The organism is Pseudomonas sp. PSKL.D1 (assembly GCF_028898945.1).
Taxonomy (GTDB): Bacteria; Pseudomonadota; Gammaproteobacteria; order Pseudomonadales; family Pseudomonadaceae; genus Aquipseudomonas.
On sequence record NZ_CP118607.1, the window covers coordinates 573,576 to 631,064 of the forward strand.

The following is a 57,489-nucleotide window of genomic DNA, read 5'->3' on the forward strand; positions in this document are numbered from 1 at the left end:
CCACTCGCAGCCAAACTGGAACTTGTTGCGCGCATCGTCGATGGACCACGAGCGGTTTGTGCGCATCAAGATGCCGTGCTCGATACCCTTGACCAACTGCTCGAGCGGTTGATCGCCTGGCTCGATGTTGAGGTTGGCCATACGGTCGATCGGCGCCCGGTTCCAGCCGCAGGCACGGCTGTTGGCAACACCGTCCAGGCCAGAGCGGAACTGCGACAGCGCGCCGCCCAGCGGGCGCAGCAGCAGGCCGTCTCGGATCAGGAACTGTTTGCTGGCCTCGGTGCCATCATCGTCGTGACTATAGCTGGCCAGCTCTTCACCGATGGTGGGGTCGAAGGTGACGTTGAGCAGCGCGGAACCGTATTGCAATTGGCCGAAGTCGCTAGCTTTGACGAAGCTGGTGCCGGCGTAGTTGCGCTCGTCGCCGAGGATGCGGTCCATTTCCAGCGGGTGGCCGATGGACTCGTGGATCTGCAGCATCATCTGGTCGGGCATCAGCAGCAGGTCGCGTGGCCCGTTGGGCGTATTGGGCGCCAGCAGCAGTTGTAGTGCTTCGCCAGCAACTTGCCTGGCGGCGCCGATCAGTCCGCAGCGCTCGATGATCTCGAAGCCGCCTTGCTGGCCGAAGTTTTCGCGGCCCAGGCTGCGGCGCTGGCTGTCCTGGCCGTCGCTGGCTGTCACGCTCAGCCCCGGGAACAGAAAACGCTGGGCATGGCGCAGTTCAGCGCCGGCAGAGTTCAGGTACGTTTGCTCGACCAGGCTTTGGCTGAGGCTGGCTTGCCAGTCTACCAGGCGCTCGTCCTTGGGCACGCTGGCCGATTCGGTGGCGAGCAGGCCAAGGCAGTCGGCCAATGAGGGCATTGGCTGGTCGAAGTTGGGCGAAACATGGTCGTGGCGTGCGCTGGTGACAGGCTGTGTACGCAAGTCGAGCAGGCTGTGGCTGGCAATCTGGCGGGCCAAGGCTTCAGCTTGGTCCAGCGCGCGCTGCAAGCCAGCTTGTGAGAGGTCGGCAGTGGCCGCGTAAGCCTCCACGCCATTGACCCGCACGGTAAGCATGGCGCCTTCGTCCTGGCTGAAGTAAGGCGGTTCGGCCACGTTGCGGCGAACCGACAGCGCTTGATGCGACTGTTTTACATGGCGAAGGGAAAACACCTCGGCCGTACTGCGCAGCGCGGCAAAGCGCTGGCGCAGCAGGGCGCTGGAATCGAACATGTGGAAGCCTCCGTGTGCACGGTGGCTCCCCCTAGAACCACGCGTCTTGCATCGCCAGGCAAGTGTCGTCGCGTGCCTCCAGCAATGCCAGGTCATTATGGCAGGGTGGTACTTCCCACGTCAGGAAATAGCGCGCGGCTTGTAGCTTGCCGAGGTAGAAGTCACGGTCGGCAGCGTTGCCCTTGAGTAGGCCGAGTTCCGCGTGAACGGCCTGCTCCAGCCACCGCCAGCCGATTACGCAGTGGCCGAAGGCTTTCAGGTAAAGGGCAGAGTTGGCCAGTGCACCGGCGACTTTGCCTTGGGCCAGGTCGCCGAGTAGTGCAAGGGTCACGTTTTGCAGGCGATTGACCAGTTGCTCCAGCGGCTGGCGCAGGGCGTCCAGGTTGGGGTGATGGCTGGCGCGTTCGGCGGTGCCGGCGATCAGGCGGATCAGTTGCTTTAGGCCGGCGCCGTTGTTCTGCGCCAGCTTGCGGCCCAGCAAGTCTAGCGACTGGATGCCCTCGGTGCCTTCGTGGATCGGGTTCAGGCGGTTGTCGCGGTAGTACTGCTCGACCGGGTATTCGCGAGTGTAGCCGTGGCCGCCAAGTATCTGGATCGCCAGTTCGTTGGCTTTGAGGCAGTAGGCGGAAGGCCAGGATTTGACGATGGGGGTAAGCAGGTCGAGTAGCTCCTGAGCCTGCTTGCGTGCACTCTCTTCAGAGGCCGTCTGGGTTTCGTCGAACAGGCGCGCGGCGTACAGACCCAGGTCAAAGGCGCCTTCCACGTAAGCCTTCTGTGTCAGCAGCATGCGTTTCACATCGGTGTGCTGGACGATAGGCACGGCCGGGCTTTGCGGGTCTTTGCTGTCAGGCAGCCGACCCTGCGGGCGCTGGCGCGCATACTCCAGCGAGTAGAGGTAGCCCGCGTAACCGAGCATTACCGCACCCATGCCCACGCCGATGCGGGCTTCGTTCATCATCTGGAACATGCAGGCCAGGCCCTGGTGCGGCTGGCCGACCAAGTAGCCGACGCACTCGCCATTGTCGCCAAAGTTCAGTGCCGTGGAGGTGGTGCCTCGCCAGCCCATTTTGTGGAACAGGCCAGCCAGCAGCACGTCGTTGCGCTTGCCTTTATTGCCGTCTTGATCGACCAGATATTTGGGCACGATGAACAGCGAAATGCCCTTCACCCCGGGCGGAGCATCGGGCAATTTGGCCAGCACCATGTGCACGATGTTTTCCGACAGTTCGTGGTCGCCGCCGGAGATGAAGATCTTGTTGCCCTTGATCCGGTAAGAGCCATCACCGGCAAGTTCGGCGCGGGTGCGGATGTCTGCCAGCGATGAGCCTGCGTGGGGTTCGGTCAACGCCATGGTGCCGAAGTAGCGCCCTTCGATCATCGGCTGCAGGAACAGGCGCTTCTGCTCGGCGGTGCCGAAGCTCTCGATCAGGTTGGCCGCGCCCATGGTCAGGAACGGGTAGGCCGTGGTGCCTGCGTTGGCGGCCTGGAAGTGAGCGAAGCAGGCCTGCGAAACCAGGCTGGGCAACTGCATGCCGCCTACGTCGAAATCCCGATTGGCGTTGAGGAAGCCGGCTTCGAGGAAGGCGTCGACGGCGGGTTTTACCTCTGGGATCAGCTCGGCTCGGCCGTCGACATAGCGCGGCTCGTTCTCGTCAGCCTTGCGGTTGTGCGGGGCGAACAGCTTTTCGGCGATGGTGCGGGCGGTGCCTAGCGCCGCATCGAAAGTTTCACGGCTGTGCTCGGCGAAGCGTGGGCGGTGGGTGAGGGCTTCGGCGTCGAGCACTTCGTAGAGCTCGAAGGCCAGGTTGCGGGGGCAGAGCAGGGTCTCGGGCATGGTGGCGGTCCTTGGACGGGCTTGGGGCGAGTCTAGGATTGGTGCGAGAGGGTGACTACCATGATTGATCTAGCTGATAAGGGAAGACAGGCAAAAAAATTGTATTCACACCCTTTGTTTGGTGAGGTGTCAATGTTGAAACAGTGAGCCATCCATTTTCAGCGGACGAAAGTATCCTTTGATATTGTTAATGTCCCTTACGCAGAGCTGGATGTGTGTTTCTTGTCGGAAGAAAGTGCCGGGGTAAAGCTCTGGCCCTTCAAGGAACGGAGAACGGACTGATTGGTAGGGTTCCAAACCAACAAGCTCTCGCGCTGAGTGAAGAGACTGGAATACGGCGCAGTCCAGAAAACGTTTAAGGTTATCCGTATCGCCAGGGAAACCGTTTCGGTTTTCCGGAAGCAAATCATTATTTTCCGCAAGTAATTGGTAAGCTTCCCCCAACTCCAATAAAGCACCTTCGTCAGTCAGATTGAGACAAAGGCCGGGATCAATTATTGCGCCCACCACAAAAGGATCTTTGATTGAGCCTTTGCCGCGTTTGTTTTCTTTTATGCGTTGGGCATAACTGAGCGCGCGGTCAGGGCTGTTTTCCCAAAAGTAAGCTCCCTCACCGAGCCAGTCATAGTCATTGACGCTGGGTGAAATCTGTTCACCAGCAAGGACAGCTTCCCCGACTTCACGATCACACCCGTGGAAAGCCAGGACGAATGAAGGAAGCAATTGGTACATCTATCGGTACGCTTCCTTGAGATCGCCCTGAGAATTGTACACCCCCGTCATCTCACGAAATGCCTTAGCCTCGGCAGGGTTGGCCGCCAGGATCTGGGCAAGCTGACGTATGCGCTTGGCTGCTTCGAAATGCGGATTTTCAGCTTTAGGCTTGTTGAGCGAGTTGGCCGTCATTATGACCTCCGGTAAGCGCGACTAGGTGGTGTCGACCCAAGCAAGTTTATAGGCAAGGTGTTGGCTTGTCTGCGTAATACGAGCGATTGGTGAGCATGCATATGATTGCAACTTGTGAGCGATTTATAGAGTTTTCTCTGCCATTTGTAGTCCATTTCCGAAACGTGTTCTCAATCATTTCAAGGCATTTCGGTGTCCTGAACTCCAATAAAAAAGGAGAGCCTGAGCTCTCCTTCTGCTGCAGCGCAGACTGTTAACCGATGGTCATCAAGCTGGCATTCCCGCCCGCCGCTGCGGTATTCACGCTTACCGCCCGCTCAATCACCAACCGCTCCAGCGCAATCTGATGATCCCCGCTGGACAGCCCATGCACACCAACAATCGCACCGGCACGCTTGGCCACCTGCTGGCACACGCCGCGCAGCTGGTCCGAATCGCCATGGTGGATCACGGCATCAAACGCCACTTCATCCTTATTCCAGTCCGCAACCAGCTTGACCTTGGCTTGCAGTTCCTTCGGCAGGCGGCCGCGCAGGGCCTTGCCAGGCTCGCCGTCAACCCACACCGCCGAGCTGCCCACGGCCAGTACTGCAGCAAACTGGGCCAGCAGGTCGGCTTCGTTGTCCGCCAGGCACAGCACGTGCTCACGCGGCAGAATGGTGTAGCTGTTGCGCTCGCCGGTTGGGCCGGGCAGCAGGCGGGCGATACCTGTTTGCGACTGGCCAGCGAACTGGGCGCACAGTGTGGCCAGGTCGGCTTGCTGGTTGCTCTCGGCCCACACCTTCAGGCTGTGCAGCGGCTTGACCAGTTGGTCATGCAGGGTGCGGTCTGGCTGGCCGGTGCCGTCCTGGCGCTCGAAGTGGCGGCCAATGGCGTCGGCCGGGCGGGTCGACAGCAGGCGGTAGAGGTACAGCGGGCCGCCGGCTTTCGGACCGGTGCCAGACAGGCCTTCACCACCGAACGGCTGCACGCCAACCACGGCACCGACGATGTTGCGGTTGACGTACATGTTGCCGGCGTTGGCGGTTTCCACCACTTTGGCGATGGTCTCGTCGATGCGGGTGTGCACGCCGAGGGTCAGGCCGTAACCGGAGTTGTTGATCTGCTCGATCAGCTGGTCGAGGTTGCGGCGGTTGTAGCGCACCACGTGCAATACCGGGCCGAAGATCTCGCGCTTGAGCTCATCGAAGCTCTCCAGTTCGATCAGGGTTGGCATCACGAAGGTGCCACGCTTGCATTCTTCAGCGTTGGCGATGGCTACTTGATAGACCGAGCGGCCTTTCTCGCGCATGCCCTGGATGTGTTTCTCGATGCCAGCCTTGGCTTCAGCGTCGATCACTGGGCCGATGTCCACGGCCAGGCGGTCCGGGTTGCCGAGGCGGCTCTCAGCCATGGCGCCCTTGAGCATTTCGATCACGCGGTCGGCGGAGTCTTCCTGCAGGCACAGCACGCGCAGGGCCGAGCAACGCTGGCCGGCGCTGTCGAAGGCCGAGGACACCACATCGATTACCACCTGCTCGGTCAAGGCTGAAGAGTCGACGATCATGGCGTTCTGGCCGCCGGTTTCAGCGATCAGCGGGATCGGGCGGCCCTGGTTGTCCAGGCGGCCGGCGACGTTGCGCTGCAGCAGGCGGGCAACTTCGGTAGAGCCGGTGAACATCACACCCTTGACGCGCTCGTCGCCTACCAGGCCGGCACCCACGGTTTCGCCGCGGCCCGGCAGCAGTTGCAGCACGCCTTCAGGGATACCGGCTTCCAGCAGCAGGCGCACGGCCTGGGCAGCAATCAGCGGGGTTTGTTCAGCCGGTTTGGCCAGTACCGGGTTACCGGCGGCCAGTGCAGCGGCCACCTGGCCGGTGAAGATCGCCAGCGGGAAGTTCCACGGGCTGATGCACACCACCGGGCCCAGTGGGCGGTGGGCGTCGTTGCTGAAGTCGTTGCGAGCCTGGACCGCGTAGTAGCGCAGGAAGTCCACGGCTTCACGTACTTCGGCGATGGCGTTGGCGAAGGTTTTGCCGGCTTCGCGGATCAGCAGGCCCATCAGCGGCTGGATTTCCGCCTCCATCAGGTCCGCAGTGCGCTCCAGGATGGCGGCACGCTCGGCTGGCGGCGTGGCCTGCCAGATCGGTGCAGCGTTAAGCGCGCACTGGATGGCGTTATCCACGTCGGCGACCGTGGCTTCCTGCACGTGGCCGACCACGTCGCGATGGTCCGACGGGTTCAGCACGGGGGCGGCAGCGCTTTCGCTGGTGGCGCAGGCCAGCAGCGGGGTGGCTTTCCAGTCATTGTGGGCGGTGGCCAGCATGGCGCAGGACAACGACGCCAGGCGGTGTTCGTTGGCCATGTCGATACCGGCCGAGTTGGCCCGCTCATTGCCGTACAGATCACGCGGCATCGGGATGCGCGGGTGCGGCAGGCCGATGCTGCCTTCCTGGGTGCCCATACGTTCGATGCTGGCGACCGGGTCGGCGACCAGTTCCTGAATGGAAATCGAGTGGTCTGCAATGCGGTTGACGAACGAGGTATTGGCGCCGTTTTCCAGCAGGCGGCGTACCAGGTAAGCCAGCAGTGTTTCGTGGGTGCCGACCGGTGCATAAACGCGGCACGGGCGGTTCAGCTTACCTTCGGAGACCTTGCCAACAACCTGCTCGTACAGCGGCTCGCCCATGCCGTGCAGGCACTGGAACTCGTACTGGCCCGGGTAATAGTTCTGGCCGGCAATATGGTAAATGGCCGACAGGGTGTGGGCGTTGTGGGTGGCGAATTGCGGGTAAATGGCTTCCGGTACGGCAAGCAGTTTACGGGCGCAGGCAACGTAGGAAACGTCGGTGTACACCTTGCGGGTATAAACCGGGTAGCCTTCCAGGCCTTCCACTTGGGCGCGCTTGATTTCGCTGTCCCAATAGGCGCCTTTTACCAGGCGAATCATCAGGCGGTGGCGGCTGCGCTTGGCCAGGTCGATGACGTAGTCGATCACGTACGGGCAGCGCTTCTGGTAGGCCTGGATAACAAAGCCAATACCGTTCCAGCCCGCCAGCGACGGCTCGAAGCACAGGCGCTCGAGCAGGTCGAGGGACAGCTCCAGGCGGTCGGCCTCTTCGGCGTCGATGTTCAGGCCGATGTCGTACTGCTTGGCCAGCAGGGTCAGCGACAACAGGCGCGGGTACAGCTCTTCCATCACGCGCTCGTACTGGGCGCGGCTGTAGCGCGGGTGCAGGGCCGACAGCTTGATGGAGATGCCCGGGCCTTCATAAATGCCGCGGCCGTGGGACGCTTTGCCGATCGAATGGATGGCCTGCTCGTAGGATGCAAGGTACTTCTGTGCGTCGTGCTCGGTGAGCGCTGCTTCACCCAGCATGTCGTAGGAATAGCGGAAGCCTTTGGACTCGAACTTGCTGGCGTTGGCCAGGGCCTCGGCGATGGTTTCGCCGGTGACGAACTGTTCGCCCATCAGGCGCATGGCCATGTCGACGCCCTTGCGGATCATCGGTTCGCCGCTTTTGCCGATGATGCGGGTGAGCGAGGAGGTGAGGCCGGATTCGTTGTGGGTCGAGACCAGCTTGCCGGTCAGCAGCAGGCCCCAGGTTGCAGCGTTGACGAACAGCGACGGGCTGTTGCCCAGGTGCGGTTGCCAGTTGCCGGTGCTGATCTTGTCGCGGATCAGCGCGTCACGGGTGCCTTTGTCCGGGATGCGCAGTAGGGCTTCGGCCAGGCACATCAGTGCCACGCCTTCCTGCGACGACAGCGAAAACTCCTGCAGCAGGCCCTGAACGATGCCGGCACGGCCGCCAGCGCTCTTCTGGTTACGCAGCTTTTCCGCGATGCCAGCGGCCAGCTTGTTGGTGGCCTCGGCCAGCGGAGCACTCAGGCGCGCCTGCTCCAGCAGCATCGGTACCATTTCCTGCTCGGGGCGACGGTAGGCGGCGGTGATTGCCGAGCGCAGTACTGACTGCGGCAGGATGCTTTCGGCGAACTCCAGGAAGCACTGGTGCGCGTGGTCTGGCTGCACGTCGCCAGCGTCATCGCCGCCATTGCCGGCATGACCGTTGAGTTCGGTCAGGGTGGCGCCACCCTCGAGCTTCTCCAGGTAGTTGAAGATCGCTTGCTTGATCAACCAGTGCGGCGTGCGGTCGATGGACTGCGCAGCTGCCTTGAGTCGCTCACGGGTAGGGTCGTCAAGTTTGACCCCAAGGGTGGTCGTCGCCATTTCTTATCCTCGTTATTGCCACGGTTGTGGCCTAAGCTGACGCCAAGAGTAATCTGTAGGGTAATTCGGGTGCAACCAGGTGCAACCCGATTTTTTCGAGGAAAAGGTGCAACTCGTCCGACGGTGAAAGCCACAGCGTTAAAAGGGGCGTTTATGGTGCGTTTTCTTCTGAAAAAAGCGGTTTATGCTCCTAAACGGAGCAAAAAAGTGGCTTTATCGGAAAATGCACGGGAAGGTGCAACTTGCAAATGAAAAATGGTTGCACCCACTTTGCGTTGTTGCATAGGATGCGCCGCCTGGGTGCAACCGTTCATGAAACGGTTGCGCATGAAATAAAAACAAACGCCAGGGCACACGCATGGGCAATCCACTAACGATCACTTTCGTGATCTACATCGCCGCAATGGTGCTGATCGGCTTCGCCGCCTATCGCTCCACCAAGAACCTTTCCGACTACATCCTGGGCGGTCGTAGCCTGGGTAGTGTGGTTACCGCACTCTCCGCTGGTGCTTCCGATATGAGCGGCTGGCTGTTGATGGGCCTGCCGGGTGCCATCTATGTTTCCGGCCTGTCCGAGGCCTGGATCGCCATCGGCCTGACGGTCGGCGCTTACCTGAACTGGCTGTTCGTTGCGGGCCGTCTGCGTGTTCAGACCGAATACAACGGCGATGCGCTGACCCTTCCGGATTACTTCTCCAGCCGTTTCGAAGACAACAGCGGGCTGCTGCGGATCATTTCGGCGATCGTCATCCTGGTGTTCTTCACCATTTATTGCGCCTCCGGCATCGTGGCCGGCGCCCGTCTGTTCGAAAGCACCTTCGACATGCCGTACGAGACGGCGCTGTGGGCCGGCGCTGCTGCCACCATCGCCTACACCTTTGTCGGCGGTTTCCTGGCGGTGAGCTGGACCGACACCGTGCAGGCGTCGCTGATGATCTTCGCGCTGATCCTCACCCCGATCATCGTGCTGATTTCCACCGGCGGTTTCGACACCACCTTCCTGGCCATCGAAGCGCAAAACCCTGCCAACTTCGACATGTTCCGTGGTGCTACCTTCATCGGTATCATTTCGCTGATGGGTTGGGGCCTGGGCTACTTCGGCCAGCCGCACATCCTTGCTCGCTTCATGGCTGCTGATTCGGTGAAGTCGATTGCCAATGCGCGTCGCATCTCCATGACCTGGATGATCCTGTGCCTGGCCGGTACCTGTGCCGTGGGCTTCTTCGGTATTGCATACTTCTCCGCGCACCCTGAAGTGGCAGGCCCGGTCACCGAGAACCACGAGCGTGTGTTCATTGAGCTGGCCAAGATCCTGTTCAACCCTTGGATTGCCGGTGTGCTGCTGTCGGCCATTCTGGCGGCAGTAATGAGCACCCTGAGCTGCCAGTTGCTGGTGTGCTCCAGTGCTCTGACCGAAGACTTCTATAAAGCCTTCCTGCGCAAGAACGCCTCTCAGGTCGAGCTGGTGTGGGTTGGTCGCCTGATGGTGCTGGCCGTTGCCCTGATCGCTATCGCCATGGCTGCAAACCCGGAAAACCGCGTGCTGGGCCTGGTGGCTTACGCCTGGGCTGGCTTTGGTGCCGCCTTCGGGCCGGTTGTGCTGATTTCGGTGCTGTGGAAGGGCATGACCCGTAATGGCGCGCTGGCCGGTATCGTGGTGGGTGCTCTGACGGTCATCCTGTGGAAGAGCTACGTGGGCCTGGGCCTGTACGAGATCATCCCGGGCTTCCTGTTCGCCAGCATCGCCATCGTTCTGGTGAGCAAGCTGGGCAGCCCGACTGGCAGCATGGTTTCGCGCTTTGAAACGGCTGATGCGGCGTACCACGCCGAGAAGTAAAAGCTCCTGATTCGGCGGTGCCTGTTTCGTCAGGCGCCGCCAATCGACCGCTGTACCTGACTCCGCCCGCAAGGCAAGGTAAACTTGCTGCCCCCGCAGGAGTTGCCATGAACTATCGTCACGCCTTCCACGCCGGCAACCACGCCGACGTCCTCAAGCATATCGTGCTGACCCGCCTCATCGCCCTGATGTCGCGCAAGGAGCAGCCGTTCGCCTACATTGATACCCACGCAGGCTTGGGCCTGTATGACCTGCAAGGCGATCAGGCAACTCGTACCGGCGAGTATCTTGAAGGTGTCGCCCGCCTGTGGGGCCGCGAAGACCTGCCGGCGATGGCCGCCGATTACATCCGCATCATCAAGCGCCTCAACGCGGACGGCGAGTTGCGCTATTACCCAGGCTCGCCAGAGTTGGCTCGCCGCCTAATGCGTCAACAGGACCGCGCGCTGCTCAACGAAAAGCACCCCGAAGACGGGCCGCTGCTCAAAGAAAACATGAAAAAAGACCCGCGCGTGGTGGTGCATCTGGGTGAAGGCTGGCACGTTCCGCGTGCTCTGCTGCCTGTGCCGGAAAAGCGCGCAATCATGTTGATCGACCCGCCTTTCGAGCAAGCCGACGAACTCAAGCGTTGCACCACGTCGATGAAGGAAGCGATCGGGCGCATGCGCCAGACCGTCGCGGCGATCTGGTACCCGATCAAGGATCAGCGCTCGCTGACCCGCTTTTATCAAGACCTGACCAGCACCGGCGCCCCCAAGCTCCTGCGGGTTGAGTTGTATGTGCACCATCAGGATAGCCCGCAGGGCCTGAATGGCTCTGGTCTAGCCATCGCCAACCCGCCGTGGGGGCTGGAGGACGAGCTCAAGGAGCTGCTGCCCTGGCTGGCCAAGGAGCTGGCGCAAACCGCTGGCAGCTTCCGCATGGACTGGCTGATCGCCGAATAACCTGCAGCGCTGAATGCCTGTGGGAGCGGCCTTGCCGGGGCGCCGGACCGATCGGAAAGGGGCGCAAAGCGGCCCCGAGGCTTGAGCAGGTTCACAAATTTCTGGGGGCGCTCTGCGCCCCGTTCGCGACGCAAGGCCGCTCCTACAAGGGCGGTGTGTCTGCGTTGTTTGAGTTATAATCCCGCCTTTTAGCCGCCACCCGCCCATGAGGCCGCTGGCGCATCTCTACCGAATGAAGAGGCTAGTCCCTTGGCATTGACGATTCTTGGCCTGTCCGGCGCCCTTAGCCATGACCCTTCCGCGGCCCTGTACATCGACGGCAAGCTGATTGCCGCCGCCGAAGAAGAGCGCTTCGTGCGTGACAAACACGCGAAAAACCGTATGCCCTACGAGTCGGCGAAGTTCTGCCTTGAGCAGGCTGGCATCAAGCCGTCCGACGTTGACGTGGTCGCCATCCCGTTCGCCCCGATCAGCCTGTTCGGCAAGGCACGCTGGCACTATGCCAAGCGTTACTGGTACGCCCCGGATCGCGCCCTGGATGCCATCCTGATGGGCAACCGCCGCTACAAGCGTTACCGCAAGAAGATCGTCTGGTGCCTGGAGCAACTGGGCTTCGACCCTAAAAAGGTCAAGATCGAACCGGTCGAGCACCACCTTGCACACGCTTCCAGCGCTTACCACTGCTCGGGTTTCAAAGAGAAAACCGCGATCCTCGGCATTGATGGCAAGGGCGAGTACGCCACCACCTTCTTCGGCTATGGCGAAAACGGCAAGATCCACAAAATCAAGGAATTCTTCGACCCGGACTCGTTGGGCGGCCTGTATGGCGCAATTACCGAATTCCTGGGCTTCGAGATGCTTGACGGCGAGTTCAAGGTCATGGGCATGGCGCCGTATGGCGATGCCAGCAAATATGACTTCTCGCGTCTGGCCAGCTTTGAGAACGGCGAGTTGGTGATCAACACCGAGTACGCCAACGTGATCGGCCTGCGCCGCTATAAAGAGAAGGGCAAAGGCTTCTATTTCTCGCCAAAGCTGATCGAATGGCTGGGGCCGAAGCGCGAAGGCGATATCGCCGACGAGCCGTACATCCACTATGCGGCCAGCATGCAGGCGCTGTTCGAAAAAATCGCCCTGCAAATGATCGACCATTATTTGGGCGACACCCTGCGTGAAACCGGCAAGCTGGCCTTCGCTGGCGGCTGCGCGCTGAACGTCAAGCTCAACCAGAAGATCATCGCCCGCTCCGATGTGAAGGAACTGTTCGTGCAGCCGGCCTCCGGTGACGCCGGTACCGCCGTCGGTGCCGCAGCCTACGTTTCTCACGCCCGTGGCGTGCCGGTCGAGAAGATGGAGCACGTTTACCTCGGCCCATCATATTCCAACGAAGATGTGATTGCGGCCTGCGCCCGTCACCCGAGCCAGCCAAAATGGCGCAAGCTCGAGAACATGCCGCAGCAAATCGCCAAGATCATGGTTGATGGCAACCCTGTGGCCTGGTTCCAGGGCCGCATGGAGTTTGGCCCGCGCGCACTGGGCGGCCGTTCGATCATTGGCTGCCCGAGCGTTGAAGGCGTGGCGGACCGCATCAACCACCAAATCAAGTTCCGCGAGCGCTGGAGACCTTTCTGCCCGTCGATGCTCGACACTGTCGCCCCGCAGATGATCAAGGTCGACCACCCGGCCCCATTCATGACATTCACCTTCGAAGTGGCTGAAGAGTGGAAAACCCGCGTGCCGGAAGTGGTCCATGAAGATGGTACTTCCCGTGCCCAGGTGCTCAAGCGCGAGTACAACCCGCGCTACTACGACATGATGAAGGCGCTGGAAGACCTGACCGGTAATGGCGTGTCGCTGAACACCTCGCTTAACCGCCGGGGTGAGCCGATGATTTGCTCGCCGACCGATGCGTTGAACATGTTCTTTGGCTCGGACCTGCAATACCTGATCATGGAAGACATCCTGGTCGTCAAGGACGGCGCTGCCCCGTATGACCAGCCGCTCTGAACCGCGCATCCTGCAGTTCTGCCATGGCTATGACGGGCCGTTTCTCGACTGCGCCCGTCAATACGCCAGCCTGTTTCAGGGCAGCGGCTACAAGGTCACCACGGTGTTCCTTACCGGCGCTGCCGACCCGCAGGTTACGGCAGGTTGTGCGTCGGACGAGGTGCTGTTTCTGGAATTCAGCTCCAAGGCTGTTCGTGGCCTGAAGCTGGGGGCGATCCGCGCGTTGCGGCGGATCGCGGCCGAACGCAATTTCAGCTTCTGCATCGCTCACCGTTTCAAGCCAATTTACGTGGCCTTGCTGGGCACTGGCTTGCCGGTGATCGGTGTGCACCATGCGTTTGGCGATTACCAGCGTAAAGGGCGGCGGCTGTTTGCCAACCTGTTCAGCAAGCGCCTGAGCCTGCTGGGCGTGTCGGATGCCGTGCGCGACGACATGCGCCGCTGCTTGCCAAATTGGCCTGCCGAACGTATCCAGACGCTGTACAACCGAATCGACATCGACGCACTGCAAGCCGCGCTCGTGCCGCGTGCCGAGGCGCGCCAGGCCCTGGGGCTGGACGCGCAGGCATGGGTTGTCGGCAATGTCGGCCGCTTGCACCCGGACAAAGACCAGGCCACCTTGCTGCGTGGCTTTGCCGAGGCGCTGCCAGGCTTGCCTGCCGGTGCCCGCCTGGCGGTAATGGGCAAGGGGCGCCTTGAGAGCAAGCTGAAGGCGCTGGCCGCCGAGCTGGGCATCGCCAGCCAAGTCGATTTTTTGGGCCAGGTGCCGGATGCACGCCGCTACTTCCAGGCATTCGACGTGTTTGCACTGAGCTCGGACCACGAACCGTTCGGCATGGTGCTGCTCGAAGCCATGGTGGCCGGTGTGCCAGTACTTGCAACGGCCTGCGGCGGTGCGCGCGAGGTGGTCGAGGGCGTTGGTGTGCTGTTTCCGCTGGGCGACGCTACACAGCTTGGTCAGGGGCTGAAGCACATGGCCAAGCTGGATGAGCAACAGCTCGAAGCATGCGCCGCACACATGTTGCAAAGGTTGCATGAGCGCTTTTCCGATCAGGCCGTACGCGACGCCTTCTGGCAGTTGCCGCAGGTTCGAACATTGGTGGGGCAGGCCTGATGCTTAACCACATTCAAGTGTTCCGTGAGCGCGGTTGGCAGGTCATTGACGACTTGGCCTATGCCGAGGCATGGGCACGCTTTGGTGGCAGTGTCGCTACTCATCCCCTGGTGGTCCGGCAACTGGCTGACCTCGCGCAAATCCCGGTACGTTATCTGGGCTGGTACCAGTCTGGAGAACTAAAGGCCGCCATCCCTACGTGGGGCCGCCATCTGGCTTTGTCCAAGGATGTGCTCAAGCGCGCAGGCAAAAAGGGGCTGTTCGACCTTGGCAATGCCGAGATCATCCTCCCGGCTGCAAGCGATGCCGCAGCACCGCTTCGCCACGCCGCACGGTACCTGTCGGAACTTAACCATGGCCGCTTCACTGGCCTGAAAGCGCAGCCCGAGCAGTTGGCGATGGCGCGCCCGCACGAGGACCTGTCGAAGAAATTCCGCTACAACCAGCGCCGCGAATTGCGCCTGCTGGAAGAGGCGGGGGGCGTGGTTCGCCCGATCAGCGACTTCAGTGCCAGCGAAATCGCGGTGATGTACAACGACTTGTTCCTGCGTCGCTGGGGCTTCCCTGCTACAGGCGGCGAGCGGATGGGCGATGTACTTGAGCGCTTGCGTGAGCTGTTGATCGGCTCGGTCCTGTTGATGGACGGCAAAGCCATTGCCATCCAGCTGGTGTACCGGGTCGAAGCGCCAGAGTGGGTCAGTGTTGAATACATAAATGGCGGCGTCGACCCTGAAACCAAGGCCTTCAGCCCTGGCAGCGTGCTGAGCTTCCTCAACACCCAGGCTGCCTGGGAAGATGCCAACGCCCGTGGCAAACCTTTGCGCTTCTCGTTCGGCCGCGCCGACCGCGAGTACAAGGACCGCTGGTGCAACCCCGTGCCGGTGTATCAGGCGTGAGCCGCAAGCAGCAGTTGCTCAAGCGCCACCGGCGCAACAAGCGCCTGGGCCTGCTTGCTGGCCTGTTGGCGCTTGTCGCGCTGGGGGTGTTCACGTGGTGGTGGCTACCGCTGGTGCTTGTGCCGTTGCTTTGGGCGGCGCATGAAGCGTGGTTCGCCGACCACCTCTTCTATGCACCAAGCGAGGATTATGCCTATCGCTTTGGTGAGCAGACCCGCGAAGTGCCGGTTGCCCTGAGCAATGGGCAGCTCAACGCCGATGTGGCGTTGCAGGGAGATGAAACCCTCATCCTCGAAGTCCGGGTAAAAAGCAATTGGCTTGGGCGCTTCCTGGACCCTGCGGTCGAACTGGGAGCGGCGGGGCTGAATGACCGGCAAACGTTCGAGCGCGGGGTTGATGGTGTTCGCTTTCTTAACCTGACCGGGCTCGCCGCACCGCTACAAGCAGGCATCCTGCGCCTGCGTGGGTGCCATTGTCGATTACTGGGCAACCCCCGTTTGTGGATAACCCCATCTGTCGAGCTGCAGCGTCGGCGGGTGATGGTCGTTGCGCCTCATGCAGATGATGCCGAACTGGCGGCTTATGGCCTGTACAGCCAGGCTGACGAAACCTGGGTGGTCACCTTGACCGCGGGTGAGATCGAGGCAGAGCATTATCAGCAGATGGGGCTGGGCAAGGCAGAGGCAGCGCGCCTCAAGGGCCGGCTGCGTGCCTGGGACAGCATCGCCGTGCCGCGTTGGGCCGGCGTGCCGGAATCGCGATGCGTGCAGCTGGGCTACTTCTGCCTGCAGTTGCCAGCCATGCAGGCTACGCCCAATGAGCCTGCAGCTTCCCGTGAAGCTGACATGGCCGATATCCGCCCGTTCCGCCAGTTCAATCCGTTCCCGCTGCCTGGCGATGTTGACGGCGCGCCTACCTGGAAAAACCTCCAGGCAGATTTGCGCGCGCTGTTGGCCATGGCCAAGCCGCAAGTGCTGGTAATGCCACACCCGCAACTCGACCCGCACCCCGACCACATTTGTGCCCAGGCTGCGGTGCTGGAAGCGTTGCAAGGTCTGGAGTGGCAGCCTGAGACACTGCTGTGCTACGCCAACCACCTGCATGACAACGACCGTTGGCCGATGGGCGACAGCGGTGACGGTGTCGCGTTGCCACCACAAATAGAGGCAGAACACGCCTGGGAACCTTGTGCCCTGGTGCTGGACAAAGCTACCCAGTGTGACAAGGCGATGGCCTTGGGCATGATGCACGACTTGCAGCCACCGGCCCCGTTCAAGCGCCGTTTGCGCCGGTTGTTGCAACGCTGGCTGGCTGGGCGCCGCCCTTCGCCCTACGGCGAGAACGAGTTTTTCCGCAAGGCCGTGCGCCGGCATGAGCTGTTCTGGCGCCGAGATCTGTGAACATGGTTGACCGCGAAGGCGCCGAGCGCCCAAGGAATGCAATGAAAGTCCTATTTCTGGTGCAGAAGGAGCAGCGAGCGATCCTCGATCGCCTGTACGACGGCGTCGCGGCCAACTGCGAGTGTGACCTGCGCTGGCTGACCAGTGACGATCAGCGCAACCTGCGCCGCTACTTCAAGCGTGAAGTGCAGGTTGAGCGCTACGACCGCATCGTGTTCTTTTTGCGCTTCAAGCAAGAGATCCGCCAGGCGGCGTTTATCCGTACGGTGCCGAACCTGGTCATCCTCGAGCATGACGCCTACCAGAACTACATCCCTTGCAAATACACCGGCAAGTTCAGCGCCCATTACCGGCAATTGCCGTGGGCACGGGTGATCAGCTCGGGTTACATGGTCAGCGAGCGCCTGCGCCAGGAAGGTTTTGATGCGGTGTTTGTGCCCAAGGGCTATGACGAGCAACTCTTGGCCGACCAAGGCCGCGAGCGCGACATCGAACTGGCTTTTGTCGGCAGTACCAACAGCGTTGCCTACAGCGGGCGCAAGGCGCTGCTCGATGAATTGGGGCGGGTAGAGAATCTGGTGGTGACCCGCACCAAATCCGGTGAGGACTACTGCAACACGCTCAACCGTATTCGTTTTTTCGTCAGTGCCGACGTTGGCATGGGCGAGTACATGATCAAGAACTTCGAGGCCATGGCTTGTGGCTGTGTGCTGTTGGCGTACGACCAGGGCGAGGAAGAAAACCGCGCACTGGGCCTGCAGGACATGCACAACGTGGTGCTCTACGACACTATCCCGACCTTGCAGGCCAAACTGCGTGCTCTAAGGGCAGACCCGGCCCTGGCAGCAAGCATTGCTGAAAATGGGCGCCACTTGGCGGTTTCCCGCTTCAGCTTCGGTGAAGTTGGCCGTAGCATCGTCGATCACATGCGCCCGGCATTAAGGCCGCACCCACCGCTGTCTGCATGGCAGCGGTTGCGGTTGTCGCTGGGTTTTTAATTTCTGGAACGCCCGCCTTCAAGAGGCGGGCGTCTGTTGTCGCAATGCGGAGGGAGTCCGGTGCGCTTTTCTCAAGATAGTGATGTCACGGTAGTCGTGACCAGCTGTGGCCGATTCGATCTGCTCAAAGAAACCCTTGAAAGCTTCGATCGCTACAACACCGCGCCCATACGCGAAGTTTTCATTACCGAAGACTCCGGTGACGATGCCGTGCACGCTGCTGTGCCCGAGCACTGGAAGCCGCATTGCAAGGTGTTCGTCAACCGCCCCAAGCTGGGACAATTGCCGTCCATTGACTTGGCCTACAGCCATGTCAAAACCCCTTACATCTTCCACTGCGAAGACGACTGGCGCTTCTATCGCCAGCACTTCGTCGAGGATTCAAAGGCGGTATTGGCCGAAAGCCCCGATGTGCTGCAGGTGTGGCTGCGCAGCCATGCCCATGACCTGGCAATCCACAGCCCCTACATCCACCTGGGCGAACGTCAGGTCATCGCAGGCGTGCCTTGCTACCCGCTGTTGTCCGAAAAGGCAGAATGGCAGGCCTTTTCACTCAACCCCGGCCTGCGTCGTTTGAGCGACTATCAGCGCTGCGCGCCATTTGCAGCGTATTCGGGTGAAAAAGCGCTTTCCCGCCGTTATGCAGAACTCAACATGACAGCGGTGACGCTGGAAGGCGATGCAGTGTTGCACACGGGGTTCGGCAGCCATGTCACCCTGCCTGAAGAAGTTCAGCGCAAGGCCAAGCGGCGCCAGCGCGATCGGGTGAAGCTGGTACTGACGCTGGTTGTGGGGGCCTTGGTCGGCATGGGCCTGTCCATGTTCGTGCATTGAAAGCACGGCAGGTTGGCAAGCCTGCCGTGTCGTTGAAACTCAGCGTGCCAGCAGGGCCGCTTCGAAGTCTTTCAGGGGGAACCGGTCGCCCAGGTTCTCCCGCTCGATGTAGCGCACCATGTGCTGCACGTTGCGCCTGACCATGCGTGCCGAAAGTGGCGGGCGCAGGAAGCGCATGTCGGCCACGTCGATCAACCCCAGGCGCTGGTCAGGGGTCACCACCACATTGCCCAGGTGCAGCGAGCGGAAGTAAACGCCGCTGCGATGCAACTGCCGGATCAATTCGATCAGGCGCGGCAGGTAAACGTCCCAGCTGAACCCTTCGTCACGCGACATTTGCAGCAGCGTCCGCCCGGGCAGCGGGCTGTACAGCACTGCCGTCCTGCCGGGAACATCAAGCTTGTGCTGGCTGATTACCTCAAGCGTGGGAATCCCCAATTGCGCCAGGCGCGCGGCATTGTCGACGAAACGCTGCGAGTAGGGGCGCAGCAGCGCAGATGAAATCAGCCGTTTGCGACGAAAGACCTTGAGGAAATTCCCATCCGCCAGCAGATAGACTTTGGCACCGTGGCTGTCGGCCTCCAAAATCTGGGCGCCAAGCGTCAACTGTTCGAAGTCGACCTGGGTGAGCCGAGAAGATTGCATGAAATTAGCCTTGTCGTCTGGCAAGCAAAAGGACCGGCAATAATGCCGAAAATTGTGCTGTAGCACCATGACGGTATTTTAATCGTGCACGGGCGCCCATGTTGCCATGGGGGCGTGCCGAAAATGACGCCTGTGGTAAAATTTCCGGTTCAACCTGAACAGCGAGCTCAATGATGGCCGAAACACCGCTACCGGCGGAGCACACCTCCAGCCTGAAGATCTATTTCCGGCTGCTGAGTTATGTGAAACCCTATGTCGGCATTTTCCTGCTGAGCATCATTGGTTTCGTGATCTTTGCCTCTACCCAACCCATGCTGGCCGGGATCCTCAAATATTTTGTCGATGGCCTGAGCAACCCCGAAGCGGTGTTGTTCCCAACCGTGCCCTACCTGCGCGACCTGCAGTTGCTGCAGGCGGTACCGCTGCTGATCATTCTGATCGCGGCGTGGCAAGGGCTTGGGTCGTTCCTCGGCAACTACTTCCTGGCCAAGGTTTCCTTGTGCCTTGTGCATGATCTGCGGGTGGAGTTGTTCAACAAACTGCTGGTGCTGCCCAATCGCTACTTTGACAACCACAACTCCGGGCACCTGATTTCGCGCATCACCTTCAACGTGACCATGGTCACCGGTGCTGCCACTGATGCGATCAAGGTGGTCATCCGTGAAGGCCTGACGGTGGTCTTCCTGTTCGCCTACCTGCTGTGGATGAACTGGCACCTGACCCTGGTGATGGTTGCCATCCTGCCGGTCATTGCCGTGATGGTGAGTGTTGCCAGCAAGAAATTCCGCAAGCAGAGCAAGAAAATCCAGGTGGCCATGGGCGATGTAACCCATGTTGCTTCCGAAACCATCCAGGGTTATCGCGTGGTTCGCAGCTTCGGCGGCGAGGCTTACGAGGAGCAGCGCTTCGGTCGTGCCAGCCAAAGCAACACCGACAAGCAATTGCGCATGACCAAGACCGGCTCGCTGTACACGCCGCTGCTGCAGTTGGTGATCTACAGCGCCATGGCGGCACTGATGTTTCTGGTGCTGTTCCTGCGTGGCGACTCTACTGCCGGTGACCTGGTGGCCTACATCACGGCCGCGGGCTTGCTGCCCAAGCCGATTCGCCAGTTGTCGGAAGTCAGCTCGACCATCCAGAAAGGCCTTGCCGGTGCAGAAAGCATCTTCGAGCAACTGGACGAGCAGGCCGAGGTGGACACCGGTACCGTTGAAAAAGAGCGTGTGGAAGGCCGCCTTGAAGTGCGCAACCTGAGCTTCACCTACCCAGGTACTGACCGCGAAGTGCTGAGCGATATCAGCTTCGTCGCCGAACCTGGGCAGATGATTGCCCTGGTCGGGCGTTCGGGCAGTGGCAAGTCGACCCTGGCCGCGCTGATTCCGCGCTTCTACCACCACAATGAAGGGCAGATTCTGCTCGATGGCGTAGAGATCGAGAACTACCGCCTGCGCAACCTTCGTCGGCATGTGTCGCAGGTGACCCAGCACGTGACCCTGTTCAACGATACCGTTGCCAATAACATTGCTTACGGTGACCTGGCCGGTGCTCCGCGTGCGGACATCGAAGCGGCTGCCGCCGACGCCTACGCCAAGGAGTTCGTCGACAAGCTGCCAAAAGGCTTCGACACCGATGTGGGTGAAAACGGCGTGCTGCTTTCCGGTGGCCAGCGTCAGCGCCTGGCAATTGCGCGAGCGCTACTGAAAAACGCACCGCTGCTGATCCTCGACGAGGCGACTTCGGCGCTGGATACCGAGTCCGAGCGCCATATCCAGGCCGCACTGGACCACGTCATGGAAGGCCGTACCACATTGGTGATCGCTCACCGTCTGTCGACCATCGAGAAGGCTGACCAGATTCTGGTCATGGATCAAGGCCGCCTGGTGGAGCGCGGCACGCATGCCGAGCTGTTGGTAGCCAATGGCCATTATGCCCGCCTGCATGCCATGGGGCTGGACGAACCGGCCAAGGCCGACATCACCTGACACACTTGATCGGGGCCTTCACGGCCCCGATTGTCACTGGAATTTTCCAGGGCCCGATCTGGCCGTAAAGCCGTCGCCCACCCTGTGCTAATATCCTGCCCCTGTTCATTATTTGCATATGGGTTGCCCATGAAGTTGTCCATGCCGCGTTTCGATCAAGCCCCGGTATTGGTGGTCGGCGATGTCATGCTCGACCGCTACTGGCATGGTGGTACTTCGCGTATTTCGCCGGAAGCGCCGGTGCCGGTAGTCAAGGTCGATCAGATCGAGGACCGTCCGGGCGGTGCGGCCAACGTGGCCTTGAACATCGCCGCGTTGGGCGCACCGGCGTCATTGATCGGCGTCACTGGTCAGGACGAGGCTGCCGACAGCCTTGCCAACAGCCTGCAGGCCGCAGGTGTGCGCTCGGTGTTCCAGCGCATTGCCCACCAACCGACCATCGTCAAGCTGCGTGTCATGAGCCGCCACCAGCAATTGTTGCGCATCGACTTCGAAGAACCGTTCGCCACCGACCCGCTTTCGTTGGGTGCGGAGGTCGACAACCTGCTCGAAGGTGTCAAAGTGCTGGTCCTGTCCGACTATGGCAAGGGCGCACTGCGCAATCATCAGAGCCTGATCGAGGCTGCACGGGGCAAAGGTATTCCGGTGTTGGCCGACCCCAAGGGTAAGGACTTCTCCATCTACCGCGGCGCCAGCCTGATTACTCCGAACCTGAGCGAGTTCGAAGCCATAGTCGGCCGCTGCGCAGATGAGGCCGAGTTGGTTGCCAAAGGTTTGCAGTTGCTGCACGACCTGGACCTGGGGGCGCTGCTGGTGACCCGTGGCGAGCACGGCATGACCCTGCTGCGCACAGGCCAGCCCGCGCTGCACCTGCCGGCCCGCGCCCGCGAAGTCTTCGACGTGACCGGTGCGGGTGATACTGTGATTTCCACCCTGGCAGCTGCCATTGCTGCGGGTGAGGACTTGCCCCACGCAGTGGCCTTGGCCAACCTTGCCGCGGGCATTGTGGTTGGCAAGCTGGGTACGGCTGCCATCAGTGCGCCCGAGCTGCGCCGTGCTATCCAGCGTGAGGAAGGCTCCGAGCGCGGTGTGCTGGGCCTGGAGCAGCTGTTGCTGGCGATCGACGATGCGCGTGCGCACAACGAGACGATCGTTTTTACCAACGGTTGCTTCGACATTTTGCATGCGGGGCATGTGACCTACCTGGAGCAGGCGCGTGCTCAGGGTGATCGCCTTATCGTTGCGGTCAACGATGACGCCTCGGTCAGCCGCCTCAAGGGGCCGGGCCGCCCGATCAACAGTGTTGACCGGCGCATGGCCGTGCTGGCTGGCCTGGGGGCGGTGGACTGGGTAATCAGCTTCCCTGAAGGCACGCCGGAAAACCTGCTTGGCCAGGTGAAGCCTGATGTGCTGGTTAAAGGTGGTGACTATGGCATCGACCAGGTGGTGGGTGCCGATATCGTCAAGGCTTATGGCGGAACCGTGAAAGTGCTGGGGTTGGTTGAGAACAGCTCGACTACAGCGATTGTCGAGAAAATTCGTAAGCACTGACATCGTTTGGGGCCGCTTTGCGGCCCATCGCGGCTAAAGCCGCTCCTACAGGCGTATGTAATCCCTGTAGGGGCGGCTTCAGCCGCGAACACCGGCTCCAGGCCTCACTTATGCAGTGACCCCCGAGCCCGCTCCAGCAACGCCCGTGCCTTGTCCCCAAACCTCTGCAAATGTGTTGCCCGCTCCGGCTTGCGCTCCACCAGCCCCTGTTGCTTGACCCAATCCTTCCAGCGTATCCGCTCATCGCTCACCACCCAGCCATGCTGCTGGGCAAAACTCTCCGCCAGATACAGCCCCCGCGTGCTTGCCGGCACCAGCTCGTCTTTTTTCAGCGTATACAGCTCGGCCAGTGGTCGCCCATCCTGCAACGGCATCAGGTACAAATCCGGCCGTTTGCGATTGAGCCTTGCCACCAACTGGTCGCCCTCAAGCCGCTCGTCAACGTGGAACAAGCTCAACTTCTTCGCTTCCCGGGGCACTTGCAGGCGCATGTCGTAAATCAACTGCAACGAAGCTGTTGGCAGGTGCACGTAGGCCCGTGGGCGTTCCAGCAACATCAAGTTGCCGCAATGTACAGGCCGCGCAGCCCCGGATTGGGGTGACAGCACAAAGGGCATCGCGTCCCGGTAATGCAGCGCGGCGTCATAGGGCGCAGGCAGCCAGGTATCGTTGAAGCGGCCGCCCAGCCAGCCTTCAGGGGTTTCCAGCAGGCATTCTTCCGCCACCTCTTGCACGGCGGTGTGCAGTGGCAGGTTGAGCTCCTGGGCGGGGACATAGCCAGAAATCAGTTTCAGCACCACATCGCCGCGGTCTTGCCGACGCTGGCGCACCAGCACCCAAAAGTCGCGATTCTGCCAGTGCAAGGTCAGGCGTACCGACACACCCAGGTTGGCCAACTCCGCCACGAAGTGCTGGTTGTCGGGCAATTGGATGGCTTTGCGCCGCTGCTGGGTCTGGGAAAAATTCAGCGGCATGCCGATGCTTTGGTAAACCAGGCCTTCGGCAGTGGCTTCGACATGCAGCGGGAGTGTCTTGAAGTTGCTCGGGTTCTTGCGGATCAGCGTACGCGGCACGAGGCTCCTCCTTGCGTCGGGTCAGTCCCCAGGCCCCTGGCCGGGGCTACTCAATGCTGACCCAGAATTCGGGCAACGGTGGCCACGTTGTGGGCCAGATGCAACGGGTTGATGGTGCCGACGATAGCACTGCTCACGCCAGGATGGGAGAACAGCAACTCGAAGCTGGCCTGCACAGGGTCGACACCAGGGGCCAGGCAAATATGGCCGCTGGCCAAGGCCTTTTTCACCAGAATGGCCTTGCCGTGTGCGGCAGCGTAGTCCAGCACCGGGCGTTCTGCCTGTTCGTTGAGGTTGTAGGTGACCATGGCGCAATCCCCTTGCTCCAGCGCCTTCAGGCCACCAGCGACGGTCTTGCCGGACAGCCCATAACCCAGAATCTTGCCTTCCTGCTTGAGTGTGGCGAGGGTCTGGTACACCTCCTGCTGTTCGAGAATGGCCAGGTCATTGCCATCGGAATGCACCAGCACCAGTTCGATATGGTCGGTTTCCAGGCGACGCAGGCTGCGTTCCACCGAGCGGCGGGTGTGGGCGGCGCTGAAGTCGAAGCTGGATTGGCCATCTTCGAATTCTTCGCCCACCTTGCTGACGATCACCCATTCGTCGCGCTGGCCGCGCAGCAGCGGGCCGAGGCGTTCTTCGCTGCGGCCATAGGCCGGCGCGGTGTCGATCAGGTTGATGCCCAGTTCACGGGCCTGGGCCAGCAACATGCGGGCTTCGTCATCACCGGGGATGGTGAAACCGTTGGGGTATTTCACACCCTGGTCGCGGCCGAGTTTGACCGTGCCCAGCCCCAGCGGCGAAACCTTGAAGCCCGTGCTGCCCAGCGGGCGATGGAAGTCGTGCAGGGTTGGCAGGCTCATGGCAGCAATTGCTCCCATGCAGGCACGCCGAGCGGTGGGCGTGGCAGGTCGGTTGCCTCGGCCTTCGTGCCCGGGCGGATGCCATCGCGCTCCAGGCTGGCCATGACGCGGTCGCTGAAGTCGGGTGCCAGGGCCAGCTTGGTTGGCCAGCCCACCAACAGGCGTTGTTCATCGGCGAGGAACGCGTTGTCCGGGCGTACCAGGCCGGACTGTGCCGGCTCTGCACGGTCGACGCGCAAGGTAGCCCACCGTACCAGGCTCTGATCGACCCACGGCAGCAATTGAGCTATTTCTTTTTGCGCCGCTGCAATCTGCGCAGCCGGCTCGCGAGCCACGCCGTCAGCTTCAGCCAGGTCGCCACCGAGGTACCACACCCACTGGCCGTCTGCCGCCGGGTGGGTCGTAACAGTTACCCGGGGCTTCGGCCCGCCGCCCAGGCAATGAGCGTACAGCGGTTTGAGGTTGGGGCCCTTGGCCATGACCATGTGCAAGGGGCGGGTTTGCATGGCAGGTTGCTTGAGGCCCAGTGTGTGCAGCAGATCCGCCGTGCCTGCGCCGGCGCTCAGCACGATGCGTTGGGCGCGGATCTCGCGATCATCCACCTGCAAGCCAACCAGCTCGTCACCCTCGCGCAAAGGCTCGATGCGCGAGCCTGCCAGCAGGCTGTCGCCGGCCAGCTCGGCCAGGTTGGCGAGCAGGCTCGGCACATCGATCACCAGTTCTGACAGGCGATAGACTTTGCCCTTGAATGCACGGTCCTGCAGGGCAGGCGGCAGTTGCTCGCCCTTGACCTGCTCCACCCGGGTACGCACGGCCTTGCTGGCAAAGAAGCTGGTCAGGTTGCCGGCCAAGGTGCCGGGGGACCACAGGTAATGGGCGTCGGAGAGCAAGCGGGTTTTGCTCAGGTCCAGTTCGCCGTCGCCGTTGATGGCCTCGCGCCACCGGCGTGGCATGTCAGCAATGGCTTCCGATGCACCGGTCAATGCGCCATGCAGGGCATATTTGGTACCGCCGTGGATAATGCCCTGCGACTTGATCGTCTGCTCGCCACCGAGGCTGGCACGCTCCACCAAAACCGTGGAAAAGCCCTGCCGGCGCAGGCGCGCGTTGAGCCAGAGGCCTGCGACCCCGGCGCCGACGATCAGCACGTCAGTGGAAATGGCGGTTGGCATGGCAGTACCTCGAAGAATCGGACAGCCTGCAAGTATACAGGCTATGCCTGTAATGGCAGCGCTCCCGCTACCCCTCAATGCCCGGCAGTTTTCGAGAACAGCTGGATCACCACCACGCCGCCTACGATCATCGCCATGCCCAGCATGGCCGGCATATCCAGCTTCTGCCCATAAATGACCAGGGCAGCCACGCTGATCAGCACAATGCCCAGCCCTGACCAGATGGCATAGGCGATACCCACCGGAATGCTGCGCACCACCAGCGTCAGCATCCAGAATGCAATGCCATAGCCCACCACCATCAACATCAGCGGCAGCGGCGTGCTCAAGCCTTTGACCGCTTTCATGGAAGCAGTGGCGATGACTTCGGCGCAGATGGCGATGGCGAGGTAGGTGTAGGCATTCATGATGATATCTCCGGTTACTGGCTGCGCATTCTAGCCATCGCGCAGTTGCGGTAAAGTCATTACCTATCTGTATTGGAGATGGGTTGATGGCTGACCAATGGAGCCTTGAGCAACTGCGACTGTTTGTACGAGTCGCCGAGTTGCGTTCGTTTTCCGCCGTGGCGCGCGAGCAGCGCAAAGCGCAGTCGGCAATCAGCAACGCAATTGCCCTGCTTGAAGAAGACCTGGGTGTCACCCTGTTCGAGCGCAGCAGTGGCCGACAGCCCAAGCTGACGCAAAGTGGCACTGCGCTACTGGAAGATGCCCGGGAACTGTTGCGCCAGTGTGAGCGCCTGGATGGCCGTGCATTGGCTTTGATGCGGGGCCAGGAGGCGCTGTTGCGCGTGGCTCAGGATGAAGCGATGCCCTACCAGCCTGTCATCGACAGCCTGGATGAACTGGCCAGCCATTACCCTTATCTTGAAGTGCAACTGGCCAGTGGTGCCCAGGGTGATGTAGCGCGCAAGCTGGTGGAACGGCGTGCCGACCTTGGGCTGTTCTTCCAGCATGAGAGCATTCCGGCATCGCTGGAGCGGCGAGCCTTGGGGAGTGTGGAAATGGTCACCGTGTGTGCAGTGGACCATCCCCTTGCCCGGGAGCAACACGTCACCCGCCAACAGTTGGCGCGTCACAGGCAACTGCTTATCACCCCGCAGCAAAGTGGATACCCTGGCGGGGAAGCAATAAGCCCCCACATCTGGCGGGCCGACAGCTTCTACGCCATGGCCGAACTGTTGATGCGCGGCCTGGGTTGGGCCTGGCTCCCGCGTCATGTGGTGCAGTACCCCACGTACCAGGCGCAGATGGTCGAACTGGCCAGCGATTGGCGCCCGCCCGCCTTGGTCGTCGAATTGGCCTGGCGCCGCGATGAACCTTTGGGCCTGGCCGCGCAATGGTTGGCTGAGCGCTTTGCGGTGCACTTGCGCGCGATCGGTTAAACTCCGCCGCCATGAACAGAACTCTCTATACCGCGTTGTTCCACCTGGGCCTGCCGCTGGTTGCGCTGCGCCTGTTCCTGCGTGCACGCAAGGCGCCAGCCTATGGCCAGCGCATTGGCGAGCGCTTTGCCTGCAACCTGCCGGCCATGCGTCAGGGCGGGATCTGGGTGCATGCCGTTTCGGTGGGTGAAAGCATCGCCGCCGCGCCCATGGTGCGAGCGCTGCTTAAGGCTTACCCGGACCTGCCCATCACGCTCACCTGCATGACCCCGACCGGTTCCGAGCGAATTCGCGCCATGTTTGCCGACGAGCCGCGTATTCAGCACTGCTATTTGCCCTACGACCTGCCGTGGGCAGCAGGGCGTTTCCTCGACCATGTGCGCCCGCGCCTGGGCATCATCATGGAAACCGAGCTGTGGCCAAATCACATTCACCAGTGTGCCAAGCGCGGCATTCCCGTGGCGTTGGCCAATGCACGGCTGTCCGAGCGTTCGGCCCGTGGCTACACGCGCTTTGCCAACCTGACCCGGCCAATGCTGGCCGAGATGAGCCTGATTGCGGTGCAGACCGAAACCGAGGCGCAGCGTTTCCGTGACCTTGGTGCGCGGCCGGCGTGCGTGCAAGTTACCGGTTCGATCAAGTTCGACCTCAAGGTCGACGAGCAATTGCTGCCCCGTGCCCGCGCCCTGCGCCAGCAGTGGGGGGCTGAGCAGCGCCCGGTGTGGATTGCCGCCAGTACCCATGAGGGTGAGGATGCACTGATTCTGCAAGCCCATCGGCAATTGCTGCAGGTTCATGCTGATGCGTTGCTGATTCTGGTGCCGCGTCACCCGGAGCGGTTCGATGCGGTGAATGCTCTTTGTGCCGAGCAGTTCGCCACCGTACGCCGTTCCACAGGAGCGCCCGTCGACGGCGAAACCCGTGTGCTTCTCGGTGACACCATGGGGGAGTTGCTGTTCCTCTACGCCTTGGCAGACATCGCCTTCGTCGGCGGCAGCCTGGTCGCCACTGGTGGTCACAACCCGCTTGAGCCAGCGGCGTTGTCATTGCCGGTCATCATGGGGCCGCATGTGTTCAACTTCCTGGAGATTAGCGCGATGCTGCGTGAAGCCGGGGCGTTGCAGCAGGTCGATGATGCCGACGGGCTGGCCGCAGCAGTGCGGCAGCTGATCGAGTTGCCGCAGGATGCCCGACGCATGGGTGAGGCGGGCAGGGCGGTGATGAAAGCCAACCAAGGGGCGCTGCAGCGACTGCTGGATGGTCTGGACCAATTGCTCGGCTGACTAAAGTGTTGCACGGACTGTGTGGGAGCGGCCTCGTGTCGCGAAAGGGCTGCGAAGCAGCCCCAGATTTTCAGCTTCGCAGCTGAACTTGCCGGGGCCGCTTCGCAGCCCTTTCGCGACGCAAGGCCGCTCCCACACAGGCCAGCGATTGTCTCAAGGTCGGCGTTCGAAGTTCTTCGCTGCCGCCGCAGCCAGGTCCGGCGGCAGGAAGTCTTTGTCCGGGTTGTAATCGGCTTTCAAATACCGTTTCAAGTCCACCAGGTCCTGCGGGCTCAATGTCCCCGCCGCCTGCTTCAAACTCAAATTGTCCAGAATGTAGTCATACCGGCTGTTGTTGTAATCACGCACCGATGTGTAAAGCTGGCGCTGTGCATCCAACACATCGACGATGTTACGCGTACCGACTTGGTAGCCGATTTCGGTGGCCTCCAGTGCACTCTGGTTGGAAATGATCGACTGCTTGCGCGCCTGGACCTGTTCCACATCGGTATTTACGGCCCGGTGCAGGTTGCGCGTGTTTTCCACCACCTGGCGGCGCAGGCTTTCGCGTTGTTGCTCGCTCTGGCTCAGGCGCTGATAGGCCTCGCGCACTTGCGAGCTAGTCAGGCCGCCGCTGTAGATCGGAATATTCAACTGCAGGCCTACGCTGGTCTGTTCGACGTCGCCGCTATAACGCACACCTAGCTGCGAAGGGTTGGTGAAACCAAGGTTGTCGTTGTCACCCTTCTGGTACTTGGCCACCGCATCCAGGGTTGGCGCATGGCCGGCCTTGCGCTGACGCAGGGTCTCTTCGGCGGCAGAAACCGCGTAGTTGGTGGCCAGCAGGTTGAGGTTCTGCTTACCCGCGGTTTCGACCCAGGCCTTGGCGTCGTTGGGGGTCGGTACCTGAATCGGCAAGGTGTGGACCACGCCCTGGATCGAGCTGTACTCGCGGTTGGTCAAGGTAACCAATGCCTCGAAGGCGTCTTGCACCTGGCGCTCGGCAATGATCCGGTTGGCCCGGGCAGTGTCGTAGCTGGCCTGGGATTGAAGCACGTCGGTCTTGTCCGACAGGCCTACATCGAAGCGCTCATTGGACTGGTCCAGCTGGCGCTTGAAAGCCGCCTCTTCAGCCTTGGTCGCAGCCAGGTTGTCCTGGGCACGCAGCACGGCAAAGTAGTTTTGCGCGGTTTGCAGGATCAGGTTCTGTTCGGTAGCCGACAATTCCAGTGCCGCCTGTTCGTTGACAGCTTCGGCAGCCTGTAACTGGAACCAGCGGTCAGCGCGGAAGATTGGCTGGGCCAGGGTCGCGCTCCACGCGTTGCCGCTGCGGTTGGAGGTGATGGACGGCTCGTCCAGCTTGGTCCGGGTGTTCATCATTTCGGCGCCGGCCGAAAGGTTGGGCAGCAAGCCCGCGCGGGCCTGGGGCACCACTTCGCGGCGGGCGCCATAATCGGCGCGTGCGGCGGCAAGATCGGCGTTGTTGTCGACTGCTTCCTGATAAACGCTAACCAGGTCGGTTTTAACTGTTGTGGGCACATCCGCTGCCCAGACCACTCCGTTGGACGCACAAGACACGGCAATCGCCAGTGAGAGTTTGCGCAGCATAAGGGCAATCCTTGTACGAAATTTAATTACTGAACTGTTGAGTATCGAATGGCTGGTCAGTGTAGTGCCATGCGCCCCCGGCAACAATCGCCGGTTACGCCTTTCATCATTCCGTGATTTACAAGCTTGGCTTTGCCGACCACTCCAGCTTAGACTGCGCACGTTCTTGTCGGGGTGCCTTGATGCAAAGGCTGAGATCGCAAAGTTGCGGATCCCGTTGAACCTGATCAGGTTAGCGCCTGCGTAGGGAACAAGATTGCTCGCCTTCCCGGGGAGCCTCTTGTGCCAGGTCCGGGAATGTCTCAGCTGCAACGCAGCCCAAGGCACCTCCACGTATCCGGCACTGCACCCATCAATGGGTGCGTCCGCGCCTTTCAGGTTCACCCCGACATTCTGCCCGCAAGGAAGACGTCTGGAGAGCCTGTGATGAGCAAACAAGAAAAAACGATCAACCTCAGCGAGTCGGCCCAAGTCGACCAGCAGTCCGTGCAACCCTTCCCGCGTTCGCGCAAGGTGTACGTCGAAGGCTCGCGCCCGGACATCCGCGTACCCATGCGCGAAATCAGCCTGCACGACACCCCCACCGACTTTGGCGGCGAATCCAACGCCCCGGTGCTGGTGTATGACACTTCCGGCCCTTACACCGACCCCAACGTCATCATCGACGTGCGCAAGGGCCTGGCCGATGTGCGCTCTGCCTGGATTGACGCCCGTGGCGATACCGAACGCCTGGGCGGCCTGAGCTCCAACTTCGGCCAGCAGCGCCTGAACGATGCCGAACTCGCCAAACTGCGCTTCAACCACGTGCGTAACCCGCGCCGTGCCAAGGCCGGCGCCAACGTCTCGCAGATGCACTATGCCCGCCAAGGCATCATTACCGCCGAGATGGAATACGTCGCCATCCGCGAAAACATGAAGCTGCAGGAAGCCCGCGCCGCCGGCCTGCTGAACCAGCAGCACGCGGGGCACAGCTTTGGTGCCAGCATCCCGAAAGAGATCACCCCCGAGTTCGTGCGCGAGGAAATCGCCCGCGGGCGCGCCATCATCCCGGCCAACATCAACCATACCGAGCTGGAGCCGATGATCATCGGCCGCAACTTCCTGGTGAAGATCAACGGCAACATCGGCAACAGTGCGCTGGGTTCGTCCATCGAAGAAGAAGTGGCCAAGCTGACCTGGGGCATCCGCTGGGGTTCGGACACGGTCATGGACTTGTCCACCGGCAAGCACATCCATGAAACCCGCGAGTGGATCATCCGCAACTCGCCGGTACCGATTGGTACCGTGCCGATTTACCAGGCCCTGGAAAAGGTGAACGGCATCGCGGAGGACCTCACTTGGGAGCTGTTCCGCGACACGCTGATCGAACAGGCCGAACAAGGCGTGGACTACTTCACCATCCATGCGGGCGTGCTGCTGCGCTACGTGCCGCTGACCGCCAAGCGTGTGACCGGCATTGTCAGCCGCGGCGGTTCGATCATGGCCAAATGGTGCCTGGCGCACCACAAAGAGAACTTCCTGTACACGCACTTCGATGAGATCTGCGAAATCATGAAGGCCTATGACGTCAGCTTCTCGCTGGGCGACGGCCTGCGCCCGGGCTCGATTGCCGACGCCAACGACGCTGCTCAGTTTGGTGAGCTGGAAACCTTGGGTGAGCTGACCAAGATCGCCTGGAAACACGACGTGCAGTGCATGATCGAAGGCCCGGGCCACGTGCCGATGCAGCTGATCAAAGAGAACATGGACAAGCAGCTGGAGTGCTGCGACGAGGCGCCGTTCTATACCCTCGGCCCGCTGACCACCGACATCGCGCCTGGTTACGACCACATCACCTCCGGCATTGGTGCGGCAATGATCGGCTGGTTCGGGTGCGCCATGCTCTGCTACGTCACGCCCAAGGAACACCTGGGCCTGCCGAACAAGGATGACGTCAAGACCGGCATCATCACTTACAAGATCGCGGCCCATGCGGCGGACCTTGCCAAAGGCCACCCAGGCGCGCAAATCCGCGACAACGCCTTGTCCAAGGCGCGTTTCGAGTTCCGCTGGGAAGACCAGTTCAACCTGGGCCTGGACCCGGACACTGCACGCGCCTTCCACGATGAAACCCTGCCGAAGGAATCGGCCAAGGTGGCGCACTTCTGCTCGATGTGCGGGCCGAAGTTCTGCTCGATGAAAATTACCCAGGAAGTGCGTGAATACGCGGCCAATCTGCGCATCGACGCGGTGGATGTTTCTGTTGAAGAAGGCATGCGGGAGCAGGCCGAGCGGTTCCGCCAGGAAGGCAGCCAGCTGTACCACAAGGTGTAAAAAGCCCGGGGCGGCACCTGCAGGGGTATGCGATCTCCTGTGGGAGCGGCCTTGTGTCGCGATCGAGGACAACGTCCTCGCCAAGCCAACCACAATAACTTCTGCCGAGCGCCATCATGACATCCCCCAGCCACTTCTCCCCCGACCACGCGGTCCCCATCAGCCAGCGCCCCTTCAGCGGCCGTGACCTGTTCACCCTCTGGTTCTCCCTGGGCATAGGCCTGATGGTCCTGCAGGTAGGCGCCATGCTGGCCCCGGGCCTGGGCCTTGCCGGTGCCATGCTGGCTATCGCCCTCGGTACCGGTGTAGGCGTGCTGCTGCTGGGGGCTGCCGGCGTCATCGGCAGCGACACGGGCCTGTCGGCCATGGCCACCCTGCGCCTGAGCCTGGGCCGCCACGGCGCTCGGTTGCCGGCGGTACTCAACTTGCTGCAACTGGTGGGCTGGGGCGCGTTCGAGATCATCGTCATGCGTGATGCCGCAAGCTTGCTTGGCGCGCGCACCTTTGGCGAAGACAGCCTGTGGAACAGCCCGTTGCTCTGGACCCTGTGCTTCGGTGGCCTGGCGACTTTGCTGGCGGTCAGCGGGCCATTGGCGTTCGTGCGCAAGGTGCTGCGCAAATGGGGTATCTGGGTACTGCTGGGCGCGTGCCTTTGGTTGACCTGGAACCTGTTCGCCAAAGCCGACCTGGCCGACCTGTGGCAACGCGGCGGGGGCGGCTCGATGTCGCTGGCGGTGGGTTTTGACATCGCCATCGCGATGCCGCTGTCCTGGTTGCCGTTGATCGCCGACTACTCGCGCTTTGCACGGGGTGGCAAATCGGTATTCGGCGGCACTGCACTGGGCTACTTCATTGGCAATACCTGGCTGATGAGCCTGGGCGTGGCCTACACCCTGGCGTTCGCTTCCAGTGGTGAGGCCAATGCGTTGCTGTTGGCGCTTGCCGGTGCAGGCATCGGTATCCCGCTGCTGCTCATCTTGCTGGACGAATCGGAGAAGGCCTTTGCCGACATTCACTCGGCGGCCGTTTCCACCGGGCTGCTGGTGCCTGTGAAGGTCGAGCACCTGGCCTTGGCCATCGGCGTGCTTTGCACCCTGATTGCGTTGCTGGCGCCACTGGCGCAGTACGAAAACTTCCTGCTGCTGATCGGCTCGGTATTCGCGCCGCTGTTCGGGGTGGTGTTGATGGACCACTTCGTGATCCGTCGCCGCCGTGCGCCTTCGGTTGTGGGCGGTTTGCACTGGCAGGCACTGCTGGCCTGGGCGGTGGGCGTGGTGGCTTATCACGTGATCGCCGCCAAGGCCCCGGAGCTGGGGGCGACCCTGCCAGCACTGCTGCTGGCAGGTGGGCTGCATGCGGTGCTAAGCGTCAGCCGCGGCCGGGAAACAGCTCGGGCTTGAGTACGCCATTCAGGCGTGGGTAGGGGATTTTGAGTTCCACGTGGCCCATGGAATAGGGCGCAATGGCGTAAACCTCGTACTTCACCACCACCGCGCCGTACGTCAGGGCGATGTGCGGCGACTTTTTGAAGGGCCAGGTTTTGACGAACTCGGCGTCTTTGTCCATGCCCACGCTTATCAGCCAGGCGCGGTGGGATTCCTCCACCGTTTTCCAGAAGGTGTCTTCCTGGCCGGGCACCAGCATGTCTTGCAGGGTCAGCACCTTGTCCTGCTTGCGCGAATAGTTGATGAACCCGCGCCCCGGCATGCCGTGGGCGCCACCCGTGTCCAGGTAGCTGGACAACTCGATGATCACCAGCCCGTCATGTTGCTCTCGTACCTTGGCTTGCAAGTAGCTGCTGTTGCGTTTTTCGGCACTGGCCAGGTACTGCTGCTCGTATGCCTGCAAGGTGGCGGGTGCTGTGCCATGCTGGTTGTCTTCGGTCAGCTGCAACAGGCGCTTTTCGACGATGCCGTCGAGCTTGGGCAAGTCGGGGAAGTGAATCATGTCGATGTTCACCAGCGGGCAGTCGCTGGCGCTGCAGCCGGGCTTCACATGCTCCCAGGCGTCGCGCTTGACCTCGAGCGGGGCCCGGTAATTTGGGGCGAACAGGCTCTGGCAGGCGCCCAGGGCCATGGCCAGCACAGCCACGGAAGTGAGTTTGACCAGTGTCATGATGATCCTTGCAGAACAGGGAAAAGTCGGCCTTTGACCGTCTGCGCGGCCTTCAGTTCGCCACTAAGCTAACAGAGAGTAGTTGCCCTGTCCCAAGTAGGCGAACGGTTGCCGGAAAGGGATGAAACGGGCAGGCGTGCAGAGTAGGATGGCGCGAAGCGCTATTCGAGGTAATGAGGATTTCCATGTCAGACGCGTTGAATTCAGTGCCCAAGGGCTTCGAGATCATCGAACGGGCCAATTGCTTCCAGGGCTTTTACAAGCTCGACAAGCTGCGCCTGCGCCACGAGTTGTTTGCCGGCGGCATGGGGCGGGAGATCAGCCGCGAGCTGTTCGTGCGCCACGATGCCGTCTGCGTGCTGCCTTATGACCCCCTGCGTGACGAGGTGGTGCTGATAGAGCAGTTCCGCGTCGGCGCCCTGGACAAGGTTGGCAACCCTTGGCTGATCGAGATGGTCGCCGGCCTGATCGACAAGGACGAAAAACCCGAGGAAGTTGCCCACCGTGAAGCCGAAGAGGAGGCAGGCCTGACGTTCAGCGCCCTGTGGCCGATGACCCGCTACTTCCCGTCACCGGGTGGTAGCGATGAGTTCGTGCATCTGTTCCTGGGCCGTTGCGTCAGCGAAGGTGCCGGTGGCCTGCACGGGTTGGAGGAAGAGGGCGAGGACATCCGCGTACGTGTGTGGCCCTTCGAAGACGCCCTGCAGGCCGTGCGCGACGGCCGTATCTGTAACGCCGCGACCATCATTGGCCTGCAATGGCTGGCCCTGAACCGTGATGAAGTACGAGGTATGTGGAAGTGAACCTGCTGCGCGAGCGTTATCGGGTCGACCTGGCCGGGCTGCAAGCAGCCTGCGAGGCCAACTACGCCCGGCTCATGCGCCTGTTGCCCGACATGCGCACCACCCAGAGTTCGCGCCGTATCGGCATGACCCAGGGCGACCAGATGCTCGGCGTACTGGTGCTCGACGTGGTACTGGCCTGCCCGTATACCACCACGTTGCGCGTGCGCCAGGAGCACAGCCTGCCTTGGTTGCCGGTGCCGCACCTTGAAGTGCAGGTGTATCACGATGCACGCATGGCCGAAGTGGTCAGCGCCGAACACACCCGCCGCTTGCGTAGCATCTACCCGTACCCCAATGCGGGCATGCATCAGCCGGATGAAAAAGCCCAACTGAACCTGTTCCTGGGTGAGTGGCTGAGCCATTGCCTTGCCTGCGGCCATGAATTGGCAAGTGTTCGCTGAAATGTGACGCTTGTCGGCTTCGGGTGTTTGCTTGAGGCCATCACAACGCCATAATTTCTGCTGAATCCGCGTGAGGAGACGGCAATTGCCGCACCCAGACCTTTCCCAGGCACCCGTGCATGTGGTGCAACTCACGGACGCCCACCTGTTCGCCGACCCGGCGGGCACGTTGTTGGGGCTCAATACCCGCGACAGCCTGCGCCATGTCATCGCCCAGGTGCGCCGCGAGCAGCCGCGCATTGACCTGCTGCTGTGCACGGGAGACCTGTCGCAGGATGCCAGCGAGGCGTCTTACAAGGCATTCCGTGGCCTGACGGCCGAATTTGCGGTGCCAACCCGCTGGTTACCGGGCAACCATGATGAAGCCCAAGTCATGGCCAACATTGCCCCGGAATTGGTGCAAGCCGTAACCGATGTGGGCGCCTGGCGGGTTGTGATGTTGAATTCCGCGGTCGTTGGCGCGACCCACGGGTGGCTTGAACAGGATCAGTTGCAGGTGCTTGAGCAAGCACTGGCCTCGGCTGAGGGCCGGTACTGCCTGGTGTGCTGCCACCATCAACCGGTGGATATCGGCTGTGCCTGGATTGCGCCGATTGGCCTGCGTAACGCAGATGAGCTGCTACAACGGCTGCAGGGTTATCCACAGGTCAAGGCCTTGCTTTGGGGGCATATCCACCAGGAATGGGATGAAGTGCGGGGTGGCCTGCGCTTGTTGGCCACGCCATCGACCTGTATCCAGTTTGCAGCGCGTAGCGAGGACTTCAAGGTGAGCGAGGAGCAGCCGGGCTACCGTTGGTTGCGCCTGCATGCCGATGGGCGGGTGGAGACTGGAGTGGAGCGGGCCAAGGATTTTGAAGTAAAACTGGACTTTAACAGCGCAGGTTACTGAGCCCTATCCCTGTAGGAGCGGCTTCAGCCGCGAACACCGGCAACGCCGGTGCCATCAATCGCGTCGTCTGCATCGCGGCGGTCCGACGTTTCGGTAAATCCGCTCCTACAGGCCAATGTGTTGCTAAATTCCTGCCGCTGCGCCAAAACCCGTCGAACACGCTACACTGCGCATCCCTGCGCCCGCACCCTTGGGCGCGAAGCCACAGATTCCGGGGGCAGCATGTCGGGTTCCATCCTCTATATCCATGGCTTCAACAGTTCGCCCCTTTCCAAAAAGGCGCAACAGCTCGAAGCCGTCATGCAGCAGCTTGGGTTGGCTGAGCGCCTGCGCATTCCCGAGCTTCATCATCATCCCCGTCAGGCCATGGCCCAGCTGGAAACCGCCATTGCCGAACTGGGTACGCCGTTGCTGGTCGGCAGTTCGCTGGGCGGCTACTATGCCACCCATCTGGCGGAACGCCACGGCCTCAAGGCACTGCTGATCAACCCTGCGGTCACGCCACACCAGTATTTCGACGGCCACCTCGGCACACAGCGCAACTACTATAGCGGTGAAGACTGGGAGTTGACCCTGGACCATGTGCAGGCCCTGGCCGAACTGGAAGTGCCTGCCCCCGCAGACCCCGGCCGCTATCAAGTGTGGTTACAAACCGCCGATGAAACCCTGGACTATCGCCACGCCGAGCGCTATTACCGCGCTTGCGCCCTGCGCATCCAGGCTGGTGGCGACCACAGCTTCCAGGGCTTTGCCGAGCAGCTTCCGGCACTGCTGGCCTTTGCCGGGATTGCCCGGGGGCAGTACGCGGCGCTCGATTTTTCTGTATTTTGATCATTTTGCATTCACCTGACTGACGACGAGAACCTATGGCCAACCCCAGCGCTAGCGCCTATAACGCAGACGCCATCGAAGTCCTCTCCGGCCTGGACCCCGTTCGTAAACGGCCGGGCATGTACACCGACACCAGCCGGCCGAACCATTTGGCCCAGGAAGTCATCGACAACAGTGTCGACGAAGCCCTGGCGGGCCACGCCCGTTCGGTGCAGGTCATCCTGCACGCCGACCACTCGCTTGAAGTGTGCGACGACGGCCGTGGCATGCCGGTGGACATCCACCCTGAAGAAGGTGTGTCCGGCGTCGAGTTGATCCTCACCAAGCTGCACGCCGGCGGCAAGTTCTCCAACAAGAACTATCAGTTCTCCGGTGGCCTGCACGGTGTGGGCATTTCGGTGGTCAACGCCTTGTCGACTCAAGTGCGCGTGCGCGTCAAGCGTGACGGCAATGAGTACCAGATGACCTTTGCCGACGGCTTCAAGGCCAGCGAGCTTGAAGTGGTCGGTACGGTTGGCAAGCGCAACACCGGTACCAGTGTGTACTTCACGCCGGACCCGAAGTATTTCGACTCGCCGAAGTTCTCCATCAGCCGCCTCAAGCATGTGCTCAAGGCCAAGGCCGTGCTGTGCCCGGGGCTGTCGATCAGCTTCGAAGACAAAGGCACCGGCGAGAAGGTCGAGTGGCACTACGAAGATGGCCTGCGCTCATACCTGGTCGACTCGGTCAGCGGCTTCCTGCGCCTGCCGGATGAGCCGTTTTGCGGCAGCCTGGCCGGCAACAAGGAAGCTGTAGACTGGGCATTGTTGTGGCTGCCCGAAGGCGGCGACAGCATTCAGGAAAGCTATGTCAACCTGATCCCCACCGCCCAGGGCGGTACTCACGTCAACGGTTTGCGCCAAGGCCTGCTCGACGCCATGCGCGAGTTCTGCGAGTTCCGCAACCTGCTGCCGCGTGGCGTGAAGCTGGCGCCGGAAGACGTGTGGGAGCGCATCAGCTTCGTACTGTCGATGAAGATGCAGGAGCCGCAGTTCTCGGGGCAAACCAAAGAGCGTTTGTCTTCCCGCGAGGCTGCCGCTTTTGTATCCGGTGTGGTCAAGGATGCCTTCAGCCTGTGGCTCAACGCCCACCCTGAAATGGGCATGCAACTGGCCGAACTGGCCATCAGCAACGCCGGGCGCCGCCTCAAGGCCAGCAAGAAGGTCGAGCGCAAGCGCGTAACCCAAGGGCCGGCACTGCCGGGCAAACTTGCCGACTGTGCCGGGCAAGACCCGATGCGCGCCGAACTGTTCCTGGTGGAGGGTGACTCCGCCGGTGGTTCGGCCAAGCAGGCACGGGACAAGGAGTTTCAGGCCATCCTGCCGTTGCGCGGCAAGATCCTCAACACCTGGGAAGTGGACGGCGGCGAAGTGCTGGCCAGCCAGGAAGTGCACAACATTGCCGTGGCCATTGGCGTAGATCCGGGTGCCACCGACCTGTCGCAGCTGCGTTACGGCAAAATCTGCATCCTCGCCGATGCCGACTCCGACGGTTTGCACATTGCCACGCTGCTGTGTGCGCTGTTCGTGCAGCATTTCCGCCCGCTGGTCGAGGCCGGCCACGTCTACGTGGCCATGCCGCCGCTGTACCGCATCGATCTGGGCAAGGAAATTTACTATGCCCTCGACGAAGCCGAGCGTGATGGCATTCTCGACCGCCTGGTTGCCGAGAAGAAGCGTGGCAAGCCACAGGTCACCCGATTCAAAGGCCTGGGTGAGATGAACCCGCCGCAGCTGCGTGAAACCACCATGGACCCGAACACCCGGCGCCTGGTGCAGCTGACGCTGGACGATTTGCAGGCCACCACCGAGCTGATGGACAAGTTGCTGGCCAAAAAACGTGCAGCAGACCGCAAGAGCTGGCTGGAAACCAAAGGCAACCTGGCTGAGGTCATGGTTTGATTCGTCTGTTGGCCGCGGCTTGGCTCGCGCTTTTTGCCTTGCCAAGCCTGGCGGGCAACTGGCCAGAACTGAAGCTGGTTTCCGAGCACCCGATTGACGGCATGCGTGGCGGTAACTTGTCGGGCCTTGCATCGTGCCGGGGCGCCCTGTGGGGCGTCTCCGACCGCGATGACGACCGCATCTACCGCTTCGATCAGCAAAGCGCCGTGTGGCGTGCCCAGCCGCTGACCTTTACACCGCCACCTGTACCGGAAAGTGGCCTGCCGTGGGGCTTGAAGTCGCGTAACTGGGCGGCATCCTATGTGCGCGGCGGTGAGCTGGATTACGAGGGCATCACCTGCGATCAGGCCGGCAACATCTACCTGGTCAGCGAAGCCCACGCCGCTGTATTGCAGCTTCCCGTCGAAGGGGAGCTTAATTGGCTAAAAATTGATCAGGCTATGGTGCGCCAGGCGCGGGCCAGCGGCATGTTGCTGCACTTCAACGCCTTGTTCGAAGGTTTGGCAATCAGCCCGGCGGGTGACCGCCTGTGGCTGGCTGCCGAACGGGAGCGCCGGGGGCTGGTGGCCATCGAGCGGCAGCAGTCGGTTTGGACCTGTGGCCGAGCGTGCGTGTTGCTGAGCGAGGCCGGGGTCGAAATGCAGCCCGCGCAGATGCCCAATGCGCGCGCACTGTCCCGCGATTTTGCTGATTTGGCCTGGTTTGACGGCAAGTTGTTCACACTTGAACGCAATGCCTACCGGGTTTGCCGCCGCGATGCCGACTCAGGCAAGGTTGAGCGGTGCTGGTCATTCGCTGCTGAAGCGCTGGTGCCTGAGCGTCGTTATGACCAACCGTTCGGCCTGGCCGAAGCACTGGTGGTGGATGCCAAAGGCGCATGGATAGGCCTGGACAACAACGGTGGCGACCGCGCGGATGGCGAAAGCCGGCCGGTCGTCTGGCGATTTGCTGCGCCGCAAGGCGGCTGGAGTGCCAAACCATGAGTCAGCCACCGGGCAAGCGTGCGGGCAGGGTATTGATGGTCGTCGCCTGGGCGGCGGCGATGTTCCTGGCCACCCGCTTCTTCGGTCAATGGGAAGAGCGCGAGCGCAACCCCAACACACAGGTACAGTCCCAGCATGGCGACGGCTTTGTAGAGGTGCGCCTGCTGGGTAATGGCCAGGGCCACTTCGTGGTGGATGGCGCGATCAACGGCCAGCCGGTGCACTTCATGCTCGATACCGGAGCCACTGATGTGGCCATCCCTGAAGTGCTGGCCCGCAATCTGGACTTGCAGCGCGGCAGCCCGGTCACGCTCAGCACCGCCAACGGCCGTACCGAAGGCTACCGCACCCGGCTGGACACCCTGCAATTGGGCGACATCCGCCTGCAGAATGTGCGCGCACTGGTAGTACCGGGCCTGGACGGGCAAACCGTGCTGCTGGGCATGAGCGCCCTGAAACAACTTGAATTTACCCAGCGCGGCGGCACCATGCTGCTGCGCCAGAACCTGAAATGACGAGGCCCGCATGAGCGACTCACTGGAACTCAGCCTGGACGGCGTCGAACGCCGCTCGCTGGCTGACTTCACCGAACAGGCCTACCTCAACTATTCCATGTACGTGATCATGGACCGGGCCTTGCCGCACATCGGTGACGGCCTGAAGCCGGTGCAAAGGCGCATCGTCTATGCCATGAGCGAGTTGGGGCTCGATGCCGATGCCAAGCACAAGAAATCGGCGCGTACCGTCGGTGATGTGCTCGGTAAATTCCACCCCCACGGCGACTCGGCGTGCTACGAAGCCATGGTGCTGATGGCGCAGCCGTTCAGCTACCGCTACACGCTGGTCGACGGCCAGGGTAACTGGGGTGCGCCGGACGATCCGAAGTCGTTCGCCGCCATGCGTTACACCGAGGCGCGTTTGTCGCGTTACTCCGAAGTGCTGCTCAGCGAACTGGGCCAAGGCACCGTGGACTGGGTGCCGAACTTCGACGGCACCCTGCAGGAACCCGCCGTATTGCCTGCGCGGCTGCCGAACATCCTGCTCAACGGCACCACCGGTATCGCCGTGGGTATGGCCACCGACGTGCCGCCGCATAACCTGCGTGAAGTGGCCAGCGCCTGCGTGCGCCTGCTCGACGAACCCAAGGCCACCCTTGAGCAGCTGTGCGAGCACATTCAGGGCCCGGATTACCCGACCGAAGCGGAAATCATCACGCCGCGCGCCGAGATCCTGAAAATCTACGAAAGCGGCCGCGGCTCGATCCGCATGCGCGCCGTGTACCGGGTAGAGGATGGCGACATCGTCGTGACCGCGCTGCCGCATCAGGTGTCCGGTGCCAAGGTGCTGGAGCAGATCGCCGCGCAGATGCAGGCCAAGAAGCTGCCGATGGTCGCGGACCTGCGTGACGAGTCCGACCACGAAAACCCGTGCCGTATTGTCATCATCCCGCGTTCCAACCGCGTCGATGCCGCAGAGCTGATGCAGCACCTGTTCGCCACTACTGACCTGGAAAGCAGTTACCGGGTCAACGTGAACATCATCGGCCTCGATGGCCGCCCGCAGCTGAAAAACCTGCGTGCGTTGTTGCTGGAGTGGCTGGAATACCGCATCGGTACCGTTCGTCGCCGTTTGCAGCACCGCCTGGAAAAAGTCGAGAAGCGTCTGCACCTGTTGGAAGGCTTGCTGACTGCGTTCCTCAACCTGGATGAAGTGATTCACATCATCCGTACCGAAGAGCACCCCAAGCAGGCGCTGATTGCCCGCTTCGACCTGACCGAAATCCAGGCCGACTACATTCTCGAAACCCGCCTGCGTCAGTTGGCGCGGCTGGAAGAGATGAAAATCCGCGGCGAGCAGGACGAACTGCTCAAGGAACAAGCCAAACTGCTGGCGCTGCTGGGCAGCGACGCCAAGCTGCGCAAGCTGGTACGCAGCGAGCTGATCAAGGACGCCGAAACCTATGGTGACGACCGTCGCTCGCCGATCATCGAGCGTGCCGAAGCCAAGGCATTGTCTGAAAACGAACTGATGCCCACCGAGCCGGTTACCGTCGTACTGTCGGAAAAGGGCTGGGTACGTTGCGCCAAGGGCCACGATATCGACGCTACGGGCCTTTCGTACAAGGCGGGCGATGGCTTCAAAGCCGCTGCCGCTGGCCGCTCCAACCAGTTTGCCGTGCTGATCGACTCTACCGGGCGCAGCTACTCGGTGGCCGCGCATTCCTTGCCTTCGGCGCGGGGGCAGGGCGAGCCGTTGACCGGCCGCCTGACTCCGCCGCCCGGGGCAACGTTCGAATGCGTCCTGTTGCCCGAAGACGAGGCGCTGTATGTGGTGGCGTCCGACGCCGGTTACGGCTTCGTGGTCAAGGGGGAAGACCTGCAGGCCAAGAACAAGGCAGGCAAAGGCCTGCTAAGCCTGCCCAATGGCGCCAAAGTCATTGCTCCGCGCCCGGTGGCCAACCGGGAAGAGGATTGGCTGGCGGCGGTGACCACTGAAGGTCGCCTGCTGGTGTTCAAGGTGTCCGACCTGCCGCAACTGGGCAAGGGCAAGGGCAACAAGATCATCGGTGTGCCGGGCGACCGGGTTGCCAGCCGTGAGGAGTACGTCACAGATCTGGCCGTCATTGCCGAGGGTGCGACCCTTGTGTTGCAGGCTGGCAAGCGTACGCTTTCACTCAAGCCCGACGACCTTGAGCATTACAAGGGTGAACGTGGCCGGCGCGGCAGCAAGCTACCACGCGGGTTCCAGCGTGTTGATGCCATGCAGGTGGAAGGCCCGGCGTAACCCGCAGAAATGTCTGGAACGGCAATTTCAGCGCCGTTCCCGGCGGAAATGCTGGAGTCGGGCCGACATTTCGCGGATGATAGTGCCCCTGTGGTGCCGGCGTGGCCGTGTGCCCGAACGAATGAATATCAGTATCACTGCGGTTTGCCTGATGGCATCCGCCTGGATGGGATGATGAAATTTCTGCGCCTTCCATTTGCGCTGTTGATGACGGGCTTGCTGGGCTTGAGCGGATGCAGCATGCATCAGCCAGTCGCCCTGTATCAGCTCGACAGCGGTGATCCTGGCCAGCCTTCGCAGAGCGCGGGCATGGCCGTGGTGCTCGGCCCGGTATCGGTTGCCGACTATTTGCAGCGTGAAACATTCCTGCAGCGTCAGCCTGATGGCAGCCTGAGTTCGGCGACCGACGGTCGTTGGGCTGGCAGCTTGTCGGCAGACATCGACCAGTTGCTGGTGCGTCAGCTGGCTTGGCGTTTGGACAGCCAGCGCGTGGTTCTGGCGCCGGCCAGCACCGGCTTCTCGCCGGACGTTCAGGTGCTGCTGTCGATTACCCGTCTGGACTCGGGCAAAAACCAGCCAGCGATCCTCGACGCCCAGTGGCGTTTGCTGGACCGCCGCGGCCATGTGCGTGATAACCGCATCGTCCACCTTGAGCAGCCGCACGAGGGCACTGAGTCTTCGCAGGTGCAGGCACAAGGGCAATTATTGCAGAAGTTGGCCGAGCAGTTGAGCACGGCGCTCAAGCCGCTGGCCAATCAGCCCGCCATTGCTGAGGAAACGCCGAAGAAGCCTGCTGCACCGGTGCAGGTGAAGAAGGCGCCGGAGAAGTCGAAGATCCCGATGGCTTCGCCGATTCGTACGGATATGGAAGTCTATCGGTTCTGATAGTTCTTCTACCCACAAAAAAGCCCGCATCATTGCGGGCTTTTTTGTATCTGGCGGGGGCTGCTTTGCAGCCCTTTCGCGACACAAGGCCGCTCCCACATAGTCCGCATAAGCCCGGGGATACAGGGCTTGCGCCATCCGTGTGGGAGCGGCCTTGTGTCGCGAAAGGGCCGCAAAGCGGCCCCGGCAATCTCGGATCAGGCCCGACGCTCGTGCATCCGCGCCAACTGCCGCTCCAGCATCGACGGATAAGGCTCCATCAAGCGCTCGACACAGCAGGCCCCTTCAGGGCTGGCAATCGGCCGAATCCGCGCGCGCTGGCGAATCAGCGCATCGTCACTGATCTGGCGCTCCACCAGCAGCAGGTTGCGGCTATGTTGCGACAAAGCCAAGGCATCCTGAGCCTTCTCGGCCATCAACAGGTCAACCTGCTCCAGCCCCTGCAAGTCATCACCCAGGGCCAGGCCCAGTTGCAGTTGCAGGGTAATGCCGCTGTCGGCAACCTCAATCTGCAGGGCATGGCCCAAGGCGCGCAGCAGTTCGCCACAGCAAATGGCGTTGGTCAGGTAATCCTCGCCACAATCGCGGCTGTGGAACAGCAGCAGTGTGCTGCCATCGTTCAGGGTGTGGGTTTCACCTTCGTACAGCGAGGCAGCATGCTCAAGGCAGTCGCGGTAGCGCTCCAGCAATTCGGTCAGGCGAGTGCGGGGCAGGCGGCGCAGTTGTTCCTGTGAGCCCAGCTGAACGGCCAGCACGGCTGTGCTCTGTGGCTCGTCAGATTCGACTGCGGCAGCTTTTGGCGGCGTTTCGTCGTCCAGCAGGCCGGCGAACGCTTCGTCATCGTCTTCGTCATCCTGTGCAACCACGCTAGCGCGAGGATTAGCTTTGGCGGCCGGAGCAACGTCGTGCCGGTCGTCGAATTCGTCCTCGTCCTCGTACTCTTCCTCTTCCTCCGGCTCGGGCTCCGGAGGTGGCGGCGGCGCCAGGCGAGCGTGCAGTTGGCGAGCGATGTCGCCGATCTCGTCCTGGCGGTCGATGGCCGGTGTGTAAGGGTGCGGGTCGCGCAGCCATACCCGCAGTTGCAGCAGCGGCAAGGTAATGTGGCGCCCTTGGCGCAAGCTCAGGCTCAAGGCCAGCGCCAGCAGGATGGCGGCGAGAATGCCCATGCTCTGCAGGCTGATCAGCATCGGCTGCTGGAACTGGCTCATGTCCAGGCTGATGCGCAGTTGCCCGGCCGTCACGTCCTGGAAGGTGATCTTGGTCTGGTACAGGCCTTCGGCTTCACCCAGCAAGCTGTTGCGTGGACGCTGGCCGGCTTCGGCGAGGATGCGGTTGTCCACGCTGTAGATGGCCGCATGGGCCACCAGCGGGTTTTTCACCAGATTGCCCAGCAGTACGTTGAGGCTGAGGATGTCGTTGGACACCAGCAGCTCGGTTGCCGACGTGGCAGTCTGGGTTGTGAGGCTCTGGCCAAGGGCGTCCGCCTGCTCGTGCATGGCCTGCTTGAACTGCAGGCCCATCACGCAGGCATAGATCACCAGCGCCAAGGCCACCAGGAAAATGTTGGTGGTGGCGATGCGCAGTGCCAGAGGTACGCGACGTTGGCGCAGGGCACGGAAGATCATGAGGAAGAAGTTGTCGGTTTTGACGGGCGTGGGCCGGTTCACAGAGCGCGGCTCTTAATGGCATAAAAGTGTTGCGCAGTATAGCGAGCTGTGTTTGGTCGGCAAAGTATCGTTGGCACCCGATGGTCATGGAAAATCGGTAGAATGCGCATTTTTCATCGAAGTCGGAGCCAGGTTGTGCGCGAAATCGTCCTGATCAACATCACCGGTGAGGACCGTCCCGGTCTCACTGCAGCCATCACCGGCGTCCTGCTCCAGGGTGGTGTGAACATCCTCGACATTGGCCTGGCGGTCATGCATGGCACCTTGTCGTTCGGCATTCTGGTCGACATCCCGGACAACGAAGTGGCTACCAGCCTGCTGCAAAGCGTGCAGTCCAAGGCTCATGAGTTGAATCTGCAGGCCCGCTACACGCCGATTTCCGAAGCAGATTACCAGCACTGGGCCGATGGCCAAGGCGAAGCGCGGCACATCGTGACCCTGCTCAGCCGCAAGATCACCCCTGAGCAATTGCAGCGTGTGAGTGCCGCCATCAGCCAGTACGGCCTGACCATTGAGCGTATCGAGCGCCTGTCTGCGCGCGTTGCGCTGGACGCCCAGTGCGACAAGAGCCGGGCAGCGCTGGAAATTTCGGTGCGCGGTGTGCCGAGCGATGTTCAGGCACTGCGTGCAGACTTCTTCGCGCTGGCTGAAGAGCTGGGTATCGATATCGCCTTCCAGAAAGATGACCTGTTCCGCCGCAACCGCCGCCTGGCGGTGTTCGACATGGACTCGACCCTGATCGAAGCCGAAGTCATCGACGAACTGGCCAAGGCGGCCGGTGTAGGCGAGCAGGTGGCTGCAATCACCGAGCGCGCGATGCGTGGCGAGCTGGATTTCCGTGCCAGCTTCAAGGAGCGCATGGCGCTGCTCAAAGGGCTGGATGTGAGCGTACTGGACGAAATTGGTGCGTCTCTTCGCCTGACCGAGGGCGCCGAGAACCTGTTCGCCGAACTCAAGCGCATGGGCTACAAAACAGCCATCCTGTCGGGCGGCTTTACCTACTTTGCCAAGCAGGTACAGGCCCGCCTGGGTATCGACTACGTATTTGCCAATGAGTTGGAAGTGGTCGACGGCAAGGTAACCGGGGTGGCGGTAGAGCCGATCGTGGATGCCCAGCGCAAGGCGGACTTGCTGCAGCAATTGGCTAACGAGCAAGGGCTGCAACTGGACCAGACGATTGCGGTGGGTGACGGTGCCAACGACCTGCCGATGCTGTCGCTGGCCGGGTTGGGTGTAGCCTTCCGCGCCAAGCCGCTGGTGCGTCAGTCGGCCAAGCAGGCGATTTCCACCTTGGGGCTGGATGGCGTGCTGTATCTGCTGGGCTTGCGTGATCGCGACGCCCGCGGCTGATCTGAAATTATCGCGGCTGAAGCCGCTCCTACAGGTGATCGCAAACCTTTGTAGGAGCGGCTTTAGCCGCGATGGGCTGCAACGCAGCCCCGACAATCCATCAGGCTTGCGCAGGCACCGCCAGCAACTCACCCATACGCGTCGCCGACCCGGCCCCCATATTCTCTGCCCATTTCACCTGCTCTGGCCCAAACAGCACGATGGCCGTGGAGCCCAGCTTGAAGCGGCCCAGCTCCGCACCTTTCTCCAGGTGAATCTGCGCACGGCTGCCTTCGTCATAACGGAAGGTCTTCAGCTCACGTTTCGGCGGGGTGACCAAACCGGCCCATACCGTCTCGATCGACGCCACGATCATCGCGCCTACCAGCACCACGGCCATTGGCCCGCGTTCAGTATCAAACAGGCACACCACCCGCTCATTGCGGGCAAACAGCTCAGGCACGTTTTCAGCAGTAGTCTGGTTGACCGAGAACAGGCGGCCGGGCACGTAGACCATTTCGCGCAGGGTGCCAGCCAGCGGCATGTGCACGCGGTGGTAGTCCTTGGGCGACAGGTAGATGGTGGCAAATTCGCCACCCATGAACGGCGCTGCCAGTGCCGGGTCGCCACCCAGCAGTTCCAGCGCACTGAAACTGTGGCCTTTGGCCTGGAAGATGCGGCCGTGTTCGATCGGGCCCAATTGGCTGACTGCGCCGTCGGCCGGGCACAGGATTGCGCCGGGGGTTTCATCCAGCGGGCGCGCACCCGGCTTGAGGGCGCGGGTGAAGAAAGCGTTGAAGTGCTCGTAGGCGGTAAGGTCTTCGACCAGCGCTTCACTCATGTTCACCTGGTAGCGCTTGGCAAACCAGGCGGTGAAAGCGTTTTTGAACCAGCGTACGCGGCATTCGGCGACGCAGCCGGCCAGCCGTGACAGCAAGTGATGCGGCAGCAGGTACTGGCTGATGATGAACAGACGGGATTTCATGCAGGTTCCTTAAACTTCTACAGGCGTGTCCGGGTGGTTGCCCCATTCGCTCCACGAGCCGGCATAAGCCTTGACGCGCGGGTAGCCGAGGGCTTTGGCCACCAGGTAAGTGAAACCGGAGCGGCGGTGGGTTTGGCAGTGGGTGATCACTTCCTTGTCGGGGGTGATGCCCAGTTGCTGCAGGACTTCGGCTATGTCCTTGCGGATGCGCAGGTGGTCGTTGAGGTCCATACCGGCGGTCCATTCGAAATTGACCGCACCGGGGATGTGTCCGCCCTTGGCGGCCAGCACTTTCTCGCCACTGAATTCCTGCGGGGCGCGGGCGTCCCAGATGGCCAGGTCATCGGCGCCAAGGCGGCTTTGCACGTATTCTCGGGTGGCCGTGGGTTCGCCATGTACGCGCAAGCTTACTTGCGTGTTGGCCGGCGCGGGTACGTCCGCCGAGAGTTTGTCCGCCGGCCAGGCCTGGATGCCGCCGTTCAGGTAGTGGTACTGCTTGTGCCCGATCACATCGAGCATCCAGATGAAACGCCCGGCCCAGCCACCGCCTTCATCGTCATACACCACATAAACGGCGTTATCGCGGTGGCCGAGTTCGCTGAACAACTTTTCCAGGTCGGTCAAGGCAGGCAGCAGGCCGGGAGCTGGCGGCTGGCCCAGCTGGGTGCGTTTGCCTTCGACGAAGCGGGCACCGGGGATGTGCCCGCTGACGTAGCGGTTGGCGCTACTCAGGTCGACCAGAATCAGCTGCGGGGCATTAAGGCGTGGCAGCAGGTCTTCAGGTTCGATCACCAGCGGCAGTCCGGCAAAATCTGTCATCCACGGTCTCCAGTGTGGAAAGAGGGGCGATTGTAGCGCAAGGGTCAGCTATTGCGATTGGCAAACACCGACAGGGCGCGCTCGATACATTGCGCGGTTTTGCCAAAAGCCTGCACGCTGACGTCGGCCAACGGTTTACCGGCCTGGTCGGCGACCGCCAGCATCAGTACCTGGTCGTTCACCGCCAGCGAGCGCAGCAGAAGATGCTCACTGCGGAAGAACGCGCGCAACGGCGCTGGCAGCAGCGCGGCAAACTGGGCGTGGTTTTCCGGTGTCAGGCGCAGTTGCCCGGCTTTGCTGACCAGTTTCTGCAGTAGTTTGTTCTGGGCAACCGGCAAGGCGATTGCCGCGGCTTCCTTCGGCAGGCCGGTGGCTTGCTGAACCCGCAGCAGGTCGCTGGCCTTGTCCATCGTCAGCAGCAGTATGCGCTGCATGCCACAGGCTTGCAGGGCTTCACTCGCCTGAGTGGCCAAGTGCACGGCATTGGTGAACGGGCTGGGTTGCGCCAGCATTTGCTCGCACAGCTTGCGCCAGCGGCCAAGCTCTTCGCTGGTGGGCGGCGGCGGGGCCAGCATGTCCGGGTGCGGGCGGCGCTGATGCCAAGGCCAGATCAACGCCTCGGCGGGGTGGAACAAGGCGTGCCGGGCATGCCGGCGGGCACTGGCGGCGGCTTGCTGGTGAACTTGCTGCTGCACATCTTCCAGCGAGGTTTGCAGGTAGAGGGCGGTCAGCAGCTGCCAGCGCAGCAAGTGCGGGTTGTCCCAACCCACCTGCGCGGCCAGTGCCAGGTTGTTGGCCAGTAGTACGGTATTGGCCGGCTGGTTGAACCAGCGGCTCAAGGCGGGGGCTTCATCCAGCCGATGTTGCTGGTTGAGCAGGTCTTCGTCGCGGGCGATGCTGAGGATCTGGCCCAGTTGTTCGCGCTCCTCCAACAGCGAGCGGTAGCCTTGGGTGACCCACTGTGACAGCCGCCAGTGTTCGGCTACGGCTTGGCACAACTCGATGATGCGCACACCAAACAGTTCTTCCTCGACGCCCGCGGCTTCTTCACCCTTGTGGATAACCCGCAGCTCCCAGGTATCCAGCAGCTGCGGATAGGCCAGCGCCAAGGGCCACAGTGGCGACAGGAACAGCAGGCTGCTCCAGTGGATTTCCTGCCACAGCCGCGCCAGGCGGGCGGCGAACAGGCCGCTTGCCTGCTGTGAGGCGTGCTGGCTGATGAGCAGAAACTGGCGCAGCACCGGCGGGATTTCATCGTCTGGCAGCGCTGGCAGGCGCATCAGCAGCTCCCGCGTGCGCGCCAGGCCCAGGCGGTTGAGGGCGATTTCCAGGCTTTCAGCGGGCTCCGCCAGGCTGGCATTGGCCGGGTGGTTGGCTTCACGCATCACTGATAGCACCAGGGCGGGGCTGTCCTGCATCAGTTCGGCGATGTCCCGTAATGAACGGCGGCTATCGTTGATGGCGCTCATGACCCGGTCGTAACTGTGCTTCGGCACCGGCAGGCGAATACCGTCCAGCAGTTTGACCCAGGCTTCTAGCGTACGCGGATTCTGAGTAGGCACCTTATATTCCATTGGCATTTTGACATCAGTCCGAACTGGCTTTTCGCATTGAGTGGCTATAGTCTGGCGCAGTTCTGCCGATAAGTAGAAGAAGAGTTTTAAAGCTCCCGTCCCTCACCCTGACCACGACAGCAAGTGCTTTGAACCTATGGCTAAAATTATCGGCATCATCGTCGTATTCGCGAGTGTCATCGCCGGATATGTACTCTCCCATGGCCAGATCGCGGCGCTGATCCAGCCGTTTGAGGTGCTCATCATCGGTGGCGCGGCCTTTGGTGCATTCATGCAGGCCAACCCCGGCTACATGACCATGCACGTCTTCAAGAAGTCGCTGAAGATGTTCGGGAGCCGTTTCACCCACACCTATTACCTGGAGGTGCTGGGCCTTGTGTACGAAATTCTCAACAAGAGCCGCCGCGAAGGCATGATGGCCATCGAGAGTGACATCGAGGATGCCGCGGCCAGCCCGATCTTCGCCAAGTACCCGGCAGTGCTGGGTGATGAGCGCATGACGGCGTTCATTTGTGATTACCTGCGCATCATGTCCACCGGCAACATGGCTCCCCACGAGCTTGAAGGCCTGTTCGACATGGAGCTGCTGAGCATGAAGGAAGAGCTCGAGCACCCATCCCATGCAGTGAATGGCATCGCCGACGGTATGCCTGGTTTCGGTATCGTGGCGGCCGTACTGGGTATCGTCGTGACGATGGCTTCTTTGGGGGACGGTGACCAGGCGGCAATCGGTAAGCACGTCGGTGCAGCGCTGGTGGGTACCTTCTTCGGTATTCTTGCGGCCTATGGCTTCTTCGGCCCGCTGGCCAAGTGCCTGGAGCACGATGCCAAGGAAGAACTCAACCTGTATGAATCGATCAAGGCTTCGCTGGTAGCTTCGGCCTCGGGCATGCCGCCTTCGCTGGCTGTGGAGTTCGGGCGCAAGGTGCTGTACCCCAAGCACCGCCCGAGCTTCGCCGAACTGGAACAAGCGGTTCGCGGTCGCTGAGTCATGGAAAACAATCAGCCGATAATCATCAAGCGCGTCAAGCGCTACGGCGGCGGTCACCATGGCGGCGCCTGGAAGATCGCCTTTGCCGACTTTGCCACGGCGATGATGGCGTTCTTCCTCGTGCTGTGGCTGTTGTCGACGGCCACGCCTGAGCAGAAAATCGCCATTGCCGGTTATTTCAAAGACCCGATCGGGTTTTCGGAAAGCGGCACGCCTTATGTGATTGATTTGGGTGGTTCGCCTGAGCTGGCGCCGGAAAAGACCATCAACCCTGAGCAGAAGTCGGAGCCTACGCCTGATACCAGCATTCAGCTGGACAAGGACCAGGTCGAGACCATGGCCGAGCAGATGGAGCGCGAGCGCCTCGAATTGCTGCTGCAAGAGTTGCAGAACAAGGTCGAGGAAAACCCGGAGCTGCAGAAGTTCAAGGACCAGATCCTCTTCGAGATTACCCAGGACGGCCTGCGCATCCAGATCATGGATGCTGAAAACCGCCCGATGTTCGACCTGGGCAGTGCGCGCCTTCAGCCGTACTTCGAGGACATCCTGCTGGCCATGGCCGACACCATCAAGGCGGTGCCGAACAAGATCAGCGTCAGCGGCCACACTGATGCCAAGCCATACTCCGGCTCGGGTGAGTTCGGAAACTGGGAGCTGTCGGCCAACCGTGCCAACGCTGCACGTCGCGCACTGGTCGCCGGGGGCTATCCGGACGGGCAGGTGGCGCGGGTGGTGGGTTATGCATCGTCGTCGTTGTTCGACCGCAAAAACCCGCTTAACCCGGTAAACCGCCGTATCGACATCATCGTGCTGACCAAAAAGGCCCAGCGTGATATCGAAGGTGAGCAGGGCGCGCCTGAAACACCGCCGGCGGCGACACCACCTGCTGCAAATGCGCCGGGGGCCTCAACGGCACCCGCGGCACCCGAGGCACCGATGCAGCCACGGGAGTTGCGCCAGAAGCTGAACATCTTCGAGGACGGTACCTTGAAGATGGATGAGCCTAAAGATCAGTGACACGGGGGCCGCGTTGCGGCCCTCAGAACCCCCGCCGAATCTTGGCTTTAAGATCGGCATGAAAGAAGTCGGCATTGTCCCTGTCCGCCCAGCTTCCTCCCCCGGCGGGCAGGATCATTGCGCGCTCGAACGTGCATTCATCGTGATAGGCCCGAACAAACAGGTCGATGTGTGCACGCTCACGCATGATCGGCCATTTGCCCAGGTTGTCGGGTGGCGCGCCTTCCCCTCGTTGATAAAGGCTCACGCGGCGATTGGCCATGGTAGCGGCACCCAGCAGCCAGGCCGTCCACCAATCTTCGGCGTAGTTTTCAGGCAGTACACCGACCCAGTGGGTGGCATTGCCCAGTTGCTGGCAGAAGCTGCCATGAAGGTCTTCACTGCTCTGCCCTTGGCCATCGAACTGCACAAGCTGGGCGGTTATCCCTTCGAGCAGCAGGCGCTCATTGAGAATAAAGGCATCCAGCCGTTCTTCGTGGCGGAAACTGATGAATACCGGCATCACGCTAGCCCTCCCTGATAGAAGACATGACCATCAGGGAAAGCAGTGGCGAGGGCAATAGATGACGACAAATCAGGAATCGCCCTACATGTAGAGGTAACGATTCCTACAAAAAACGCCGATCAGTAGCTGTCTTCCGGCAGGCTGGCGATGATCGAGCGATAGCTGTTCATCCGCTGCGGCTTCACGCGCCCGTCCTCCAGAGCTTTCAGCAGTGCGCAACCCGGCTCCCGGTCATGCTTGCAGTCGCGGAAGCGGCAAGTACCGATCAGGTCGCGGAACTCGATGAAGCCTTCTTCCACATCGTCCCGGCTGACATGGCCAAGGCCGAACTCGCGAATACCCGGCGAGTCGATCAGGTCACCGCCATTGGGGAAGTGGTACAAGCGCGCAGTGGTAGTGGTGTGCTGGCCCTGGCCAGACCATTCGGACAGGTCGCCCACGCGGGTGGCCGCATCAGGCAACAGGCTGTTGACCAGCGAGGACTTGCCGACACCTGACTGGCCGACGAACACGCTGATGTGTTCGTTCAGCATCTGTTGCAGGCGCTGCATGCCGTCACCCTGGTGTGCCGAAACCTCCAGCAGCGGGTAACCCAGCTCGCGATAAACTTCGAGCAGTGCGTGCAGTGCAGGCCCGTTCTCGTCGTTGATCAGGTCGGCCTTGTTCAGCAGCAACAGCGGGCGAAGCCCGGCGTGTTCGGCTGCGACCAGGTAGCGATCGATCAGGTTCGGGTGTGGCTCGGGGGCCGGCGCAAACACAATCACGATCAGGTCGACGTTGGCGGCTACCGGTTTGAGCTGGCCATGGTTGTTTGGCCGGCAAAGTTCAGTGCTGCGTGGCATCTGGGCAACGATTACACCAATACCCTGGTTGCCTGCGCGCCATACCACCCGGTCACCGGTCACCAGCGCTGGCAGGTTGGCCCGCAGGTGGCAGCGGAACACTTGGCCCGCAGCCTCGCCATCCTGCGCCTCGACCTCCACCTGCACGCCAAAGTGGGCAATTACCAGGCCCAACTGCTCTGGCCCCAGGTCACCACCCTCCAGCTCTTGCAGTGCATGCTGTTCGCGTTTGGCAGCGCGAGCAGCGCGTTCGGTCTGGATTTTTTCGATACGCCAGTTCTGGCGGCGATTGAGCTGGCGTTTGGCCATGGAAATTCCGTGGAAGGACAGGTTGAAAACGGCAGGCAGTTTAGCACGCCAGGCGCCGGACCATTCCTGTTACCTTTGCGACGCGAATGCATGGCACGGGGCCGCTAGGCTACTATGACGGCCTATTCGAGGAGCTTCTTCATGCAAAACCCACAGAACCTGATCTGGATCGATCTGGAAATGACCGGCCTGGACCCGGACAGCGACGTCATCATCGAGATGGCCACCATCGTGACCGACAGTGAGCTGAACACCTTGGCTGAAGGGCCGGTGATCGCTATCCATCACAGCGATGAAGTGCTGGCGCGCATGGATGAGTGGAATACTCGCACCCACGGCGCCTCCGGCCTGACCCAGCGCGTGCGCGAGAGCAAGGTCAGCATGGCAGAGGCCGAAGCGCAGACCATCGCCTTCCTTGAGCAGTGGGTGCCCAAAGGCAAATCGCCGATCTGTGGTAATAGCATCTGCCAGGATCGCCGCTTCCTGTATCGCCACATGCGCAACCTGGAGAACTACTTCCACTACCGCAACCTTGACGTTTCCACCCTCAAGGAGCTGGCGGCGCGTTGGGCACCGGAGGTACGTGACAGCTTCAAGAAGGGCAATACCCACCTGGCGCTGGACGACATTCGTGAGTCGATCGGTGAACTGCGTCACTATCGTGAGCATTTCATCAAGGTGTGAGCCGAAAAGGCGCACAGCAAATAGTGCTTGCGCCCTCTTTTGGTGCTTTGGGCAACTGGTTAGACTGCGCGACTTTTCTGCACGGACCCGCACCATGTTGTTGATGCTCTACCTGATCGCCATCACTGCTGAAGCCATGACCGGTGCGCTGTCCGCCGGTCGTCGTGGCATGGACTGGTTTGGCGTGGTGCTGATCGCCTGCGTTACTGCGCTGGGTGGTGGGTCGGTGCGTGACGTGTTACTTGGGCACTACCCGCTGACGTGGGTGAAGCACCCGGAATACCTGGTGCTGACCAGTTGTGCCGCCCTGTTTACGATTTTCATCGCGCCCATGATGCGCCGCCTGCGTTCGCTGTTCCTGGTGCTTGATGCGCTGGGGCTGGTGGCCTTTACCTTGATCGGTTGCATGACGGCGCTGGAAATGGGGCAGGGCATGCTGGTGGCGTCGATCAGCGGGGTGATCACCGGGGTGTTTGGCGGGATTCTGCGGGATATCTTCTGCAACGATATCCCGTTGGTGTTCCGCCGGGAGCTGTATGCCAGCGTTTCGTTCGCTGCGGCCTGGTTCTACCTCGGATGTGTGTATTTCAAGGTGCCGGCGGAACAGGCGATGCTGCTGACGCTATTTGGTGGTTTTTTGCTGCGGTTGTTGGCGATTAGGTTCCACTGGGAAATGCCGAAGTTTCATTACAACGATCAGCAGTAGGGCACTTGGGGCGCGAAGCGGCCCCAGCTAACTCGCGCCATGCTTTGCCAGCGCCCACTCCACATGCTCCCTCACCAGCTCTGAAGCATCCTCACGCCGCGCCTTGAGGGCCTCGATCACCGGAATCGTCGAAGGCGCATTCCCCAGCCCCACCGCCAAATTGCGCAGCCATCGCTCATACCCCGCCCGCCGCAGCGGCCCGCCCTCGGTCTTGCGCAGGAACGTTCTCTCGTCCCACAGAAACATCTCGGCCAGCTCGGCATTCTCCAGCCCATGGCGTGGCATGAAGTCGCTCTCCTGGGTCGGCTTGGCGAAGCGGTTCCACGGGCAGACGATCTGGCAGTCATCGCAGCCGAACACCCGGTTGCCCATCATCGAGCGCAACTCGACCGGAATGGCGCCTTTCAACTCAATGGTCAGGTAAGAAATGCAGCGCCGGGCATCCAATACAAACGGCCCGACAAACGCCTTGGTCGGGCAAACATCCAGGCACGCCTGGCAACGCCCGCAGTGTTCGCTGGTATGCGCCTCGTCCACTGGTAATGGCAAATCGACGAACAGTTCGGCGAGAAAGAAGTAACTACCAGCCTTGCGGTTGAGCAGCAGGGTGTTCTTGCCGATCCAGCCCAGGCCGGCCTGCTCGGCGATGGCTTTTTCCAGTACGGGTGCACTGTCGACGAACGCTCGGTAGCCGAATGGCCCGATGTCTGCCTGAATGCGGTCAGCAAGGTGCTGCACCCGCTTGCGCACCAGCTTGTGGTAATCACGCCCCAGTGCGTAACGTGAAACGTAGGCCTTTTCTGGTTGGGCCAGGCGTTTAGCCATCTGCGTATCGCCTGGCAGGTAATCCATGCGCAGCGATACCACGCGAACGGTGCCGGGTATCAGCTGGTCGGGGTGTGAGCGTTTGCTGCCGTGGGTGCCCAGGTACTCCATCTCGCCCTGATAGCCAGCGTCGAGCCAGCGCTGCAGGTGCTGTTCGTGCTCGCCCAGGTCTATACCCGCAATGCCGACGTGGGCAAAGCCGAGTTCGCGGCCCCATTCTTTGATGGAGAGGGCCAAGGCTGGAAGGTCAAGTGTAGGCGCGGACATGGATGGGCAAGGCAATACGGGCTCAGGTGCGTATAATTCTGCCAGACATTGGAGCCTTTGACCCCATGCCCCAGACCAAACTACCTGGCAATGCCCCGCAATTGCTCAGCAGCGTGACTGTCGCGCACCTGCCGGCCAGGCCCGAGCACGCCCACAAGGGTGATTTTGGCCATGTGCTGGTGGTGGGTGGTGACCTGGGTACCGGCGGTGCGGTACTGCTAAGTGCCGAGGCCGCTTTGCGCTGCGGTGCCGGGCTGGTCAGTGTTGCCACCCGGCCCGAACATGTTGCAGCGGCAATTGCCCGCATGCCAGAGGTCATGTGCCTGGGGTGCAGTTCTGCCAACCAGCTGATGGGGGTGCTGGAGCGTGCCTCGGTACTGGTGGTCGGCCCGGGGCTGGGCCAGGCGGCTTGGGGGCGAAGCCTGCTGTCGGCCGTCGCCAATGCCGAGCGGCCGCAGGTTTGGGATGCCGATGCGCTGAATCTGCTGTCTGGCACGCCGTTGGCGCTGCCCAGCGGAAGTATTCTGACCCCGCACCCGGGAGAAGCCGCGCGGTTGCTGGGCATCTCCACCGAGGCGGTGCAGGCCGACCGGACAGGTGCGGCACGCAAGCTGGCGCGGCGCTATGCCAGTGTTTGTGTGCTGAAAGGTGCGGGCACGCTGGTAGCAGCCCCGAACGGGCAGTTGGCAATCTGCGAGCGCGGTCACCCTGCCATGGCCGGCGCCGGGCTGGGCGATGTGCTGACTGGCGTGCTGGCGGCGCTGTTGGCCCAAGGGCTGAGCGCCTGGGATGCCGCCTGCCTGGGCGTTTGGCTGCATGCCTGCGCGGGTGAACGTTTGGGCGTCAAAGGTAGGGGCCTGGCTGCCAGTGATCTGGCACCGGTCATTCGTGAATTGTTGGAGGAGCACTCTGCGTGCCTGGCATAACCCTGTTTCTGGCTGATGAAGAAGCCACGGTCAATTTCGGTAACACACTTGCCAAGGTGACCGCTGGTCGTGGCGTGATCTTTCTGGAGGGCGACCTCGGGGCAGGCAAAACTACACTGTCCCGTGGCCTGATTCGTGGTTTGGGCCATACCGGTGCGGTGAAAAGCCCTACCTTCACCGTGGTCGAGCCTTACGAAATTGGTGAAGTGCGTGCATACCATTTCGACCTGTATCGGCTGGTCGATCCGGAGGAATTGGAGTTCATGGGTATTCGTGACTACTTCGAAGGCGACCCGCTGTGCCTGTTCGAGTGGCCACAAAAGGGTGC

The 57,489-nt window shown here is 61.6% G+C and carries 49 protein-coding genes and 1 riboswitch (2 of these 50 running past the window's edge); of the genes, 30 read left to right on the forward strand and 19 right to left on the reverse strand.

Going from position 1 to position 57,489, the window contains the following annotated elements; genetic code table 11:
- The 5 genes from PVV54_RS02395 to putA form a co-directional block, all read right to left on the reverse strand.
- Window positions 1-1,212, reverse strand: partial view of a TldD/PmbA family protein gene (locus PVV54_RS02395; RefSeq protein ID WP_274908429.1) — the 5' portion only. 231 nt of this gene lie to the left of the window's left edge; 1,212 of the gene's 1,443 nt are visible here — the first part of the coding sequence; the start codon lies at window positions 1,210-1,212; its stop codon lies off the left edge, out of view.
- A gap of 31 nt (window positions 1,213-1,243) precedes the next feature.
- Entirely contained in the window at window positions 1,244-3,046 is a 1,803-nt protein-coding gene (locus PVV54_RS02400) for an acyl-CoA dehydrogenase (protein WP_274908430.1), read from the reverse strand.
- Between the two features lie 129 nt (window positions 3,047-3,175).
- Entirely contained in the window at window positions 3,176-3,778 is a 603-nt protein-coding gene (locus PVV54_RS02405) for a hypothetical protein (protein ID WP_274908431.1), read from the reverse strand.
- Window positions 3,779-3,952: a hypothetical protein gene (locus PVV54_RS02410; protein WP_274908432.1), complete on the reverse strand. Its 174-nt coding sequence runs from the start codon at window positions 3,950-3,952 to the stop codon at window positions 3,779-3,781.
- A 253-nt stretch (window positions 3,953-4,205) separates the two neighbouring features.
- Window positions 4,206-8,159 carry a trifunctional transcriptional regulator/proline dehydrogenase/L-glutamate gamma-semialdehyde dehydrogenase gene (putA, locus tag PVV54_RS02415; protein ID WP_274908433.1) on the reverse strand — a complete coding sequence of 1,318 codons (3,954 nt, stop codon included), beginning with the start codon at window positions 8,157-8,159 and terminating at the stop codon, window positions 4,206-4,208.
- 358 nt (window positions 8,160-8,517) lie between these two features.
- Between putA and putP the strand changes: the two genes are divergently transcribed.
- The 8 genes from putP to PVV54_RS02455 all read left to right on the forward strand — a co-directional run bounded on the left by putP (window position 8,518) and on the right by PVV54_RS02455 (window position 18,189).
- On the forward strand, window positions 8,518-9,996 hold the full coding sequence (gene putP, locus PVV54_RS02420) for a sodium/proline symporter PutP (RefSeq protein ID WP_274908434.1): 1,479 nt from the start codon (window positions 8,518-8,520) through the stop codon (window positions 9,994-9,996).
- A 107-nt stretch (window positions 9,997-10,103) separates the two neighbouring features.
- Window positions 10,104-10,940 carry a 23S rRNA (adenine(2030)-N(6))-methyltransferase RlmJ gene (locus PVV54_RS02425; RefSeq protein ID WP_274908435.1) on the forward strand — a complete coding sequence of 279 codons (837 nt, stop codon included), beginning with the start codon at window positions 10,104-10,106 and terminating at the stop codon, window positions 10,938-10,940.
- A gap of 249 nt (window positions 10,941-11,189) precedes the next feature.
- On the forward strand, window positions 11,190-12,947 hold the full coding sequence (locus tag PVV54_RS02430; RefSeq protein WP_274908436.1) for a carbamoyltransferase family protein: 1,758 nt from the start codon (window positions 11,190-11,192) through the stop codon (window positions 12,945-12,947).
- Window positions 12,931-14,061: a glycosyltransferase gene (locus PVV54_RS02435; protein WP_274908437.1), complete on the forward strand. Its 1,131-nt coding sequence runs from the start codon at window positions 12,931-12,933 to the stop codon at window positions 14,059-14,061. Before PVV54_RS02430 ends, PVV54_RS02435 begins: the two co-directional genes overlap by 17 nt.
- Window positions 14,061-14,957 carry an antimicrobial resistance protein Mig-14 gene (locus PVV54_RS02440; protein ID WP_274908438.1) on the forward strand — a complete coding sequence of 299 codons (897 nt, stop codon included), beginning with the start codon at window positions 14,061-14,063 and terminating at the stop codon, window positions 14,955-14,957. Before PVV54_RS02435 ends, PVV54_RS02440 begins: the two co-directional genes overlap by 1 nt.
- Window positions 14,954-16,357, forward strand: coding sequence for a PIG-L deacetylase family protein (locus PVV54_RS02445; RefSeq protein ID WP_274910375.1), 1,404 nt, complete (start codon window positions 14,954-14,956; stop codon window positions 16,355-16,357). The genes PVV54_RS02440 and PVV54_RS02445 overlap by 4 nt, the downstream gene beginning before the upstream one ends.
- A gap of 41 nt (window positions 16,358-16,398) precedes the next feature.
- Entirely contained in the window at window positions 16,399-17,355 is a 957-nt protein-coding gene (locus PVV54_RS02450; protein WP_274908439.1) for a glycosyltransferase family protein, read from the forward strand.
- A gap of 60 nt (window positions 17,356-17,415) precedes the next feature.
- On the forward strand, window positions 17,416-18,189 hold the full coding sequence (locus PVV54_RS02455; RefSeq protein WP_274908440.1) for a glycosyltransferase family 2 protein: 774 nt from the start codon (window positions 17,416-17,418) through the stop codon (window positions 18,187-18,189).
- Between the two features lie 39 nt (window positions 18,190-18,228).
- On the opposite strand, the gene PVV54_RS02460 is transcribed toward PVV54_RS02455, so the two are convergent.
- A complete protein-coding gene (locus PVV54_RS02460; protein WP_274908441.1) occupies window positions 18,229-18,834 on the reverse strand; it encodes a toluene tolerance protein in 606 nt (201 codons plus the stop codon).
- A gap of 173 nt (window positions 18,835-19,007) precedes the next feature.
- On the opposite strand from PVV54_RS02460, the gene msbA reads away from it, so the two are divergent.
- Together msbA and hldE are read left to right on the forward strand one after the other, a co-directional pair.
- Window positions 19,008-20,816 (forward strand): lipid A export permease/ATP-binding protein MsbA, encoded by a 1,809-nt coding sequence (gene msbA / locus PVV54_RS02465; protein WP_274910376.1) that lies wholly within the window; start codon window positions 19,008-19,010, stop codon window positions 20,814-20,816.
- A 129-nt stretch (window positions 20,817-20,945) separates the two neighbouring features.
- Window positions 20,946-22,367 carry a bifunctional D-glycero-beta-D-manno-heptose-7-phosphate kinase/D-glycero-beta-D-manno-heptose 1-phosphate adenylyltransferase HldE gene (gene hldE / locus PVV54_RS02470; RefSeq protein ID WP_274908442.1) on the forward strand — a complete coding sequence of 474 codons (1,422 nt, stop codon included), beginning with the start codon at window positions 20,946-20,948 and terminating at the stop codon, window positions 22,365-22,367.
- Window positions 22,368-22,471: 104 nt separating this feature from the next.
- Here hldE and PVV54_RS02475 read toward each other — a convergent pair whose 3' ends face one another.
- The 4 genes from PVV54_RS02475 to PVV54_RS02490 form a co-directional block, all read right to left on the reverse strand.
- Window positions 22,472-23,440, reverse strand: a complete 969-nt coding sequence (locus PVV54_RS02475) for a metal ABC transporter ATPase (protein WP_274908443.1) — start codon at window positions 23,438-23,440, stop codon at window positions 22,472-22,474.
- A 50-nt stretch (window positions 23,441-23,490) separates the two neighbouring features.
- Complete coding sequence (locus tag PVV54_RS02480) at window positions 23,491-24,303, reverse strand: aldo/keto reductase (protein WP_274908444.1); 813 nt, start codon at window positions 24,301-24,303, stop codon at window positions 23,491-23,493.
- Complete coding sequence (locus PVV54_RS02485; RefSeq protein WP_274908445.1) at window positions 24,300-25,475, reverse strand: NAD(P)/FAD-dependent oxidoreductase; 1,176 nt, start codon at window positions 25,473-25,475, stop codon at window positions 24,300-24,302. The genes PVV54_RS02480 and PVV54_RS02485 overlap by 4 nt, the downstream gene beginning before the upstream one ends.
- A gap of 74 nt (window positions 25,476-25,549) precedes the next feature.
- Entirely contained in the window at window positions 25,550-25,882 is a 333-nt protein-coding gene (locus PVV54_RS02490; RefSeq protein WP_274908446.1) for a DMT family transporter, read from the reverse strand.
- Between the two features lie 86 nt (window positions 25,883-25,968).
- Between PVV54_RS02490 and PVV54_RS02495 the strand changes: the two genes are divergently transcribed.
- Together PVV54_RS02495 and waaA are read left to right on the forward strand one after the other, a co-directional pair.
- Window positions 25,969-26,859, forward strand: coding sequence for a LysR family transcriptional regulator (locus PVV54_RS02495; protein ID WP_274908447.1), 891 nt, complete (start codon window positions 25,969-25,971; stop codon window positions 26,857-26,859).
- Between the two features lie 11 nt (window positions 26,860-26,870).
- Window positions 26,871-28,142 (forward strand): lipid IV(A) 3-deoxy-D-manno-octulosonic acid transferase, encoded by a 1,272-nt coding sequence (waaA, locus tag PVV54_RS02500; protein ID WP_274908448.1) that lies wholly within the window; start codon window positions 26,871-26,873, stop codon window positions 28,140-28,142.
- A 153-nt stretch (window positions 28,143-28,295) separates the two neighbouring features.
- On the opposite strand, the gene PVV54_RS02505 is transcribed toward waaA, so the two are convergent.
- A complete protein-coding gene (locus PVV54_RS02505) occupies window positions 28,296-29,729 on the reverse strand; it encodes a TolC family outer membrane protein (protein WP_274908449.1) in 1,434 nt (477 codons plus the stop codon).
- A 160-nt stretch (window positions 29,730-29,889) separates the two neighbouring features.
- A riboswitch (TPP riboswitch) is annotated at window positions 29,890-29,996 on the forward strand.
- A gap of 159 nt (window positions 29,997-30,155) precedes the next feature.
- On the opposite strand from PVV54_RS02505, the gene thiC reads away from it, so the two are divergent.
- Together thiC and cytX are read left to right on the forward strand one after the other, a co-directional pair.
- On the forward strand, window positions 30,156-32,042 hold the full coding sequence (thiC, locus tag PVV54_RS02510; protein WP_274908450.1) for a phosphomethylpyrimidine synthase ThiC: 1,887 nt from the start codon (window positions 30,156-30,158) through the stop codon (window positions 32,040-32,042).
- A 116-nt stretch (window positions 32,043-32,158) separates the two neighbouring features.
- Window positions 32,159-33,442 (forward strand): putative hydroxymethylpyrimidine transporter CytX, encoded by a 1,284-nt coding sequence (cytX, locus tag PVV54_RS02515; protein ID WP_274908451.1) that lies wholly within the window; start codon window positions 32,159-32,161, stop codon window positions 33,440-33,442.
- Here the strand turns inward: cytX and PVV54_RS02520 are convergent.
- Window positions 33,411-34,157, reverse strand: coding sequence for an RsiV family protein (locus tag PVV54_RS02520; RefSeq protein WP_274908452.1), 747 nt, complete (start codon window positions 34,155-34,157; stop codon window positions 33,411-33,413). The two genes, cytX and PVV54_RS02520, sit on opposite strands and share 32 nt — an antisense overlap.
- Window positions 34,158-34,342: 185 nt before the next feature.
- Between PVV54_RS02520 and PVV54_RS02525 the strand changes: the two genes are divergently transcribed.
- The 9 genes from PVV54_RS02525 (at window position 34,343) to PVV54_RS02565 (ending at window position 43,715) form a co-directional block, all read left to right on the forward strand.
- Complete coding sequence (locus PVV54_RS02525; RefSeq protein WP_274908453.1) at window positions 34,343-34,960, forward strand: NUDIX domain-containing protein; 618 nt, start codon at window positions 34,343-34,345, stop codon at window positions 34,958-34,960.
- On the forward strand, window positions 34,951-35,403 hold the full coding sequence (locus PVV54_RS02530) for a DUF1249 domain-containing protein (protein WP_274908454.1): 453 nt from the start codon (window positions 34,951-34,953) through the stop codon (window positions 35,401-35,403). The genes PVV54_RS02525 and PVV54_RS02530 overlap by 10 nt, the downstream gene beginning before the upstream one ends.
- 85 nt (window positions 35,404-35,488) lie before the next feature.
- On the forward strand, window positions 35,489-36,292 hold the full coding sequence (gene cpdA / locus PVV54_RS02535; RefSeq protein ID WP_274908455.1) for a 3',5'-cyclic-AMP phosphodiesterase: 804 nt from the start codon (window positions 35,489-35,491) through the stop codon (window positions 36,290-36,292).
- Window positions 36,293-36,514: 222 nt separating this feature from the next.
- Entirely contained in the window at window positions 36,515-37,123 is a 609-nt protein-coding gene (locus tag PVV54_RS02540; RefSeq protein WP_274908456.1) for a YqiA/YcfP family alpha/beta fold hydrolase, read from the forward strand.
- 35 nt (window positions 37,124-37,158) lie between these two features.
- A complete protein-coding gene (gene parE / locus PVV54_RS02545) occupies window positions 37,159-39,063 on the forward strand; it encodes a DNA topoisomerase IV subunit B (protein ID WP_274908457.1) in 1,905 nt (634 codons plus the stop codon).
- Entirely contained in the window at window positions 39,060-40,046 is a 987-nt protein-coding gene (locus PVV54_RS02550; protein WP_274908458.1) for an esterase-like activity of phytase family protein, read from the forward strand. Before parE ends, PVV54_RS02550 begins: the two co-directional genes overlap by 4 nt.
- Entirely contained in the window at window positions 40,043-40,561 is a 519-nt protein-coding gene (locus tag PVV54_RS02555; RefSeq protein ID WP_274908459.1) for a retropepsin-like aspartic protease family protein, read from the forward strand. The genes PVV54_RS02550 and PVV54_RS02555 overlap by 4 nt, the downstream gene beginning before the upstream one ends.
- 10 nt (window positions 40,562-40,571) lie before the next feature.
- A complete protein-coding gene (gene parC / locus PVV54_RS02560) occupies window positions 40,572-42,830 on the forward strand; it encodes a DNA topoisomerase IV subunit A (RefSeq protein WP_274908460.1) in 2,259 nt (752 codons plus the stop codon).
- A gap of 174 nt (window positions 42,831-43,004) precedes the next feature.
- On the forward strand, window positions 43,005-43,715 hold the full coding sequence (locus PVV54_RS02565) for a PqiC family protein (protein WP_274908461.1): 711 nt from the start codon (window positions 43,005-43,007) through the stop codon (window positions 43,713-43,715).
- Between the two features lie 197 nt (window positions 43,716-43,912).
- Here the strand turns inward: PVV54_RS02565 and PVV54_RS02570 are convergent, their stop codons facing one another.
- A complete protein-coding gene (locus tag PVV54_RS02570) occupies window positions 43,913-45,382 on the reverse strand; it encodes an AhpA/YtjB family protein (protein WP_274908462.1) in 1,470 nt (489 codons plus the stop codon).
- Window positions 45,383-45,517: 135 nt separating this feature from the next.
- On the opposite strand from PVV54_RS02570, the gene serB reads away from it, so the two are divergent.
- Window positions 45,518-46,732, forward strand: coding sequence for a phosphoserine phosphatase SerB (serB, locus tag PVV54_RS02575; RefSeq protein WP_274908463.1), 1,215 nt, complete (start codon window positions 45,518-45,520; stop codon window positions 46,730-46,732).
- A gap of 100 nt (window positions 46,733-46,832) precedes the next feature.
- Here serB and asd read toward each other — a convergent pair whose 3' ends face one another.
- From asd to PVV54_RS02590, 3 genes are read right to left on the reverse strand one after another with little or no spacing between them, the layout of a single operon-like run.
- The gene (asd, locus tag PVV54_RS02580) at window positions 46,833-47,696 is read right to left on the reverse strand and encodes an archaetidylserine decarboxylase (protein WP_274908464.1); all 864 of its coding nucleotides are present in this window, start codon (window positions 47,694-47,696) and stop codon (window positions 46,833-46,835) included.
- Window positions 47,697-47,705: 9 nt separating this feature from the next.
- Window positions 47,706-48,515: a rhodanese-like domain-containing protein gene (locus PVV54_RS02585; protein WP_274908465.1), complete on the reverse strand. Its 810-nt coding sequence runs from the start codon at window positions 48,513-48,515 to the stop codon at window positions 47,706-47,708.
- Between the two features lie 44 nt (window positions 48,516-48,559).
- The gene (locus tag PVV54_RS02590; RefSeq protein ID WP_274908466.1) at window positions 48,560-50,095 is read right to left on the reverse strand and encodes an HDOD domain-containing protein; all 1,536 of its coding nucleotides are present in this window, start codon (window positions 50,093-50,095) and stop codon (window positions 48,560-48,562) included.
- 130 nt (window positions 50,096-50,225) lie between these two features.
- On the opposite strand from PVV54_RS02590, the gene motA reads away from it, so the two are divergent.
- Window positions 50,226-51,077 (forward strand): flagellar motor stator protein MotA, encoded by an 852-nt coding sequence (gene motA, locus PVV54_RS02595; RefSeq protein ID WP_274908467.1) that lies wholly within the window; start codon window positions 50,226-50,228, stop codon window positions 51,075-51,077.
- Window positions 51,078-51,080: 3 nt separating this feature from the next.
- Window positions 51,081-52,097 carry a flagellar motor protein MotB gene (motB, locus tag PVV54_RS02600; RefSeq protein ID WP_274908468.1) on the forward strand — a complete coding sequence of 339 codons (1,017 nt, stop codon included), beginning with the start codon at window positions 51,081-51,083 and terminating at the stop codon, window positions 52,095-52,097.
- Between the two features lie 22 nt (window positions 52,098-52,119).
- Here the strand turns inward: motB and PVV54_RS02605 are convergent, their stop codons facing one another.
- Both PVV54_RS02605 and rsgA read right to left on the reverse strand, forming a co-directional pair.
- Window positions 52,120-52,599 (reverse strand): molecular chaperone Tir, encoded by a 480-nt coding sequence (locus PVV54_RS02605; RefSeq protein WP_274910377.1) that lies wholly within the window; start codon window positions 52,597-52,599, stop codon window positions 52,120-52,122.
- 122 nt (window positions 52,600-52,721) lie between these two features.
- Window positions 52,722-53,753 carry a small ribosomal subunit biogenesis GTPase RsgA gene (gene rsgA, locus PVV54_RS02610; RefSeq protein WP_274908469.1) on the reverse strand — a complete coding sequence of 344 codons (1,032 nt, stop codon included), beginning with the start codon at window positions 53,751-53,753 and terminating at the stop codon, window positions 52,722-52,724.
- Window positions 53,754-53,894: 141 nt separating this feature from the next.
- Here rsgA and orn point away from each other — a divergent pair, with 141 nt between their 5' ends.
- Entirely contained in the window at window positions 53,895-54,437 is a 543-nt protein-coding gene (orn, locus tag PVV54_RS02615; RefSeq protein WP_274908470.1) for an oligoribonuclease, read from the forward strand.
- 94 nt (window positions 54,438-54,531) lie between these two features.
- Window positions 54,532-55,143, forward strand: a complete 612-nt coding sequence (locus tag PVV54_RS02620; RefSeq protein ID WP_274908471.1) for a trimeric intracellular cation channel family protein — start codon at window positions 54,532-54,534, stop codon at window positions 55,141-55,143.
- Window positions 55,144-55,170: 27 nt separating this feature from the next.
- On the opposite strand, the gene queG is transcribed toward PVV54_RS02620, so the two are convergent.
- On the reverse strand, window positions 55,171-56,235 hold the full coding sequence (gene queG, locus PVV54_RS02625; RefSeq protein ID WP_274908472.1) for a tRNA epoxyqueuosine(34) reductase QueG: 1,065 nt from the start codon (window positions 56,233-56,235) through the stop codon (window positions 55,171-55,173).
- A 65-nt stretch (window positions 56,236-56,300) separates the two neighbouring features.
- Here queG and PVV54_RS02630 point away from each other — a divergent pair, with 65 nt between their 5' ends.
- Together PVV54_RS02630 and tsaE are read left to right on the forward strand one after the other, a co-directional pair.
- A complete protein-coding gene (locus PVV54_RS02630; protein WP_274908473.1) occupies window positions 56,301-57,161 on the forward strand; it encodes an NAD(P)H-hydrate dehydratase in 861 nt (286 codons plus the stop codon).
- An 8-nt stretch (window positions 57,162-57,169) separates the two neighbouring features.
- Window positions 57,170-57,489, forward strand: partial view of a tRNA (adenosine(37)-N6)-threonylcarbamoyltransferase complex ATPase subunit type 1 TsaE gene (gene tsaE, locus PVV54_RS02635; RefSeq protein ID WP_446731449.1) — the 5' portion only. Its footprint extends 133 nt past the window's final position; only the first 320 of its 453 coding nucleotides appear in the window; it begins with the start codon at window positions 57,170-57,172; its stop codon lies off the right edge, out of view.

Bases quoted from the DNA above. Each gene is read 5' to 3' on its own strand.
- PVV54_RS02400 (WP_274908430.1), bottom strand. From the start codon at position 3,046: ATGCCCGAGACCCTGCTCTGCCCCCGCAACCTGGCCTTCGAGCTCTAC.
- PVV54_RS02405 (WP_274908431.1), bottom strand. From the start codon at position 3,778: ATGTACCAATTGCTTCCTTCATTCGTCCTGGCTTTCCACGGGTGTGAT.
- PVV54_RS02410 (WP_274908432.1), bottom strand. From the start codon at position 3,952: ATGACGGCCAACTCGCTCAACAAGCCTAAAGCTGAAAATCCGCATTTC.
- putA (WP_274908433.1), bottom strand. From the start codon at position 8,159: ATGGCGACGACCACCCTTGGGGTCAAACTTGACGACCCTACCCGTGAG.
- putP (WP_274908434.1), top strand. From the start codon at position 8,518: ATGGGCAATCCACTAACGATCACTTTCGTGATCTACATCGCCGCAATG.
- PVV54_RS02425 (WP_274908435.1), top strand. From the start codon at position 10,104: ATGAACTATCGTCACGCCTTCCACGCCGGCAACCACGCCGACGTCCTC.
- PVV54_RS02435 (WP_274908437.1), top strand. From the start codon at position 12,931: ATGACCAGCCGCTCTGAACCGCGCATCCTGCAGTTCTGCCATGGCTAT.
- PVV54_RS02440 (WP_274908438.1), top strand. From the start codon at position 14,061: ATGCTTAACCACATTCAAGTGTTCCGTGAGCGCGGTTGGCAGGTCATT.
- PVV54_RS02450 (WP_274908439.1), top strand. From the start codon at position 16,399: ATGAAAGTCCTATTTCTGGTGCAGAAGGAGCAGCGAGCGATCCTCGAT.
- PVV54_RS02460 (WP_274908441.1), bottom strand. From the start codon at position 18,834: ATGCAATCTTCTCGGCTCACCCAGGTCGACTTCGAACAGTTGACGCTT.
- msbA (WP_274910376.1), top strand. From the start codon at position 19,008: ATGGCCGAAACACCGCTACCGGCGGAGCACACCTCCAGCCTGAAGATC.
- hldE (WP_274908442.1), top strand. From the start codon at position 20,946: ATGAAGTTGTCCATGCCGCGTTTCGATCAAGCCCCGGTATTGGTGGTC.
- PVV54_RS02480 (WP_274908444.1), bottom strand. From the start codon at position 24,303: ATGAGCCTGCCAACCCTGCACGACTTCCATCGCCCGCTGGGCAGCACG.
- PVV54_RS02485 (WP_274908445.1), bottom strand. From the start codon at position 25,475: ATGCCAACCGCCATTTCCACTGACGTGCTGATCGTCGGCGCCGGGGTC.
- PVV54_RS02490 (WP_274908446.1), bottom strand. From the start codon at position 25,882: ATGAATGCCTACACCTACCTCGCCATCGCCATCTGCGCCGAAGTCATC.
- PVV54_RS02495 (WP_274908447.1), top strand. From the start codon at position 25,969: ATGGCTGACCAATGGAGCCTTGAGCAACTGCGACTGTTTGTACGAGTC.
- waaA (WP_274908448.1), top strand. From the start codon at position 26,871: ATGAACAGAACTCTCTATACCGCGTTGTTCCACCTGGGCCTGCCGCTG.
- PVV54_RS02505 (WP_274908449.1), bottom strand. From the start codon at position 29,729: ATGCTGCGCAAACTCTCACTGGCGATTGCCGTGTCTTGTGCGTCCAAC.
- thiC (WP_274908450.1), top strand. From the start codon at position 30,156: ATGAGCAAACAAGAAAAAACGATCAACCTCAGCGAGTCGGCCCAAGTC.
- cytX (WP_274908451.1), top strand. From the start codon at position 32,159: ATGACATCCCCCAGCCACTTCTCCCCCGACCACGCGGTCCCCATCAGC.
- PVV54_RS02520 (WP_274908452.1), bottom strand. From the start codon at position 34,157: ATGACACTGGTCAAACTCACTTCCGTGGCTGTGCTGGCCATGGCCCTG.
- PVV54_RS02525 (WP_274908453.1), top strand. From the start codon at position 34,343: ATGTCAGACGCGTTGAATTCAGTGCCCAAGGGCTTCGAGATCATCGAA.
- PVV54_RS02540 (WP_274908456.1), top strand. From the start codon at position 36,515: ATGTCGGGTTCCATCCTCTATATCCATGGCTTCAACAGTTCGCCCCTT.
- parE (WP_274908457.1), top strand. From the start codon at position 37,159: ATGGCCAACCCCAGCGCTAGCGCCTATAACGCAGACGCCATCGAAGTC.
- PVV54_RS02555 (WP_274908459.1), top strand. From the start codon at position 40,043: ATGAGTCAGCCACCGGGCAAGCGTGCGGGCAGGGTATTGATGGTCGTC.
- parC (WP_274908460.1), top strand. From the start codon at position 40,572: ATGAGCGACTCACTGGAACTCAGCCTGGACGGCGTCGAACGCCGCTCG.
- PVV54_RS02565 (WP_274908461.1), top strand. From the start codon at position 43,005: ATGAAATTTCTGCGCCTTCCATTTGCGCTGTTGATGACGGGCTTGCTG.
- asd (WP_274908464.1), bottom strand. From the start codon at position 47,696: ATGAAATCCCGTCTGTTCATCATCAGCCAGTACCTGCTGCCGCATCAC.
- PVV54_RS02585 (WP_274908465.1), bottom strand. From the start codon at position 48,515: ATGACAGATTTTGCCGGACTGCCGCTGGTGATCGAACCTGAAGACCTG.
- PVV54_RS02590 (WP_274908466.1), bottom strand. From the start codon at position 50,095: ATGCCAATGGAATATAAGGTGCCTACTCAGAATCCGCGTACGCTAGAA.
- motA (WP_274908467.1), top strand. From the start codon at position 50,226: ATGGCTAAAATTATCGGCATCATCGTCGTATTCGCGAGTGTCATCGCC.
- motB (WP_274908468.1), top strand. From the start codon at position 51,081: ATGGAAAACAATCAGCCGATAATCATCAAGCGCGTCAAGCGCTACGGC.
- PVV54_RS02605 (WP_274910377.1), bottom strand. From the start codon at position 52,599: ATGCCGGTATTCATCAGTTTCCGCCACGAAGAACGGCTGGATGCCTTT.
- rsgA (WP_274908469.1), bottom strand. From the start codon at position 53,753: ATGGCCAAACGCCAGCTCAATCGCCGCCAGAACTGGCGTATCGAAAAA.
- orn (WP_274908470.1), top strand. From the start codon at position 53,895: ATGCAAAACCCACAGAACCTGATCTGGATCGATCTGGAAATGACCGGC.
- PVV54_RS02620 (WP_274908471.1), top strand. From the start codon at position 54,532: ATGTTGTTGATGCTCTACCTGATCGCCATCACTGCTGAAGCCATGACC.
- queG (WP_274908472.1), bottom strand. From the start codon at position 56,235: ATGTCCGCGCCTACACTTGACCTTCCAGCCTTGGCCCTCTCCATCAAA.
- PVV54_RS02630 (WP_274908473.1), top strand. From the start codon at position 56,301: ATGCCCCAGACCAAACTACCTGGCAATGCCCCGCAATTGCTCAGCAGC.